The following is a 57671-nucleotide window of genomic DNA, read 5'->3' as shown; positions in this document are numbered from 1 at the left end:
CGGGTGGCGTCGAGGGAGTTGCCGCCCAGGTCGAAGAACGAATCGTCGATCCCGACCTGCGCGAGGCCGAGCACCTGCGTGAACGCGGCGACCACCGCCTCCTCCGTCGGTGTGCGCGGAGCGCGCCCCGAGCCGGCCGCGAACACCGGCTCGGGCAGCGCCGCCCGGTCCAGCTTGCCCACCGGGGTCAGCGGCACCGCGTCGAGCACGACGACCGCCGCCGGCACGAGATGGGCGGGCAGCAGCTCGGCCACCTGCGCCCGCAGTGGCTCGGCCTCGAGCTCGCAGCCCGGCGCCGCCAGCACGTACGACACCAGCACCGGCGACCCGGCCGGACCGGTCCGGCCCACCGTCACCGCATAGTCCACCTGCGACAACCCGGCCAGCACCGCGTCGATCTCCCCGACCTCGACCCGCATCCCGCGGACCTTGACCTGATGATCACCCCGGCCGAGGTACTCGAGTTCGAGCCGGCCCCCGGCCCGCACCCACCGCACCAGGTCGCCGGTGCGATACATCCGCGCCCCCGGGACCTGCGGATGCGCCACGAACCGGCCCGCGGTCAACCCCGCCCGCCCGTGATAGCCCCGCGCCAGCCCGTCCCCGGCCAGGTACAACTCCCCCACCACGCCCACCGGGGCCGGCCGCAACCGCCCGTCGAGCACCAGCGGCGTCACTCCGCGCACGGCCGATCCGATCGTCACCGCCCGTCCCGGCGCCAGCGGTCCCGCCGTCGCCCAGATCGTCGCCTCCGTCGGCCCGTACAGGTTCAGCATCGTCCGCCCCCCGGCGAACCGCTCGACCAACTCGGCTCCGACCGCCTCCCCGGCCACCGCCAGCACCTCGACCGACGTCAATGCCGCCGGCTCCAGCGTCGAGAGCACCGACGGCGTGAGGACCATGTGCGTCACCTGCTCGGCATCGAGCAGCGTGGCGAGTTCGGCGCCGCCGACGACGCCGGCCGGAACCGACACCAGGCAGCCCCCGGAGCCGAACGCGGCCAGTTGTTCGAAGATCGCCGCGTCGAAGCTCGGCGAGGCGAAGCCGAGGACCCGCGCGTCCGGTCCGACCGCGAGCGAATCATCCTGGGCGCGAACGATGTTCGCCAACCCGCGGTGGGTGACCGTGACGGCCTTCGGGGTGCCGGTCGAGCCGGAGGTGTAGATCAGGTAGGCGGCGTGGTCGGGATGCAGCGGCCGGGTCCGGTCCGCGTCGGTCAACGGCGCGGCGGATTCGGCGGCGGATGCGGCCCGCAGCGCCGGGTCGTCGAGCTCGAGCCAGGTGAGCGCGCCGGGCAGCGCGGACCGGTGCGCGGTCGTGGTCAGCCCGAGCGTGGCACCGCAGTCGCCGAGCATGTGCGCGATGCGCTCGGCCGGATACGCCGGGTCGACGGGCACGAAGGCGCCGCCGGCCTTGGCGACCGCCCACACGGCGAGCACCGACTCCGCCGAGCGGGGCAGCGCGAGGGCCACGCGCACGTCCGGGCCCACCCCGGCGGCGACGAGCAGGCGGGCGAGCCGGCCGGCGGCGGCATCGAGTTCCCGGTAGGTCCAGGTGGTGCCGTCGGCACGCACGGCCGGGCGCTCGGGGTGCGCCGCGGCGGCGGCCCCGAGCAGCGTGGGCAGCAGCCACGGCCCGACACCGGCGGGACCCGCCGTCGCGTGCAGGGCGGCGGACTCGGCGGCGTCGAGCAGATCCACGTCCCCGACGGGCACGGCCGGGTCGGTGGTGACGGCGGTGAGGAGCCGCACGAACCGCGCGGCGATCGTGCGCGCGGTGGCCTCGTCGAACAGGTCGGTGGCGTAGGTGAGGGTGGCGTCCAGCCCGGCGGGCCGGCCGTCGTCGCCGGTGTGTTCGCGCAGCTCGAGCCCGAGGTCGAACTGCGAGGAGCCACGCTCGACGTCCTCGACGGCGATCTCGAGCCCGTCGATCTCGAGGGTGGGTGCCGCGAAGTCGGCCAGCGCGAGGGAGACCTGGAACAGCGGGTGGTGCGCGGTGGACCGGGCCGGGCGCACCGCCTCGACCACCTGATCGAAGGCGACGTCGGCGTGGGCGAACGCGGCCAGGTCGGCCTCGCGCACCTGCGCCACCAGGTCGGCGAACGTGGCGTCGGGCCGCACCGCGGTGCGCAGGACCACGGTGTTGACGAACATCCCGACCAGGTCGTCGAGTTCGGCGGCGCCGCGGCCGGCCACCGCGGTGCCCACCGCGATGTCGTCGCCGGCGCCGAGACGGGACAGCAGCGCGACGAGCGCGGCGTGCAGGGTCATGAACACGGTGGCGTTCTCGGCGCGGGCGAGGCGGCGCAGCGCGGCGTGGACGCCGGCGTCCACGGTGAAGGCGACGTCGGCGCTCGCGCCGGACTGCACCGCGGGTCCGGGCCGGTCGGTGGGCAGGACGACCCGATCCGGCAGGCCGGCCAGGGTGCGGGTCCAGAAGTCCAGTTGCCGGGCGGTGGTCGAGTCGGGGTCGTCGGGCTCGCCGAGCACCTCGCGTTGCCACAGCGTGTAGTCGGCGTACTGCACCGGCAGCGGCGCCCACGCCGGGGCCGCACCCGCGGTCCGGGCGGCGTACGCGGCGATCAGGTCCCGGGCCAGCGGCGCCACCGACACCCCGTCCGCGGCGATGTGGTGCAGCACCAGCACCAGCACGTGCTCCTCCGCGCCCAGGCGCAGCACCCGGGCCCGCACCGGCAGGTCCACGGTCAGGTCGAAGCCGGCCCCGGCGAAGCCCGCCACGGCGGCATGCACGGCGTCCGCGGGGACGTCGACAAAGTCCGGACCGGTGGGCGCCGCGTCGACGATCACCTGGCGGGGGCCCTCCGCGTCGGCGGGGAACACGGTGCGCAGGCTCTCGTGCCGGGCGGTCAGGTCGCCGAAGGCGGCGGCGAGCGGGGCGATGTCGAGCCGGCCCCGCAGGCGCAGCGCCACCGGGATGTTGTAGACGCCGGACGCGGGGTCGAGCTGGTTGAGCACCCACATCCGGTGCTGCGCCGGGCCGAGGGGCAGGCGGGCCGGCCGCTCCCGTCGCCCGAGTGCGACGGCGGCACCGGTGCGGCCCGCGGCGCGGGTGGCCAGCGCCGCGGGGGTGGGCGCCTCGAACAGATCGCGCACCGCCAGGGCGGAGCCCGCGGTGGCGTTGATGCGGGCGATCACCCGGGTCGCGTCGAGGGAGTTGCCGCCCAGGTCGAAGAACGAGTCGTCGGCGCCGAGCCCGTCCAGGCCGAGGACGTCGGCGAAGGCGGCGGCGGCGGCGGTCTCGACCGGTCCACGCGGTGCGCGGGCCGGGCGCCGGCTGCGGCCGAAGTCCGGCTCCGGCAGCGCCGTCCGGTCCAGCTTGCCGACCGGGGTGAGCGGAACCTCGTCGAGGACGACGACCGCGGCGGGCACGAGATGGGCGGGCAGCTGTTCGCCGAGCCGGTCCCGCAGCCGGTCCGGGTCCAGCCCGCGGCCCGGCACGGGCCGCACGTAGGAGACGAGGACGGCCGAGCCGGTGGGACCGGGACGGCCGAGCGTGGCCGCGAAGTCCACGTCGGCGACGGCGGCGAGGGCCGCGTCGACCTCCCCGAGCTCGACGCGGATGCCGCGCACCTTGACCTGGAAGTCGGTGCGGCCCAGGTATTCCAGCACCGGGCCGCCGTCGGCGGCGCGGGTCCAGCGCACGAGGTCACCGGTGCGGTACATGCGCTCCCCGGGCCGTCCGGGATGCGCGACGAACCGGCTCGCGGTCAGCTGCGGACGGCCGTGGTAGCCGCGCGCCAGCCCGGGACCGGCCAGGTACAGCTCTCCGGCGGTGCCGAGCGGCACCGGCCGCAGCCAGCCGTCGAGGACTTCGGTTTCGGTGCCGGGCACACCGGCGCCGAGGGTGACGGGCGCATCGGCGGTGAGGGGGGCGACGGTGGCCCAGATGGTGGTCTCGGTGGGGCCGTAGAGGTTGAACATCGTGCGGCCGGGCGCCCACCGGCGCACCAGGTCGGTGGGGACGGCCTCACCGCAGACACCGACGACCCGCACGGTGTGCGCGGCGGCCGGGTCGAGGGTGGCCAGCACCGCGGGGGTGAGGACGAGGTGGGTGACGCCCGCGTCGGCGAGCCGGTCGGTCAGTTCGTCGCCGCCGACGACCGTCGGGGGTACGACGACGAGCCGGGCGCCGGCGGCGAACGCGGCGAGCTGTTCGAACACGGACGCGTCGAAGCTCGGCGACGCCACGTGCGCGACCCGTGCCGACGGGGTCGGCTCCAGCACGGCGAGCAGTGCGTCGACCAGGTTGCCGAGGCCCCGGTGGGTGACCGTGACGGCCTTCGGCGTCCCGGTCGAGCCGGAGGTGTAGATCAGGTAGGCCGGGTCGTCGAGCCGGGCCGGTGACGGCACCGCGGGGCCGGCCGGGGTGCGGCGGGCGGTCGCGGGATCGTCGAGCACCAGCCACGTCGTCGCGGAGCCGGGCAGCCGGTCCCGGTGGGCGGTGACGGTGACGCCGAGGCGGGCGCCGGAATCGGTGAGCATGTGCTCGATCCGGTCCAGGGGGTGGCGCGGGTCGACGGGGACGAACGCGGCGCCGGTCTTCGCGACCGCCCACACGGCGAGGACCGATTCGAGCGAGCGGGTCAGCGCGAGCGCGACCAGCGTGCCGGGTCCGGCGCCGTGCGCGGCGAGCAGCCCCGCCAGGGCGGCGGCCCGGTCGTCGAGTTCGCGGTAGGTGAGCTCGGCGGTGCCGGCGACGACGGCGACCGCATCCGGGTGACGGGTGGCGGTGCCGGCGAGGATGTCGGCGAGGGTGACGGCCCGGTCGCGGGCCGGCACGAATGGGGCGTCGACGCCGGGGGCGCCGAGCGCGGCGATGCGGCGGTCCGGGGTCCGGGCGAGCGCACCGAGCAGCTCCGCGCACCGCTCGAGGATGCGGCGCGCGACGCCGTCACCGACCGAGGCGGGGCGGTAGCGCACGCTCAGCTCCGGCCGGGCGCCCGGCTCGACGATCAGGCTCACGGGGTACGGGGTGGCTTCGGCGCCGGTGACGCCGAGGACCCGCATTCCGGCGCCGTCGGCGGTCGCGGACAGGGCGTCGCGGTCGAGCGGGTAGGACTCGACGACGGCGAGGGTGTCGAACAGTTCGGTGACGCCGGCCGCCCGGTGGATCTCGGCGAGCCCGAGGTGCTGGTGCTCGAGCAGCGCCGCCTGTTCGGCCTGGAGGCGGCGCAGCAGGTCGGCGCCGGTGTCGGTGGGCTGCAGGCGCACCCGCACCGGCACGGTGTTGACGAACAGGCCGAGCACGGCGTCCACGCCGGGCAGCTCGGGCGGGCGGCCGGAGACGGTGGAGCCGAACACCACGTCGGTGCGGCCGGTGAGCTCGGCCAGGGTCAGCGCCCACGCCGCCTGCACGACGGTGGCGAGGGTGACGTCGTGGGCGCGGGTGGCAGCGTCGAGGGCGGCGGCGGTTTCGGCGCTCAGCGCGACGGTGTGGGCGGCGCCGCCGGTGTCGGCGGGGTCGTCGTGCGGGGCGACGAGGGTGGGGGCGTCGATGCCGTCCAGGGCGCGGGCCCACGCGGTCCGCGCGGCGACGAGGTCCCGGCCGGCGAGCCAGGCCAGGTGGTCCCGGAACGACGGCGCCGGTCCGGGCACCGCCGCGCCCGCCGCGTAGGCGGTGAGCAGTTCGGCGACGAGCAGCGGGGTGGACCAGCCGTCGAGGACGAGGTGGTGGTTGGTCAGCAGCAGCCGGTACCGGTCGGCGGCGGTGCGGACCAGGTGGACGCGCAGCAGCGGCGCGGCGGCCAGGTCGAACCGGTCGGCGCGGTCCGCGTCGAGGATGCGCGCCAGCTCGCCGTCGGTGTCGGCACGGCCGCGCAGATCGGTTTCCCGCCAGGTCACGTCGGCCGTGCGGAGCACGACCTGGAGCGGGCCGGCGGCCGTGTCGCGGAAGGCGGCCCGCAGGCTGTCGTGCCGGTCGACCACGGACTGCGCCGCGGCGCGGAGCCGGGCGGGGTCCACGGTGCCGGCGAGTTCGAGCACGGTCTGCACGGTGTAGTCGTCGGGGGCGTCGGTGGCGGCGTACCCGGTGTGGAACAGCAGCCCGGCCTGCAGCGGGGACAGCGGCCACACGTCGGCCAGGCCTCCGCGGTCGCGCTCCCACGCGTCGATCCGGTCCTGGTCGACGGCGACCAGCGGGAAGTCGGAGGGGCTGTGACCGCCGGCGGCCGGGTCGCCGACGTGCCAGGCGAGCGCGGCGAGCGCGGCCACCCACAGCTGCGCGAACTCGTCGACGGCGTCCTCGTCGAGCAGGCCGGTCGCGTAGGTGAAGGTGGCGGCGAGGCCGTCGGCCTCGACGGCGGCGTCGATGTCGAGCACCGCGGGCAGCGGCATCTGCGGTTCGCGGGTGGCGGCGGTGCCGAGCGGCAGCCACGGTCCCTCGACCGTGGTGTCGATGCGGCCGAGGAAGTTGAACGCGATCTGCGGGGCCGGATGCGCGGGCAGGGTGCCGGCGACGTACCGGAGCAGGCCGTAGCCGATGCCGTGGTCGGGAACGGCGGCGAGCCGTTCCTTGACCGACCGGATCGCCGCGCCCGCCGCGGCACCGCCACCGAAGGCGTCGTCGACGTCGATGCCGGTGAGGTCCACGTCGAGGGGGTGCACGGTGGTGAACCATCCGACGGTGCGGGACAGGTCGGCTCCGGGGACCGCCGCCTCCTCGCGGCCGTGGCCCTCGACGCCGACGAGCGTCGCGGGGGCGGTGCGGCCGCGGTTGCGGCGCCACCGCTCGGCCGCCAGGCCGAGCGCGGCGAGCAACGCCTCGGCGGTGCCGCAGTGGAAGCGCTGGGGCACGGCGGTCAGCACGGCGTCGGTGACCTCGGCGGGCACGTGCACGCGCAGCCGGGCGGAGGTGGCGACGGTGTCGCGCGCCGGATCGAACGGCCGCTCCCCCAGTGCCGGGTCGGGCGTCGCGAGAATCCGCTCCCACAACGGCAGTTCGTCGCTGCGGTCGGCCTCGGTCAGGCCGTGCGCCCACCGGCGCAGCGACGTGCCGACCGGGGCGAGGGCGGGCGCGGCACCGCCGGCGAGGTCGGTGTAGGCGGCGGCCAGGTCGGGCAGCAGGATGCGCCAGGACACCGCGTCCACGGCGAGGTGGTGGACGACGGCCACGAGCAGGTCGTCGCGGCCGTCGGGCGAGGCCAGCCACTCGAACTGCGCGACGATCCCGGCGGCCGGATCGAGTCGGTCCGCCGCGGCCTCCAGCGCGGCCGCGGCGGCGCCGCGTGGCTCGTCGACGGCGGCGCGGCGCAGCACCGCGTCGGCGGCGACCGCGCCGACGGGGAGCACCTCGAGCGTGCGGGCAGCGGTCAGCCGCATCCGCAGCGCGTCGTGCCGATCGAGCAGCGCCTGCACGGCCCCGGCCAGGTGCGCCGGGTCGGGATGCTCGGGCAGCCGGATCAGCACGGCCTGCCCGTACCGGTCGACGGGCCCGCCGCCGGCCAGCAGTTCGGCGACGATCGGGGTGGTGTCGACCGGACCGGTGCCGCCGCCGGGGAGTTCGGCAAGGACTGCGCCGGCTCCGGTGTCCGCCACCGCGACGGCGGCCAGAGCGGCGACGGTGCGGCGCTCGAAGACGTCGCGCGCGGTGAACCGCAGTCCGGCGGCGCGGGCGCGGGAGACGAGGGTGATCGCGACGATGCTGTCGCCGCCGAGGGCGAAGAAACTGTCGTCGGCGCCGACTCGTTCCACGCCGAGCACCTGGGTGAACAGGGCGGCGATCACTTCCTCGCGGGCGCCCTCGGGGGCGCGGCCGGCGGTGGGGGTGCCGAAGTCCGGGGCGGGCAACGCGGCGCGGTCGATCTTCCCGACGGGGGTGAGCGGCAGTTCGGGCAGCACGGTGATCGCCGCGGGCACGAGGTAGGCGGGCAGGGTGTCGGCGAGTTCGCCGCGCAGGGCGTCGACGTCGACGGCGGCGCCGGCGTGCCCGACGACGTAGGCGGCGAGGACGGTCGCGCCGGCGGGCGTGGTGGCGCCGACGGTGACGGCCCGGGCAACGGTGTGGTGCCGGAGCAGCGCGGCGTCGACCTCGCCGAGTTCGACGCGGAACCCCCGGATCTTGACCTGGTGATCGGTGCGGCCGGCGAACTCGAGCGCGGCGGCTGCGCCGCCGGTGTGTCCTTCGGGCTCCCCTGGCAGCCCAAAGGACGCACCGCGCCAGCGCACCAGGTCACCGGTGCGGTACATGCGTTCTCCGGGCGCGTACGGGTCGGCCACGAAGCGGGCGGCGGTCAGGTCGGGGCGGCCGAGATAGCCGCGGGCGATCCCGGCGCCGGCCAGGTACAGCTCGCCGGTGACCCCTGCGGGCACGGGCTGCAGCCGGCGGTCCAGGACGAGGGCGCGCATGCCGCGGATCGGGGTGCCGACCCCGACCCGGTCGCCGCGGTGGTGCGGAGCCGCGAAGGTGGCGGTGACGGTGGCCTCGGTGGGGCCGTACGCGTTGAGGAACGCCCGGCCCACCGACCACCGATCGGCCAGGTCGGGCGGGCAGGCGTCGCCACCGACGACGACCGTGCCGATCTCGGGGTGGTCGTCGGGGTCGAGGGTGGCGAGCACGGCCGGGGTCGCGTCGAGGTGGGTGACTCGTCCGGCGCGGAGAACCTCGGCGAGCTCGGTGCCGCCATAGGCCTGCGGCGGCACCACCACCAGGGTGGCGCCGGCGGTGAAGGTCACCAGCAGCTCCTCGATCGAGGAGTCGAAGGCCGGCGAGTACAGGTGGGTGGCGCGCGAGCCGGCGGCGACGGCCAGACGCGCGCGGGCGTCGTCGGCGAGGTTCGCCAGGCCGGCATGGGTGACGACGACCCCCTTGGGGGTGCCGGTGGAACCGGAGGTGTAGACGACGTAGGCGGCGTGCTCGGGCCGCAGCGGGATTCCCCGCTCCGCGTCGGTGACCGGGCCGGCGTCCGCCGCCGTGACCGCGGCGACGGTCGCGGGGTCGTCCAGGGCGATCCAGTCGGTGTCGTCGGGCAGTCCGTCCCGGTGCGCGGCGACGGTCAGGCCGATGCGGGCGCCGCTGTCGCGCAGGACGTGCTCGAGCCGGGCCCGGGGGTGACCGGGGTCGACGGGCACGAACGCGGCTCCCGTCTTGGCGACGGCCCACACGGCCTGCACCGATTCGACGGACCGCGACAGCGCCAGCGCCACCGTGGTCTCCGGGCCGGCGCCGCGGGCGAGCAGCAGCCGGGCGAGCCGGTCGGTGGCGGCGTCCAGGTCGGAGTAGGTCACGGTGCGCGCACCGTCGATCACCGCGACGGCGCCGGGGTCGAGGGCCGCCCCGGCGGTGAGCAGGTCGGCCAGGGTGCGGGGCGGCACCGGATCGGCGCCGCGGGCCGGGACGAGGGCGGCGCGCTCGTCGTCGCCGAGCAGGTCCAGGTCGGCGAGACGCCGGTCGGGTGCGGCGGTGGCGAAACGGTGCAGGAACGCGAGGAACCGCCGGTGGTGCGCGGCGAGCTCGTCCCGGTCGTACAGGTTGGGGTTGGCCTGGAAGTCGAGGTGCGTGCTGTGGCCGCCCGGATAGAGGTTGACGAACAGGTCCTCGATGAGCCCGGAGGTGAGCACGTGGACCCGCCCGGTGAGCGCGCCGAGCCGGACCCGGTGGTCGAACAGCATGAGGTTGACCGAGGGGCCGAACCCGGCGGCGTGATCGCCGGTGAGACCGAGGTCGCGGGCGATGTCCTCCTGCCGGTACCGCTGGCGGCGCAGTGCCCCGGTCAGCTCGAGTTCCGCCGCGGCGATCACGGCGGCGACGGTGGCGGCGTCGGTGCGCAACCGCAGCGGCACCACGTTGGCGAGCATGCCCCCGGAGCGGCGCAGCGTGGCGGTGGTGCGGGCCGAGACGGGCAGGCTGAGCATCACCTCGTCGTGGCCGGTCATCCGGGCGAGGTAGGTGCCGAACGCGGCGACCACCAGCGGTGCGAGGCTCGACCCGCGCCGGGCCGCGGCGTCGCGCAGGGCCTGCTCGGTGTCGGCGGGCAGCTCCGCGCCGACCAGCAGCGGGTGCGCGTCGGCGGGGGCGGCCCGGCCGGCCAGCGACACGGGATCGCTCAGCCCGGCCAGGTGCTCGGTCCAGTACGCACGGTCGGCCTCGAACCGCGGGGAGCGGCGGTAGGTCTCGTCCGCGGCGACGATGTCGGGCAGCGCGGCGGTGCGCGGCGTGTGCACCGCGGTTCCGGTGACGGTGGCGGTGTAGAGCTCGGCGGTGCGCGCGACGAGGGTCATCGCGCCGACGCCGTCGAGGGCGATGTGGTGGATCCGGGCGTACCAGAACCAGCGGTCCTCGGCGATGCGGAGCACGGCGGTGACGGCGAGCCGGTCGGTGCACATGTCGACCGGGGCGGTGTAGTCGCGCTCCATCCATTCGCGGGCCGCGGCCACGGGATCGGCCTCGCCCCGCAGATCGACCACCGTCAGCCGCTCGCCGGTGTGCACGACCGTCTGGAACGGGTGGCCGTCCTCCTCGACGATGCGCAGGAAGCCGGTGCCGAACTCGCGTCCGACGGCACGGGCGGCACCTTCGAGGGCGTCGAGGTCGAGGTCCCCGGCGATGTCGACGTACTGGGCGATGTTGACGGGCGTGGCGCCGGCCAGGTGCTGTGCGAACCAGATCCCGCGCTGGGCCGCCGAGAGCGGGAACGCGCCGGCGGGCTGCGGGGCAGCGAAATGTTCTTGGGCGACCGGGCTTTCGTGCAACACGGGGGTACTCCTGACGACCGGTGGACTGTGCTGCTTCCACGGTCGTCCGCAGACCCCGGTGCCGATACCGACCCCAGCGGTGGGCGCGGCACCCGCAGGGGTGGTCGAGAATCACCCTCGGGTGCGAGAACTCCTCAGCCGGTCCAGCCCGCGGTGGGATCGCGCCGCCACAACAGGTCGTGGATGGCGTCGACGGCGTCCCCGGCGGAGGTCACGGCGAGCACCCCGGCGGCGGGCAGCGGCCACCCCCCGATCGAGATCACCGGGACGCCGGTGCGGACGGCGAGCGCGATCTCGCTGAGCGTGCCCCAGCTGCCGCCGACCGCGATGAGCGCCTCGCAGGTGCGTACCAGCAGGGCGTTGCGCATCTCGCCGAGACCGGTCGGGATCGACACGGTGAGGTACGGGTTGGCCTCCGCGCGGTCGTCGCCGGGCAGCAGGCCGAGGGTGGTGCCGCCGGCCTCCGCGGCTCCGCGCGATGCCGCGGCCATCACCCCGCCCAGTCCCCCGGTCACGACGACGGCGCGTCGCGCCGCGAGCAGCCCGCCGACCTGACGGGCGATCCGGCGTTGTTCGGCCGTGGCCTCCGCGGGCCCGACCACGCCGACATACCGCTGCGCATCCATGACGCGATTGTCCACCACCCAGGGTGCAGAAGTGGCCCCCTGAGGTGAAATCCACCACCACCGGGGTTGCTCGCCCGGCACCGGCATCCGGCGGATCCTTGTCCGCATGTCCACCCTCCGCACCGAGCGTCTCGTACGCCGCCATACGGTGATCGCCGACGACGGCGTGCCGCTCGCGGTCCACGAGATCGGCGCGGCCGGCGCACCGCTCACCGCCGTGTTCGTCCACGGGCACTGCGGCCGCACGGAAACCTGGTCGCCTCTTCGGGATTCGCTGCTCCGGCGCCGCGGAGCGACGCTGCGGATGGTGTTCTTCGACCACCGCGGTCACGGCGCGTCCGGCACCGCCGGGCCGGAGACGTACACCGTCGAGCAGCTCGGGCGCGATCTCGCGGCGGTGCTGCGCGCGGTCTCCGCCGGTCCGGTGGTGCTGGTCGGCCACTCGATGGGCGGCATGACGATCCTGTCCTACGCCCGTCAACATCCGCACGAGATCGGCACCCGGGTCGCCGGGATCTGCCTGATCGGCACCGCCGCCGGTGATCTCGGCCGGTCGGGGCTCGGGCGGTACCTCGAGAGCCCCGCGGTCGAGTTGTTCCACCGCGCGGTGCAGCACGCACCCGGCGCCGTGCAGCACGCGCTGCACCTGGGCGGACGGGCGGTGCGGCCGCTGAGACGGGCGGCGCAGCGACGCGCCCCCGGTTCCCGGTGGGCGGCCCTGCTGGCGGTGCTCGCGAACGACACGCCGGTGGTGACGATGGCGGCGTTCCTGCGATCGTTCGCCGTGCTCGACGAATCCGCCGCGTTGGCGGTGCTCGCCGCGGTCCCCGCGCTCGTGCTGTGCGGGTCGGCGGACGAGTGGACCCCGTTCGAGCTGTCCGCCGGTCTCGCAGCGCGGCTGCCGCGCGCCGAGCTGGTGCGGGTCGACGGCGCCGGGCACTCGGTGATCGCCGACCGCCCCGCGGAGGTCGCGCGGGCCCTCGGCAGGTTGCTGCAGCGGGTGGGGTGAGCCGCAGGTCAGAGGTCGCGTTCGGTGATGACGCCGCTGTGCAATGCGAGCTCGGCGAGCCGGACCCGCTTCTGGTTCTGCGGCAGATCCTCGACACCGAACTTCGCGAACAGCGCCCGCAGATGCGTCTTGACGGCGTCGACGCTGAGGAACAGCTCGGTGGCGATGTCCTGGTTGGAGGCGGGGGTGGCGAACGCGGCGCCGTGCTTGTAGGGCCGGCACAGCGCGAGCAGGATTCCGCGTTGCGTCTCCGTGAGCGAACGCACCGTCGGCAGCTCCGACGCGACGCGGGTCGCCTCGTCCGGTCCGGCACCGATCTCCTGGAAGGTCAGTCGGATCGAGCCGATCCGGATGCTGTCGCCCTCCCGCAGGCGGCGGCGTCCGGTGATGCGTTCCCCGTTGAGGAACGTGCCGTTGCGGGAGAGCCCGTCGTCGAGGATGGTCCAGTGGGTGCCGATCCACTCCACGACGGCGTGCAGGCGGGAGACCTCGTTGTCGCCGGTGAACGCCACGTCGGAGCTCGGAGCACGGCCGATGGTGACGCGCGGCGACTCCGGCGACAGCTCGAACCGATGCTGCCGCCCCTGCTTGTCGACATACGACAGACGCGATTCGGTGACGACGCTCATCACAACCTCCAGGGCGCGGACTCAATCCTGCCCGTAGGTTGCAGCGTCGGCAAGGGGGTCGCGTCCCAACCGCAGCAGCGTCGCCGCCAGCGCCGAACCGTCCCGCCCCAGTGCCGCGGTGAACCGCGCGAGCACCGCCATCTCGCGACGCGTGTGCGCCGGCACCGTTCCGTGACCGGCGCGGCGCAGCCGGCCGGCGTGGTGCGCGAGACCGGTCCGGCGCCGGATCGCGGCGACGATCTCGGCGTCGACCCGGTCGATCTCGTCGAACACGTGATCCAGTTCGGCCGTGCCGGCGAGGGCGGTGGGGTTCGGGGTGAACGTTTCCGACGTTACGGTCACGGGGCCTCCACGGGATTGGCGGTCGGTCGCCCCATCGTGGCTCGGGAACGCCTTGTTCCCCAAGGACCCCTGGGGTGGGGAACACCCCACCCCTCAGCCGAGCAGAAGCGTCACCGCCACGAAGTAGATGACGATGGAGAGCAGGTCCTGGATCACCGTGGCGAGCGGGCCGGACCCGAACGCCGGGTCCTTGCCCAGCCGTTGCAGTGCCCACGGCAGGACCATCGCGACGGTGGTCGCGATGGTGCTGGCGGCCAGCACGGCCGATGCCACGGCGACCGCGAGATCCCGGTTTCCCGTCATGAGCAGCACCGCCGGCAGCATCGTCGCACCCAGCAGCGCCCCCACCGACAGGCCGGTCAGCACCTCGCGGCGCACGATCCGGCGGATCCCCACACCCACCGAGAACCCGCGGATGACCAGCGCCTCGGTCTGCGTACCGACCGCGTCCGCCAGGTACACGATGCCCGGCACGAAGTAGGCGACGGCGAGGTCGGCGTCGAGCTCGGCCTCGAAGACCTGCATCAGGCGGGCCGAGACCATGGCCCCGACCAGACCGACGACGAGCCACGGCAGCCGGTGCCACAGGCGTCGACGGATTCCCTCGACGCTCGAGGCCCGTGCCGCGTCCACCGAGTGCACGAAGCCGCCGAGCCGGGCCATGTCCTGGTCGTGCTCGTGCAGCAGCACGGCGAGCAGCTGCTGGGGCGCGATGAGACCGCGGAACCGGCCGCGGCCGTCCACGACGGCGAGGCCGGGTTCACCGTGCTGAACAGCCTTCCACGCGGCCCGTTCCTGCGCGGTGTCCGGACGCACCACCGGCGGATCCGGATCCATCACGTCGCTCATCCGGGTGGTGCCGGGGGCTGCCAGCAGCCGTTCGATCGTGACGAGACCGACGAGCACCTCACCGGCGAGCACGGCGACGACGGCGGCGCTGTCGAAACTGTGCTCCCGCATCCGGTCGAGCACCCCGGCAACCGTGTCGTCCGGCCCGGCAACCGGGACGGCCGCGAAGCTGTGCCGCAGCGCGGTGCCGGGACTGCCCTGCTCCCATGCCTGTGTGTCGGCAGATTCGACCATGCCCCACCGTTCCTCCGGCCGCGCTCGTCCCGAGGTTCGATCGTGCCACGGCCGGCACCACCGCCCGATCCCGGCCGTGGCGATAATGTGCCGGTGAGTCCACGCGAGCGCGCCCCCCGACCCGGCCCCACCACACCCTGCCCGTGCGGCCGGGGCCTGCCGTACGGCGAATGCTGCGGGCCGTTCCTCGCCGGCGGGCACGCGCCCACCGCCGAACAGCTGATGCGTTCGCGGTACACCGCCTTCGCGGTGGGCGACGAGGCGTATCTGCGCCGCACGTGGCACCCCGGGACTCGCCCGGTGCGGCTGGACCTCGATCCGGCGCAGCGGTGGACCGGGCTCGAGGTGCTGCGCACGAGCGGCGGCGGGTTCCTGCACACGGAGGGAACGGTCGAGTTCCGCGCCCACTACAGGTTCGGCGGTCACGCGGACGTGCTGCACGAACACAGCCGGTTCGTCCGCGAGGACGGCCGTTGGCTCTACGTCGACGCTCTCGGCTGACCTGGCGGGCGCGGTTCGGTCGTTCGGCGTACTCAGTCGAAGAGGGCGAACGCGCGCGCCACGAAGAACGCCGCCACTCCGAGCACGATCAACGCGATGAGCAGGATCGCGAAGACGGGCATCACCCGGCTCGGGTTGGGTTGGGGATGCGACAGACCGGAGGTCTGTCCGGCATCGGGCGGCGTGTCCCCGGGCTGCACTCCCCCGCCGGCGTCGAGGCCGGGGGTGTCTTCCGGCTGAGGTCCGGGGTTCTGGGTACTCACGTGCGCTCCTGGTGTCGGCGGTGCGGGAACGGTGCCGAGAGCAGCGCCTCGGCCCCGACGACATACCCGGTTTCCGGCCGCGTAATCCTCGGGCGCGAGCGTCAGCCGAACGGTCCGGGCAGATGACGCGAGAACCAGACGGCCTCGCCGAGCGGCTCCGTCGCCGCGTCGAGGTGCCCGCTCACGTCGGTGAGAGCGTCGACGAGCCCGGTCACGGCGATCTCGTCGGCGAGCGGCAGGGACTCCCGGTCGAGTGCCTCGGCGGCCTCCACGATCGCGGCGATCTCGCGGGCCAGGTCGAACAGCTTGTCGCGAGTGGCACCGACCCGGGACGCGAAACTGGCGTGACTCATGGGGTCCTCTCGGGCAACGTCGTGGGTTCGCGGTCCCCGTCGCCGTCGAGGCGACGTATGTCACCGTCCGCCCCCGGGCGGGGCGCGGACGGTGAGGCCCTGTCTCAGCTCAACCAGCCGAACAGGTCGCGGAACAGATGCATGAACCAGTTGAACTCAGGTCGGAAGTTCCACATGACCGATTTCCTCCTTCCCTGCCTCGACGTCCCGACCCACTGTCTCGGATATCCGGCGGAATGTGATCCGAAACACATTCGAGCGCCCCACCGCCGGGACCCCTCACGATTCCGCCGGCCCGGCGGTCTCGGGGACGTGCAGCGGCCGGTTGTGGCCACTCGCGACGACCCGGGGCGCGAGCCCCGCGATCCGGGACATCGATTCGCGCGCGTAGGCCCGGTTCCAGGTGGTGAGGCGGGGCGGACCGGACGTCCCGCGCCTGCGGCGCAGCAGGCCGGGGCAGCGAGCTCACGTCGACCGTCAGCACGGCGCCGCCGGTGATCGCCACCCGACCGGACCTGCGGAACAACGCGAGGTGCCCCGGTGTGTGCCCCGACCGCACGAGGTAGACGTTGGCCTCGGTCAGGCCGCGGCCGGCCCCGAGCCGGTACACGCCCGCGGCGACCTCTTCCGGATGCGGCCCGTTCCGGGCGGTCGTTCCCGAGCCCGTGCCCGCCGCGGTGCGCCCGCGCCGGGAGGGCGCCCCGTCTTCGGTGCAATTCTCGGACGCGAGGAACCGCGCGGACCTGGTTCGGTAAATTCCATTTTTCCGTAGGCCGTGGATTCCACATATCCGGTGCGCCGGTCTCCGCGGCGCACGCTGGGGCGCCACCCCGGCTGCCGCGGCGCGCCGTCACCCGCCGGATCGGTCCCGCCCGGCCGGGGCGAAGTGCTCCGAGAGATGCCTCGCGACCTCGTCCGGTTGCTCGAGCGCCACGGAGTGCCCCGCGGCATCGACCGTGACGTGCCGGCCTCCCGCGGCGTCGGCGATGTTCACCGACGAGATCGGCGGCGGGTAGGCGTGGTCCTCGCGGCCGGCGACGGCGAGGACCGGCACGCGGCAGCCGGCCAGCTCCTCGACGATCCGTCCGCGGTGGATGACGCCGTGGGCCGCGTCTCCGATGCGCGGCCCGAGCCGGGCGATCGCCGCGCGCCAGGTGCTCGTCATCGCGCTCTCCTGAGCGAGGCTCGAATCGCCGAACATGATGTACATGATCGTGTCGACGACGTCGGCCGTGCCGTGCTCGGTGAGGTGGCCGACCAGCGGAGCGAACTCGTCGAGCTTGTACTCCTCCTCCGCCGACGAGCCGAGTGCGGCGGCCGTGCGGAGCAGTTCGGGCCGTCGCGCGGCGAGCCGCAGCGCGACGAATCCGCCGAGGGAGTTCCCGACGACGTGACAGGGTGCGAGATCGAGATGCTCGATCAGGGCCGCGGCGTCCTCGGCGAGAACGTCGACCGCCAGTTCGTCCCGCGCCGCCGGGGCGCTCTCACCCTGCCCACGATGGTCGTAGGCGACCACCCGGTACCCGTCGTCGGCGAATCTCTGCACGAGCGCGTCGAACATCGTGTGATCGAAGAAGAGCGAGTGGCTGAACACGATCGGCACCCCGTCGCGCGGACCGACGTCGACGAAGGCGAGTTCCGTCCCGTTGACCGATGCTCGAAGCATGAGAAACCTCCTGGATCCGGGCCACCGCACCGCGCTGTGGCGCTCGTCACTACACTGCCGACGAGCGTAGGGAGCGGTCCGGTCGCAGCACTCGTCGATCCGCGCAGGACCCTGCCCGTCCCGCGCACGGCCGGTGAGGAGGTCACGGTGACAGCGGACTACCAGGTGCAGTTCACGACGACCCGCCGCGTGCCGCGGCGCGACCGCGCCGAGTTCTGGACCGACCACGTGCGGTTCAACCACGGCACCCTGGACTACTTCTTCCCCGCTCCGGGCGAGCGGTCGCCGGCCGACTTCGCCGGCGCCACGCACGTGCAGCGCTGCGGGAATCACCAGCTCGTCGAGTTCTGGTCCGATCGGATCACCTACGCGCGGACCGCGCGGCACGTCCGGGCGGACGACGACCGGAGCATGCGACTGTTCGTGCCGAAATCCGGCACCCTCACCGTCGCGCACGACGGGGTCACGCTGCCGGTGCCGGTCGGCCGCGCGGCCCTCGTGTCGATGGCCCGCCCCTTCGAGCTCCTCCATCGCGCGCAGACCCGGGCGTGGGTGCTCACCGTGCCCGAAGGGTGCCTGCCCGACCGTGCCGTCGCCGACGGGCCGAGCGTGCTCGACCTGCGCCGCGGCGTCGCGTCGGTGGCGGAGACGATGACGCGGGCGCTGGCCCGGGAACGGAAGTCGTTGTCCGGTCCCGCATTCGTCACGATCAGCGCGCGGGTGATCGAACTCGTGGCCGTCGCCCTGGCCGACCTGCGCGACGGCATCCGCCCGGGCGGCCTGGAGGCGGTGGCCGCGGCCGCCCGGGCCTACGTCGACGAACGTTCGGACGATCCTGACCTGACACCGGCGTCGATCGCGCGCGACCTGGGCTGGTCGCTGCGGCAGCTCCAGCTCGCGTTGCGGACGGCCGGCACCACGCCCGCCGAACTGCTCCGCAACCGGCGGCTGGACCGCGCCCGCAGCCGCCTCGAGGACCCACGCTGGAGCGCGGTCGCCGTGGGCGACATCGCGTTCGCCTCCGGCTTCGGATCGCTCAGCGCGTTCGGGACGGCGTTCCGTGCCCGCTTCGGGACCACCCCGCGGGCGGTGCGCGTCCCGGCCCCGGCGGCCTGGCCGTGAGGAGGCGGCACCGGCTCAGCGCAGCAGCGTCGCCCGCAGGGTCGCCGTGAGCCACGCCCGGTACTCGTCCACGTCCCAGCCGCAGTCGCGGCGCAGCAGCGCATGCACCTGCGGAGAACCCAGCGTGTAGAGCACGTGTGCCGCGTGATCGACGCTCACGTCGTCGCGCAGCAGCCCGTGCCGGTGCAGCCCGACCGCGATCGTGCGCGCGTTGTCCGCGGTGGCGCGGGCGTCCTCGTCGGCGAACCGGCGCATGTCCGGGTCCGCGCCCGACGACTCGACCGAGGTCATCAGCAGCCCGCCGGCCCGCTCGAGCAGGTCCGCGCCGTAACGGACCACCTGCTCGACGATGCGTTCGGCGTCCGATCCCGCCGGGCCGGAGGCGACCCGCCCCGGGCGCGAACGCTCGGCCGGAGCCGGATCGTCGCCGGCCGAGTCCGCGGACCCGCCCGCGACCGCGGCGTCGAGCGCCTCCCGGAACAGTTCGGACTTGCCGCCGGGGAACGCCGTGAAGACGGTTCGCACGGCGACCCCGGCCGTCTCCGCGATCTGCTTGACCGTGGTGCTGACGTACCCGCGATCGACGAAGAGCCGGGCGGCAGCGTCGACGACGGTCGCCCGGGTACGGCGCGCGGCCTCCTCGCGCAGCGGCGAACTGTAGGTCCTCTTGGCATGCTGGGACATCGATCTCAGCGTATCAGCATCGGTTGCATCGAAACTGCAACAGATTTCGGAGGCCTGCAGGCGCGACGACGACCGGGCATGCTGGTCGGGTGCATACCTTCGAGGTCTGGGCTCCGACCCCGCAATCCGTCCGGCTCCGCGTCGACGGCACGGACCACCCCATGCGCCGGGACGACGACGGCTGGTGGCGCGCCGAGGTCGACGCCTCCCCCGGTGCCCGCTACGGGTACGTCCTCGACGACGACGAGACCGTGCTGCCCGACCCGCGCTCGCCGCGGCAACCCGACGGCGTGCACGGCCTGTCCCAGCTGCACTCGCTCGACGAGAGCGCCTGGACCGACGCGTCCTGGACCGGTCGGCAACTCGCCGGCGGAGTGGTCTACGAGCTGCACGTGGGCACCTTCACCGATGGTGGCACCTTCGACGCGGCCGTCGACCGCCTCGACGACCTCGTCGAGCTCGGGGTGGACCTCGTCGAGCTGATGCCGGTCAACGCCTACAACGGCACCCGCGGCTGGGGCTACGACGGGGTGCTCTGGTATGCGGTGCACGAGCCGTACGGCGGCCCGGACGGCCTGCAGCGCTTCGTGGACGCCGCCCACGCCCGCGGCCTCGGGGTGATCCTGGACGTGGTCTACAACCATCTCGGACCGTCCGGCAACTACCTGGACCGCTACGGCCCGTACCTGTCCGGCGGGCAGGGCACGTGGGGCGCATCGGTCAACCTCGACGGGCCGGACTCCGGCGAGGTGCGCCGCTACATCCTCGACAATGCCCTGCGGTGGATGCGGGACTTCCATATCGACGGGCTGCGCCTGGACGCGGTGCACGCACTGGTCGACCACACCGCCGTGCACGTGCTCGAGGAACTGGCCGTCGCGACGTACCGGATGTCCGCGCACCTCGGCCGGCCGCTGAGCCTGATCGCCGAGAGCGACCTGAACGATCCGAAGACGATCTCGCCCCGCGCCGCCGGCGGCTACGGCCTGCAGGCGCAGTGGGACGACGACATCCACCACGCCGTGCACGCCGCCGTCTCCGGCGAACGACAGGGCTACTACGGCGATTTCGGTTCGCTCGACTGTCTCGCCCGCACCCTGCGGCACGGGTTCTTCCACGCCGGGACCTATTCGAGCTTCCGCGGGCGCACGCACGGGCGCCCGCTCGACGTCGGGCGCATCCCGGCGAGCGCCCTGCTCGCCTACACGTGCACCCACGACCAGGTGGGCAACCGGGCGATCGGCGACCGGCCCGGTCACTACCTCGACCACGGTCAGCTCGCCGTCAAGGCCGCGCTGGTGCTCACCTCCCCCTTCACGCCGATGTTGTTCATGGGCGAGGAGTGGGACGCGAGTTCACCGTTCCAGTACTTCACCTCCCACCCGGAACCCGAGCTGGCCCGGGCCACCGCCGAGGGACGCCGGCGCGAGTTCTCCGAGCACGGATGGGACGCCGAGGACGTGCCCGACCCTCAGGATCCGGAGACGTTCCGGCGGTCGACCCTGAACTGGGCCGAGCGCGCCGAGCCCGGCCACGCGCGGGTGCTCGACTGCTACCGGCAGCTGCTGGCGCTGCGCCGCGAACGCGCCGAGCTGACCGATCCGTGGCTCGAGCACCTGCACGTCGACTACGACGAGGACGAGCGCTGGATCGTGATGCACCGCGGCGGCCTTCATGTGGCGTGCAACCTCGGGCCCGACCCGGTGACCGTGCCCTTCGGTGGTGCTCCCCGGGTGTGGTGGGAGCCGGTTGTGGTCAACCGGACCGGGTCCGCGACGCTCGTGCCGGGGCACTCGTTCGTCGTGCTCGACTCTGCCGTCACACCGCGGGTCTGAGGCCGCGCAGGGTCACCGCAGGCCGTAGGCCGCGCAGGGTCACCGCAGCCGGAGGCGCACAGGATCACCGCCGGCGGAGCATGCGCAGGGTCAGCGCGGCGGTGGCCGCCAGGATCACCGCCGTGGCGGCCGCGGCCCCGTGCGTGCCGGCGACGAACGCGTCCCGCGCCGACTCGAGCAGGGCCTCGGCCTCCGCCGCCGGGAGTCGTCCGGCCGCGGCCACCGCGCCGCCGAGGGTGTCGAACTCGTGGCCGGAGCTCGGAATCCCGAGCCGGGAACGGTAGACGGCCGTGACGACGCTGCCGAGCACTGCCACCCCCAGCGCGACACCGAGTTCGTACGCCGTCTCCGACACCGCCGACGCGGCGCCGGCCCGGTCCGCCGGGGCGGCCCCGACCACCAGGTCGGTGGTGAGGGTCAGCGCGACGCCGACCCCCACGCCGATGAGGGTGAAGCCGACGACGAACAACCCCGCCCCGTGGGTGGTGCCGAGAGCCAGCAACATCGCCGCACCCACGGCCGCGATGGCCAGAGCACCCGACAGGACGGTCCCGACGGGCAGGCGCCGCACGAGCCATGCCGCTCCGAGCGAGGACAGAGCGCTGGTCGCGGTCCCGGGGAGCATCAGCAGACCCGCCTGTAGTGGTCCGATCCCGAGCACCAGCTGCAGATACTGCGACCCGAAGAACAGCACCCCGGCGAGGGCGAAGATCGCCAGCAGATTCGTCAGTACGGCCGCGGAGAACTCGCGCCGCCGGAACAGAGTGAGATCGAGCAGCGGGTTCTTCGCGACCCGCTGACGGTGCACGAACGCCGCGGCGGCCGTCAGACCGCCGCCCAGCGCGACCAGCGCGGCGGCATGCGGGCCGTGCAGCGCCGTTTCCTTGACCGCGTAGACGATCGGAACCACGGCCAGCAGCGACAGCGCGGCCCCCGGCAGGTCGAAGCGGCCCGGGTGCGGATCCCGCGATTCCGGGACGAGGAACGGCCCGGCGAGGACGAGCACCGCCATGATCGGCAGGTTGATCAGGAAGACCGACCCCCACCAGAAGTGTTCGAGCAGCCAGCCGCCCACGAGCGGGCCGAGCGCGGCGCCGCCGCCGGCCATCGCGCCCCACACGCCGATGGCGACGGTCCGCTCCCGCGGGTCGGTGAACATGTGCCGGATGAGCCCCAGGGTCGCGGGCATGAGGGTGGCGCCGGAGATTCCCTGCAGTGCACGCGCCAGGATCAGCATCTCGGGGCTCACCGCCCACGCCGCGACGGCCGAGGCCGCGGCGAAGCCGACGGCGCCGACCAGCAGGAGCCGGCGACGGCCGACGCGGTCGCCGAGCACGCCCATCGTCACGAGCAGGCCGGCGACGGCGAACGAGTACACGTCGATGATCCACAGCAGCTGCACCCCGCTCGGGGCCAGATCGGCACTGAGGAAGGGCAGGGCGAGGTCGAGAACGGTCGCGTCGACCGCGATCAGCAACACGGCACAGGCGAGTACCACCAGCCCCGCCCAGGTGCGCACACCCGCGGGCGCAGGCCCGGTCCCCGCGTCCGCCGGGCGGAGCCCCGGCATCTGCCCGGTGTTCGTCATCCGTCTTCCCTCCACACTGAACCGTCCAGCCGGTACAGAAATACGGTAGCACCGACCGTCCGGACGGTACAAAGACAATCGGTAGAATCGGCCCATGGCCTCCGACACCCGCGACCGCATCCTCGACGCCCTCGAACGCACCCTCGTCGACGTGGGGGTCGCCCAGGTGACGCTCGAGGGCGTCGCGGCCGCCGCGGGCGTCTCGAAAGGCGGCCTGCTGTACCACTTTCCGACCAAGGAGTCGATGCTCGCCGCGATGGTGCGGCGCCTCGGCGAACGGGGCGACGCCCGGCTCGCCGATGCCGTCGCCGGCGGCACCCCGGTCGCGGAGTGGTATCTCGCCGATCCGGACGAGACCGGCGACGCCGCGGAGATGGCCCTGTTCCGGTCCACGGTGGCGGCGCTGCGCAGTGCCGACGGCCAGCACGACGACGTGCAGCGCGCGGTGGTCGAGGTGATGCGCTCGTGGGACGAGGGCCTGCGCGCCGAGATCGACGATCCCGTCACCGCCGAGATCGTGCGCCTCGTGGGCGACGGCATCTACCTCGGTGCGATGCTCGGCCTCCCGAAGCCCGATCCGGAACTGCACAGACAGGTGGTCGCCCGCCTGCTCGGCTCCGCACACCCCTGATCGCCGGAACCGCCGCCACACCCGCACCGATCGGAATCACCCGGGCGGCGCACGCGGTTCACGGGCGCCGGCACACACCGGACGGGCGGGCCCGGCGGGGACAACACACCTCCCCCGCCGGGAATCCCGTGCGGCTCAGGTGAGATAACGGTAGGCCGGCGAGCCCGGCTCGAGCCGCTGCGCCTCGATCGGCGAGGCCGACATGCGCGCCAGCAGCGGCGACAGGCCGTCCGCCGCCCCGAGTTCGATGCCGACCAGCGCCGCCCCGAATTCCCGGTTGTTGCGCTTGACGTACTCGAACAGCGTGATGTCGTCGTCGGGTCCGAGCACCTCGTCGAGGAACCGCCGCAACGCACCCGGCTCCTGGGGGAAGTCCACCAGGAAGTAGTGCTTGAGGCCGCGGTGCACGAGGGAGCGCTCGATGATTTCCCCGTAGCGGGAGACGTCGTTGTTGCCCCCCGAGATCAGGCACACCACCGTCGAGCCCGGCGCGATGGTCAACCCCTCGAGAGCAGCGACGGACAGCGCGCCCGCGGGCTCGGCGATGATGCCCTCGTTCTGGTACAGATCCAGCATCGCGGTGCACACTGCACCCTCGTCGACCTGGGTCATCCCGAACGGCCCGGTGCCCAGACCGTCGTTGCGGAGCGCCGCGACCAGCGGCAGGTTCGCGTGGGAGACGATCTCGGCGCCGAGCCGGGAGACCACCGCGTACGGCACGTCGCCGACCCGCTTGACGGCGGCACCGTCGACGAACGGATCCACCTCGGGCAGGGTCACCGGTCCGCCCGCGACGAGGGCCGCGGTCATCGACGCCGCGCCGGCCGGTTCCACCCCGACGATGGAGGTGGACGGCGACTTCTCGTGCAGGTACGCCGCGATGCCGGCCAGACAACCGCCACCGCCGACCGGAACCAGCACCAGGTCCGGCGCCGCGGGCAGCTGCTCGAGCACCTCGCGGGCGATGGTCCCCTGCCCCGCCGCGGTGCGCGCGTCGTCGAACGGCGCGACCATCGTCGCGCCGGTACGCGCGACGTCCTCGGCGGCGGCGGCCGCCGCCGCGTCGAACGTGTCGCCCGTGGGGATGAGTTCGACGAAGGCACCGCCGTGCGCACGGATGCGGTCCCGCTTCTGCTTCGGGGTCCGGGTGGGCACGTAGATCCGGCCCATCACCCCCATCGCCCGGCAGGCGTAGGCCACACCCTGCGCGTGATTGCCGGCGCTGGCCGTCACCACACCCGCCTCGCGTTCGGCGGGAGAGAGCTGCGCCATGACGTTGTATGCGCCGCGCAGCTTGTAGGAGCGGACGCGGGTGAGGTCCTCGCGCTTGAGATAGACGTTCGCGCCGGTGAGGACGGAGAGCCGCTCGCTGTGCTCGAGCGGGGTGGGCGCGACCACCGCCGAAATTCGCTCCGCCGCGGCCTCGATGTCGGCCACGCTCAGGGCGGGCAGGTGCATCGGATCGGCGGCTCGCGAGGTAGTGGTCACCTACCTATGCTGCCACTGCCCGCCCGGAACCCCCAACGCGGGTTTCGTCACCCCGCCGGCCACACCCGGCTCCCGCGCTCGCGCGTCAGCGCGGTTCCAGGATCAGGAGCGGGATCTCCCGGTCCGTCTTCTTCTGGTACTCCGCGTAATCGGGGAAGGCCTCGACCGCGCGCCGCCACCACAGATCCTTCTCCTCGCCGTGGACCTCGCGGGCGGTCATGTCCCGGACCGTCGGCCCGTCACGCAGTTCGACGTGCGGGTCCGCCAGGACGTTGTAGTACCAGACCGGATGCTTCGGGGCACCGCCGAGGGAGGCGACCACCGCGTAGACGCCGTCGTGCTCGACCCGCATCAGCGGGGTCTTGCGCAGCTTGCCGGTCCTCGCTCCGCGGCTGGTCAGCACGACGACGGGCCGGCCGTTCAGGGTAGTACCCTCGGTACCGCCGGAACTCTCGTACAGCGCCACCTGGTCGGCGGCCCACTGGGACGGACTCGGTTCGTATTCTCCGGTGAGAGGCATGGCCCCGATTCGACCACGCCCGGCCGCCCCTCGCTGCCAAAACACGGCTCATCTGTCAAACCACCAGCGAAGAAGGGTCGCCAGGCAACCGACGTGCATTCAACGTCTCGACCAGCCGCCGGATCACTGGCTTCGGCTCGGACTCCCGATGCAGCCGCAACGCGCGTTCACGCAGCTGGCTGGGCACTTCCACATTCTCACGTGTATGGGTGCCAGAATATGATTAGCGTGACTAATTATCGGTTACATTGGCAGTTCGGGGCGTGGACACTCGAGAAGGACCGGTCTTGCTGTATTCGCCGAAGCGCGTCTGCCGGCCGGTCGGCCGCGACGATCGCGCCGACGGCAAGACGAAAGGATGCTGGTCCGAGTCCGTCACAACGGTGGCAACGTACTGATCGCATGGAAGCCCAACGGTTTCATTCCGGGGTGTCCGCGCACCGCCGCGCCTACCTGCGCAAAGGATGCAGGTGCGGGCCTCGACCTCACCGACCACGCGGTTGACCGGCGCCGGCGTGGGGCGACAGTCAGCCAGGTCGAACCAGTCCGAGAGGGACTCGAGCAGCCAGGGGTGTCGAGCAGACCGCCGACCAGCAGGACGGGCAGTCCTCCCGCCTCCAACGGTGGGGCCGTAACTCCTCGGACCAGGTTGTGTGACTGCTGCCGCTGCCGAAGGGCACGTGCCTCCTCGTACAGGGGCACGTGCAGCGCGGTGGCGAACCGGTCGGCCGCACGCAACAGATCAACAGCCATGTGATAACTCTTGCGTGGATGACCTCGGTCACTCGACGGGGAAATCCCTCGAACTCGCCGTCCACCCGCTCCGATCGGGGACAACCCGGCGCGTCCGGTCCAGGGTTTCCCCCGTCGCCGGTCACCGTGCCCGTGCCGAATGCTGTTCTACGTCAACCATTCGTGCCGGCGGCTCATCACCCGCCCGGCGCACACTGCGAGGGAGAACACCTTGACCAAGAACGTGTGTCGTGCAGCGGTGGCCGCCCCCAAGGCGATCCATCCCGTCAGGCTCGGCCCGCTTGCTCCCGCATCCGCGTCGATGTTCAGGGTGCCGGTCGTGGGCGGGTCGTGGGCGCGGCACTGTCACGTCGAGCGCCCACCTATCGGGAATCGGCAGGTCAGGTAGTCGACTACTCGTTACCGCCGCAGGACGAAGTGCGAGGCCTTCTGCACGGATGCTCTCCCCAGACCCGATATGGGACTTGCGAGTGCGTCGCAGGATGTGCCGATGAAGTGAGGGCGTCATGACCGAAGACGCAGCGATCGCCGAAGCCACGGGACGGTTCACCTCCGCCCGGCGCCGAAGCGGCTCGCCCGGCAGCGTGTCCGCCGTCGTCCGGTCCGGCCGCTGACTGCACGGTTCGTCCTGTCCCCACCCGTGGCATTTCCTCTCGGGGTAGAGATTTGCAACCTGGGGTGCCTACTGGGGGCAGCGGCGCCGGCACATTGTGGTAGGCGATCAGCTGCGCACCAGGCGGAGCGCAACGATGCAGAGATTCCGGGTAGGCCCGGCGCTCCCGAACCTGACCCCAGCCCCTACGTGTGGGGTCGCCCAAGGGCACCCGTGACGGTGACCCGATCGGGCCAGACCTCACCACATCGGGAAGCGACAAGAAGAGCAGGGACCGAAGTCCCGGGAGGAGCACGGCATGGTAACGAGCGGTCGAAGTCATGGACGCGAACAGCGGCGGGTCGTCGACTACCTGGTCGATGCGGTGGCCGCGCTGGGCGTGCGGAACATCTTCGGGGTGGACGGCGCCAACATCGAGGACCTCTACGACGCGGTCTTCGATGCCGACGTGGATGTGACCGGGGTGGTTGCCAAGCACGAGTTCTCCGCGGCCACCATGGCCGACGGGTACGCACGCTCGTCGAGTGGGCTCGGTGTTGTCGCCGCCACCTCGGGTGGTGGCGCGATGAACCTGGTCGCCGGACTGGCCGAGTCCTACACCTCGCGGGTGCCGGTGCTGGCCCTGGTCGGTCAGCCACCGACCACGTTGGAGGGCGGCGGGGCGTTCCAGGATTCCAGCGGCCGGGCGGGTTCGATCGACGCTGCGCGGTTGTTCTTCGAGATCTCCCGCTACTGCGCGCGGGTCGAGCGGCCCGAGGACATCGCCGAGCACCTGGAGCGGGCGGTGTCCGCGGCGCTGTGCGGTGGGCCTGCGGTATTGCTGTTGCCCAAGGATGTTCAGCAGGCCACCGTTACGGGGCCCCGGTTCACCCCGCCGACCCGCCGGGTGGTTCGCGATCACATCGGGCTGGCCCGGGTCGCCGAGATGATCGCCGCGGCCCGGCGGACCGGCAAGATCGTGCTCATCGTCGGCGATCAGGTGGCGCGCAACGATGCCCGCGCGCAGGTGCGGGCGTTGGCCGTCGCGTTGGACGCGGCGGTCGGGGTGGCACCGGATGCGAAGGATTGCTACGCCGCCGACGAGCATGGATTCTGCGGTGTGGCAGGCATAATGGGCCACGCCGAACTCGTCGACGCCGTGCAGCAGGCGGCGTTGTGCCTGCTGGTGGGCACCCGGATGCCGATGACCGCACGAGCCGGGCTCGACGGTGCGCTGGCCGGAGTGCCGGTGGCCAGCATCGGCGCCGAACCACCCTATGCGCCCACGGTGCACGCGGTGAGCATGGACCTCGGGTCGACACTGGACGAGCTCACGGCGCTGTTCGACGTCGACGGCGTACCGGAACCGGCAGGCCCGCAGGCCCTGACGACGCTGGAGGTACCCGACTCCTCGGGGCCGGGGCTGCGCTACCGCGAGGCCGTGGAGGCGATCACAGCGATGCTGCCGGCGGGAGCGGACGTGTTCGCCGACGCCGGGAACACGGGCGCATCGGTGGTGCATCATCTTTCGGTGCCCCGCGGCGGGCGGTTCGTGGTCGCCCTCGGGATGGGCGGCATGGGCTACAGCTTCGGCGCGGGGATCGGCTCGGCGTTCGCGCGGAACAGAAGGACGTTCGTGATCGCCGGGGACGGCGCGTTCTTCATGCACGGCCTGGAGATGCACACCGCGATCGAGCACGACCTGCCGGTGACATTCATCGTGTTCAACAACAACGCGCACGCGATGTGCGTGACCCGCGAGCAACTGTTCTACCGCGATCGATACAGCTTCAACCGATTCCGGCCGGCCCTGCTCGGCGAGGGGATCGCGGCGATGTTCCCGACGCTGCCGGCATTCGCCGCGCGAAGTGTCGGCGAGCTGACCGACGCGCTGGCACGCAGCGCGCACACCGAAGGGCCGTCGTTCGTAGCGGTGGACTGCGATCCCGACGAGATACCACCGTTCCTGCCGTTCCTGACCAGCCCCCGATAAAGAACCGAAGGAGAGAAATCGTGACCATCAGTCTTCCCGCTCTGAGCGACATCGCCGAGGATCTGATCCCGGGTGTGCTGCGGATCGAAAATTCCGACAAGGAGGCCACCACACCGATCATCGTGGACATGCTGCGGTCGGTGTACCCGCACGACCAGGTGTTCGGTCAGTTCTGCCCGGTCAACGCCTACATCGCGGCGCCGCCGCGTGAGGTGTACGAGTACCTTGCGGACACCCGGTGTCTGGAGGAGTGGACCTACAGCCTGCGCGGGTTCACCGAGACCGACGAGCCCGGGCTGTGGCTCTCCTACGACCGACTCGGCGACCAGACGAAATGCTATGTGCGCACCGTCGCGAACCCCGACGCGATGACGGTGGACTACCACTGCGCGTGGGACCAGGGCCGACACCTGTGGATGATCTATCTGATGCGGGTGGTCGACGCGCAGGTGGTGCTCAACAAGCCCGGATCGGTGGTGCTGTGGACCAACTGCCGCCACCCGTTCTACGACGAGAACCCTTACCCGGAGACGGCACCGGCGAACCGCCCGGTGTGGGTCGGCGACTTCTGGGACATGTTCTCCGCCGGACATCAGTTGGAGATGGACAACCTCAAGGCCATCTGCGAGTACCGCGCCACCCACGGTCTGCCGATCAAGCCGGAATGGATGAAATGAGCATGACAGTGCACGCACCGATGACAGCGGCCCGGCCCACGGTCAGCCTGGTCGACGTCGCCAGCTATCTACCGGAGAATCGGGTTCCCACCGAATATTTCACTCAGTTCTCCCGCTCGGACCGGATGGCGAAGAACGTCATGTTCCGCTCGCCGAAGTATCGGCACCACGTGGCCCGTGACGAGACTGCGGTGGACATGGTGGAGCGGGCGGTGGCCCCGCTGATCGACAGGCACGGCGCGGACACGATTTCGAACGTGGATGTGCTGCTCACCCACACCCAGCTGCCCGACAACCCGGTGCTCGGCTGCGGCCCGGAGGTGGCCCGCCGGTTGGGATTGCGCCCGGACTGGGTGATCGACGTGCACAACGGCGGCTGCGCGTCGTTCGTGCACATGATGGCGCTGGCCCGGACCATCCTGCAGAACTCCGATGCGACCACGGCGCTGGTCGCCACGACCCAGAACAGTGCGGGACAGGTCTTCACCCAGAGCGAGATCCGAGGGTTGGCGCATGCCTCGGTCCCCGGCGACGGCTGCGGGGTCGGCCTGTTGACCAAATCCGACGACGCCCCGATCCTGGGCATCGAATGCCGCACCTATCCGGAGTTCGGTGGGGACATGACCTTCGAGGGAGTTCCGGTCTCCGATCGCAAGTACTGGGAGCCGGGCCTCGGGCAGGTCTGCGTGGGGTTCACCGAGTCCAAGATCACCAAGGTGTTCGCCCGCGGCAACCGGCTGGTGCCGGAGGTGGCGCTGGCGGTCTGCGATCGGATCGGCGTGCAATCCGCCGAGGTCGACACCTTCGTCACCAACCAACCCAACCGGCTGTTCCTGCGGAACTGGCGCGAGGCCATGCAGCTGACCCCGGAGCAGCACCCGGACACCTTCGACGAGTGCGGAAACCTTTTCGGCGCCGGCATTCCGGTGACGCTGGATACCGCCAACCGGGACGGGCGCATCGGCAACGGGTCACTGGTGGTGCTGGCCGGATTCGCCCACGCCGGCGACTTCGCCGGTGCGGCCGCCGTCCGATGGGGAGCGGGGCCGACGCCATGACCGGCGAGATCGCGGAGGCGACGACACCGTCGGCGGGGAGCGGCGTGACCAGGCCGATGCCCCACTTCGAGCTCGGGCTGAGCGAGAACCCGTTCCCGCCGTTGCCGTCGGTGCTGGCGGCGCTGTACGAACAGATGGCCCGGGCGAATCGATATCCGGAGTTTCTGCCGCAGCGGCTTCCCCGGATCATCGCCGACCGGGTCGGTGTGGACCCGGAGCAGGTGGCGGTCGGTTCGGGCGCGACGGGGGTGGCGATGCAGATCATGCAGGCCGTGCTGCGAAGCGGCGAAACCATGGTGTTCGCGAACCCGACGTTCGACGGTTATCCGATCATGGCCGACATGTTGGGCGTGGAAGCGGTGGCGGTGCCGCTCGATCATGGTGGTCGCCAGGATCTGTGTGCGATGGGCGAGGCGGTCGACGACCGGACCGGGCTGGTGGTGGTGTGCCGGCCGCACAACCCCACCGGCACCCTGGTCTCCGCGGCCGACCTGGAGGTGTTCCTGTCCTCGATTCCGCCGCAGGTGGTGGTGATCCTCGACGAGGCCTACGTCGAGTTCATCGACGCCGCCGACGCGGTCGATGTGCTCGGCCTCATTCGCCGCTACCCCAATATTCTGGTGCTGCGGACGTTTTCGAAGGCATTCGGGCTGGCCGGGCTGCGCATCGGGTACGTATTCGGAGGGCGGGAGCTGGTGGCGCGGGTGCGGCGCCGGCAGCTGCCGTTCGGGATGAGTTGCGCGGCGGTGGCGGCGGTGACCGCCTCCTATGCGGCGGAGGACGAACTGCGGGACCGGGTCGCGCGGATCACCGCCGAACGCGAACTCTTGTGGGTGGCGTTGCGGCAGAACGGGGTGCATGTTCCCCGCAGCCATGCCAACTTCCTCTACCTGAACGGGTCGCGCATCGCACCGGCGCTGCAGCGCGCCGGCATCGTGGCAAAACCCTACGCCGACGGCAGCGCCCGCATCGCGGTGGGCGATCCCGCCGCCGGCCGCGCGGTGCTGCGGGCACTGCAGGCGATCTGAGGGCCGCGGTATGTCGACGATGTTGCCGCGTGCCTCGCAGTTACGTGCGGCCGGGCGCGGTGCTGTTCGCACGCTCACCGCCGGGGCCGATCCCGATCGCTATTTTCGGTGGCGGCGCGACCGCGACGGTGACCCGTTCGAGGTCCGGTTTCCCGGCTTCACGCCGATCCTGTTCACCGGACATCCCGAGGGTGCCCGAGATATCTTCCGTGCGCCCGTCGATCTGGTCGAGCCCCCGACACCGAATCCGATCGCGCCGCTGGTCGGGGACGCGTCGCTGATCTTGATATCCGGAGAGCGGCACCGCCGGGAACGGAAATTGTTGACACCACCGTTCCACGGGGAGCGGATGCGGGCATACGGCGAGATCATCCGCGATTCGACCCTCGATGAGATCGCCGACTGGACTCCGGGACGCATCGTCGACTCGCGGTCTGCCCTTCGGGCCATCACCCTGCGCGTGATCCTGGAGGCGGTGTTCGGGCTCACCGGCACCGAACGCCCGGCCGAATACATCCGGGTGGTCGCCGATTTCCTCGCCGCCTACACCGGCCCGCTGATGTTGGTTCCACCGCTGCGCCGCGGTGTGTTCGGACACGCGCCCTGGGATCGGTTCGTCCGCGCCCGCGACGAATTCGATGCGTTGCTGACCGAGGACATCGAGCGCCGGCGCGCGGAGCCCGAGGACGGCCGGGTGGACATCCTGAGCATGCTGCTCGCCGCGACCTACGAAGACGGGTCGCGGATCGACGACGGCGAACTGCGCGAGGAACTCCGCACATTGCTGGTGGCCGGGCACGAGACCACCGCGACCTCGGTGTGCTGGGCGTTGTTCCATCTGCACCGCCACCCTGAGGTCCGCGAGCGGGTGATAGCCGAGGTGCGGGACCTGGGCGCGACGGCGGCGCCCGAGGACCTCGCTCGGTTGCCGTACCTGGACGCGGTGTGCCACGAGACGCTGCGGTTACACCCGCCGGTGCCGATCGTGCTGCGCCGGCTGACCGGGCCGCTGCACGTGCGCGGCGTCCCGGTAGCCGCGGGCGCAACGGTCGGTATCGCCCTGCCGCTCCTGCATTCGCATCCGGATGTCTGGGAACGACCCGACCGGTTCGATCCGGAGCGTTTCGTCGGGCGGCACTACAGTCCGTTCGAATTCGCGCCGTACGGCGGCGCGCATCGACGGTGCATCGGGTTCGCCCTGGCGGAGTACGAGATGCCGATCGTGCTGGCGACCATCCTGTCGCGGGTCCGGCTGGCTCTGCCGGAGCGGGCCCTACGCCGGCCGCCGCCGGTGTCGGTCCCACACAACATCGCGACCGGGCCGCGAAGGCCGATCATGTTCGAAGTGTTGGGCCCGCGGCACCAGGACGACCGTTCGGACGGGTCGTCGGTCCCGCACGGTCCGGGGTGATGTCGAGCGCGGCGGCGCCCGGTGTTCCGGGCGGGGATGAATCCGATTGCCGACGATCGAGAGCAGGATCGAGATGAGCACCACCACCGACGGCTACCCGGCCGGGCCCGGGTCGCAACGCCCTCGCCATGGTGCAGACTGCGGCGCTCACGGCGGCGCCGGTAAACGCGACGACGAGCCGCGACACGCGGCATCGGAGGAACAACAGCTCACCACCGCGCATGGCAAACGATCGCGAAGGAGCGACGACGTCATGGTGACACGGCTCGCCACCCTCATCGTCGACCGTCCCCGCCGGGTTCTCGCCGGCGCCCTGGCCTTCCTGGTGCTCGCCGGTGTGTTCGGCACGGGTGTCTCCGCCGAGCTGAAGGTCGGCGGTTTCGACGACCCCGGCTCGGAATCGTCTCTGGCCGAGGCCTTCCTCGACGAGCGCTTCGGCGGCTCCACACCCAACCTGGTGTTGCAGGTCACCGCCCGCGCCGGCGATGTGAACAGCCCCGAGGTGATGGCCGCGGCGCAGCGGCTCGAGCGGCGGATCGCGGCGGAGCCGGAGGTGACCGAGGTCGGCTCCTACTGGACCACGCGGCTGCCGGATCTGCGCAGCACCGACGGCCGGTCCGGGCTGGTGCTGCTGCACGTCGGCGGCACCGCGGAACAGGCCGCCCGGCACACCACGACGATCCTCGCGGAGCTGCCCGAGGACCCGGCGGTGCGGGTGGCGGCCGGGGGCAAGCTGGGGCTGACCGACGCCCTCGAGACCCACGTGGCGCAGGACCTGAAGCTGGCCGAATCGATCGCGCTGCCCGCGACGCTGCTGCTGCTGATCATCGTGTTCGGCAGCGTGGTGGCCGCGCTGCTGCCGCTGAGCCTGGGCGTGGCCTCGATTCTGGCGACGATGCTGGTGCTGTTCGTGCTGGCCCAGGTCACCGACGTGTCCGTCTACGCGCTGACCGTGGCCACGGCATTCGGGCTCGGCCTCGCCATCGACTTCGGGCTGCTGCTGGTGTCCCGGTTCCGCGAGGAGCGGGCCGCCGGGCATCCACCACGGGAAGCGGTGATCGAGTCGGTCGCGACGGCCGGCCGCACCATCTTGTTCAGCGCGGCCACCGTGACGGTGGCGATGGGCGGGATGCTCGTGTTCCCCATCTACTTCCTGCGGTCGGTCGGGTTCGCGGCGATGGCGGTGGTGGTGACGGCGGCCGTGAGCGCAGTGGTGGTGCTGCCGGCGATTCTGGCACTGCTCGGTGGGCGAATCGACTCGTTGGCGGTGCGGCGCCGACGCGACCGGCTGGCGGCGGATTCGCCGTTCTGGCGTCGCACCGCGGCGGCGGTGACGCGCCGACCGGTGCGCGCCGCGCTGCCGGTGCTGATGCTGTTGCTACTGATGGGCCTTCCGGTCCTGCACGCCCGGTTCGCGACCCCGGACGAGCGAGCGCTGCCGGTCGATTCGGCCGCGCGTCAGGTCACCACCGCGATCCGGGACGACTATGCCGCCGACAGCTCGGACGCGGCGATCTTGGTGGCGCGCAACGACGCGGCGGCGCTCGAGCGGGTGGCCCGCGAGGTGTCCGCGCTCGACGAGGTGGCCCGGGTGGACGGCGCCTTCGGCCGCTACCAACACGGGATGCTGGTGGCCGGTCCGGGACCGCAGAGCGCGCGCTTCACCGCCGACGATGCCGGGTACGTGCTGGTCGAACCGACGGTGGACGCGCAATCGGAACCGGCCCAGGACCTGGTGCACGAGATCCGGGCGCTGCCGGCGGTGGCCGAGAACCGCGTTGCCGTCGGCGGCCCGACGGCGACGCTGATCGACAGCAATTCCGCGATCGCCGGCCGTCTGCCGTCGGCACTCGCACTGCTGGCCGTGTCGACCTTCGTGCTGTTGTTCCTATTCACCGGAAGCATGATCGTGCCGATCAAGGCGCTGCTGCTCAACGTGTTCGTGCTCATCGCGGTGATCGGCGCGATGGTGTGGCTGTTCCAGGACGGGCACCTGGCCGCGATCACCGGCGTGACGCCCGCACCGCTGAACATCGGCATGGTGGTGCTGCTGTGCTGCATCGCGTTCAGCCTGTCGGTGGACTACGAGATCTTCCTGCTCAGCCGGATCAAGGAGGCGCGCGACGGCGGGGCGGACACCACCGAGGCGACCATCGAGGGCCTGGGGCGCGTCGGGCGGATCGTGAGCAGCGCGGCCGCCCTGCTCACCGTGACCTTGCTGTCCTTCTCGACCGGACTGTCGTTCATGCAGATGTTCGGGATCGGCACTGCGCTCGCCGTACTGATGGACGCCACACTGGTGCGCGGTGTGCTGGTGCCGGCGTTCATGCGGGTGGCCGGCGAGTTCAACTGGTGGGCACCGGGACCGCTGCGCCGACTGCACGCGCGGATCGGGGTGCGCGAGTCCCCGAGGTCGTCCGCTCCCGCAGGGTCGCGGCCAGGCAGCTGAACGTTCGGGTCGGCTGCGGCGTGCACGGGCTGCGCCACCAGCGGGGACTGTCCAGCGGCAGCGTGCCGAACAGCGTCCCCATCACGATGGTCCAGGCTGTCCCTGTGCCGCCGCGGGATTTCGCAGGCCGGGCACGCGAGCTGGGAGGACAGCGCGGTGGCGACCTGGTGTTCGACCACGGTGTCCTGCACCGCGGCGAACAGGTGCTCGGCCCAAACATCGCGGTCGAGGGTTTTCCCCGTCGCCGGTCACCGTGCCCATGCCGAATGATGTTCTCCACGTCAACCACTCGTGCCGGGTGCAACACCCGCCGAAACACACCACGAGAAGAACACCTTGAACAAGAAAGTGTTTCGCGCAGCGATGGCCGTTCCCGAGGCGATCCATCCCGTCAGGCTCGGCCCGCTTGCTCCCGCATCCGCGCCGTTGTTCAGCGTGCCGGTCGTGGGCGCCGTCCCGCCCGACGTGGCGAGGTTGCCGCGGAAACAAGAGTCGGCTACTCGTTACCGCCACGCGGTGAAGTGCGACGGCTTCGTCAAGGATGCTCTCCTCATACCCGATATGAGACCGGCAAGTACGTCGCAGAATGCGCCGATGAAGCGAGGCCTTCATGATCGAGGACGCAGCGATCACCGAAGCCACGAGACGGTTCACCCCCGGCTCGTCGCCGAACAGGCTCGCCCGGCAACGTGCCCGCCATCGCCCGGTCCGGCCGCCGACTGCACGATCCGTCCCGTCCCCACCCGTGACCCTTTCCCTCGGTGTGGAGATTTGCAGCCGTCGGTACTTCGTGGAATCCATAGTGTCGGTCTCGGTTCCACGGTGAACCGCCGACAACCACCGACAACCACCGACCTGATACGCGATAGTTGCCAGGAGCTGGAGATGAACCCACTTGCGTTCCCCCAATCGGACGAGCGATCGATCACAATCGAGTTCGACGAGCTGCACAACGAGATCGACCACATCGACGCGGAAATTCTCGCGGCGGTCGTCCGGCGCACGGAACTCTCTCGGAGAGTTGCCGCGGTCGAGCGGGCCTGCGGCGTCACCGGCACCCCGTACAAGCGCGACCTCGCGGTGATCCACCGCTTCGGAGTGCTCGGTAAGGAAGGTCACTCGCTCGGCAGCCTGCTGATCCGGCTGGCGCATCCGCGCAACCACCGCTGAACTTGCCACCCCAAACCCGACAAGAGGAGGACTTCCGATGAGAAACATCCGACTCAGAAACATCCGACGTGCCGGGTCGGTGGCAGCGGCAGCGGCGCTCGGTCTGCTGGCAGTCGGCACTGCGTCCGCGACCCCGCCGGTCGCCACACCCGAACCCGGCGGGGTCATCCGCATGGACCTGGCACCAGGGGAAACGTGGGAGTGCGAGGGATGGAGTCTCGAGCCGCCGTACCTACAAGTGGTCCCGGACTTCTACAAATTCGAGACCGGACCGAACCCGATCTTCTTCCGATACACACCCGGTACCCGAGCGTTCATCCAGTGCATCGGCACGGGTGCACCGTACTACTACGTCGGCCCAATCGTGACCGCCATCCCATAAGTTCGCGCACGCACTGTCAGCTTCGCTGATGGCCGGCTGCAGCGGATGATCTCGCCGCTCGTGCTCATCGATGTCCTCGATGAGCACGAGGCCCGGTTCTTCGGCCAGATCGGTGCCGCCGCCCTCGCGACCTACCAGCCCGGTACCGCAGGAACGGTGAGAGCGGCGCCCCTGCCCGAGGTGGCTGACGAGCTGACCGAGTGGGGTGTCTCGAGAAGGACGAGGTCCGTGCAGGTCGAAGGGCCGGAGCCGGTAGCGCGAAGCCGGGGCCGTCCCCCGCCTGGAATCGGGTGCTGTCCCGGCAACCGCGTCGCCAGGGGAGGCAGTCGAAGCGCCCTTGACGACGACCACGGGCGGGGTGGATCGCGTACAGCGCCCGGCGGTGATCACACGCAGTCCTTCACGCTGTCCCGGAAGGAGTTGGCGAGCTGCGTCCGGGAGCGGACACCAACCTTGCGATAAACCCGTCCCAGGTGCATCTCGATCGTCTTGACACTGAGGAACAGCTGCGTGGCGATCTCACGGTTCGTGCCACCGTTTGCAGCAAGCTGGGCCACCTCCAACTCCTGTGCGGTGAGCGCGTCGGCAACGCTTCCACTTCGCGCCTTGGCTGGTTGCCCGGCGGCGGTGAGTTCGGTGGCCGCCCGCGCCGCCCACAGGCGAGCCCCAATTCGCTCGAACCCGTCGAGTGAGCAACGAAGATGCTCGCGCGCGTCGCGCCGACGACCCGCCCGACGGAGCCGTTCGCCATAGCACAATCGCGTGCGGGCCGCATCGAACGGCGACGGGCACCGAGCGTGGAAGGCGAGTGCCCGCGAAAAGAACTCGTCGTAATCCCCATCGCCAGCTACCAACGCCATAGCCCGCCAGATCAAAGCACTGAGCGCCGGAGGCAGCGTCAATCCTGCGAATCCCCCCAGCTGATCTCGCATTGTGGCGCTGATGTCCGCACCGACCCGAACGTAGGCCTCGATGAGATCCAGGGACGAGACTCGCACCACCATCGGGTCGCGTACATCCGGCTCCGGGCCTCGATTGACCTCCTCGAGGTATGGAATCGCCCGATCGGGTCGGTTCAGGCTCAGCTCGAGCAGGCCCAATCCCTCCAGCGCCACGTGATGCATCACGCCCAAGCGGGTGACCTCACGCTGTCGCAGCGATTCTGCAGCATGAGCACGGCAGGACTGTTCGTCACCAACTTGCGCTTCGAGCAGCGCAAGGCAGCCCAGCGCCGGACACAGCGTGAAGACGTCACCGATACCGGCCGCCAGTTCGGCCGCCTCCGCAGCCGCGGACCGGCCCGACTGCAGCCGTCCTCGCCTACTGTCGGCGAGCGCTGCAACATGCAGCGCCAGCGGTAGATGGCCCAGCGCGCCGCTGCGCCGTAGCTGATGAAGCAACGGGTCGAGGAACCCCCGCGGATCGATCTCCTCGCCGTACCAGGTCACACCACTGAGCGCGCCGACAAGGACCCACTCGATGTCGGGCTCACCTGCCGCAGGCTTCCGGGTCGACGCGGCCGCCTCCCGCATCCACCGCATGCCGTCCGACTCCTGGCCCATCAGTGTCAGAGCGTTCCCGATGACGGTCTTGCTCAGGAGTTGGGTGTTTCCGTCGGCCGGGGAAGCTGAGTGGGCGGCCTCCCGCGCGAGCGCACAGGCGCCCGCGGGATCACCCGCTGCCAGCGCTCCAATGGCAGCCGTGGCCCGCAACGAGGCCGCCCGCGCGGGGTCTACCTCGCTGACCGCAACCGCGCCGGCCTGCCACACCATGCGGGCGACGCTGGCCCGTCCCGTGTGAAGTTCAATTCGACCGCGCATGTCCGCGATGTCGGCATGCAGGACGGGATCGACCGTGTACTCTTCGGACTTCCTCAGCAGTCGCAGCGCAGTGTCAAGCTGTCCCGCGGAGTGCGCCGCGTTCGCGGCGGCACAGAATCGGCGCGCCTTCGAGGGGCCGTCCCTGGAGAGTTCAGCGGCGCGCTCGAGCGCCAGAGCGGCGCCGGCATAGCCGCTGCGTCTCAGCGCATGGTCTGCAGCCTGTTCGAGGGCTCGAGCGGCGGCCTCGTCAGGCCCCAGAGCGGCCTCGGCGAGGTGCCAGGCCCGGCGTTCCGCCTGTGACGGCGCCGTCATGACGGAGGCAACAGTTCGGTGGAGTGCCCGTAATTGGCCCGGTGTCAGATTGGTCAGTACGGCAGTACGCAGCAACGGGTGCACGAAATGAACATCGGCGACCTCGACGGCGACCAGCCCCTTGTTCTCGAGCGATTCCAGCGCGGCACAATCTCCAGGTTTCGCCGCCAGCGCGGCGAGCACCACCTCGAGGCCATCACCGGCGGCGACCGCGGTGATGCGGAGCGCGTGCAGCGATGCACGGTCGAGGGCGGAGATACGCGGGCCGAAGATGCGTGATGCGGCGTTCTCCGCCGAGAATGGCGCTCGGAGCGGGTCGGTGCCGGTCAGCTCAGCGCGGGTGAGGGTGCCGCTGACCTCATGCAATGCCAGTGGGTTGCCTCCGAGTTCCGCGGTAAGCGCGCGCACGACCTCCTCGGCGGGTGCAGCCGCGAATCGGGCGGTGAGCAACTCCGCGGCGGAATCCTCGTCGAGCGCGCCGATGTTCAGCTGCTCGATGTCCGCGAAGCCTCCGGCGTCGCGCGTGGCGATCAACAGCACGAGTCCCTCGGCCCGCAGTCGGCGTGCAGTGAAGGCGAGTGCCTCGGCGGTGGAGACATCCAACCATTGCGCGTCATCGACGAGCACGAGAGTCGGGGATCTCTCGGCCGTCGTCGCGAGCAACTGAAATGCCGCCGCGCACACAGCGAAGCGGTCACGGGGTCGTTCCGCGCTGAGCGTGAGCGCGCAGCGCAGGGCGTCCGCCTGAACGGCGGGCAGCGAACCGAGCCGATCAAGGACGGGCGTGAGCAATCGTCCTAGCGCTGCGAACGGGAACATGGTCTCCGCCTCGACCCCGCTCACGGACAACACTTTCAGTGTGCGAGCGCCGTCGCGGGCGTAGCGCAGCAGGCTTGTCTTACCGATCCCAGGATCCCCGGTGATGACGAGCGCGGCGCTCGCCCCCGTCAGGGGTTCCGCCAACAACTGATCAATTCGTGCGCATTCCGGCCGCCGCCCGAAAAGCACATTGGAATCGTTTGGGGTGCCGCTCGAGGCGTCGTCGAACACCCGATTGTGCCGCACCATGGTCGATTCGTGCATTGCTCCTTCTCGCTCCTTTATGAGTTCTAGGAAGTTTTCAAATCGACTCGATCAAGTCGTTCCCGGAGCGTTTTCGGTTCGAGGACTCCACCGGAATGGCAGCACCGTCACGCCAGCCGGATCGGTCCGCAACATCTTGTAGCAGTACATCCTTTCGCGGCCCACGGCCGGATATCCGAGCGGCCGCTCGAGGAGACCGTCATGCACGGATACCGACATCAATTGATGGACTTGTTCGACATAGAGGCCGTTCGGACCTCCACATGGGGCCGTCCACCCAGGTCACGAGCGCGTAACCGACGTCGTCCACGCCTCCCCGATGGCCGTTCATTTGTTCCAAACTGAGATTTGCCTCCTTGTCTATCTTCCGCTCGCTCGACCACCCGGAAACCCACCCTGGGTGGGCAATCGATCCACCCTCGGTGTTCCGTGCGGTCCGGCGCAGTCGCCAGTGAGCGATGTCATCTCTGCCCGATCGTGTGCTGGCGCAGTCGCCACCAACGATTTGCAGCATGTTCATCCGACTCGCGCGTCGTACAATCTTGCAGATTGCGCCGAAAAACGGCGCGCTGTCCGGTGCACTACTCGCGCAGCGGGCGCACCGCTTCTGCCGAGGCGTTCCAGCACTCGATTCGAATTCGAAGATTATCGAGCTCATACATCAGTCAGTGATCGCCGCAACGGACTCCGATTGCACCGCGCGTCTGCTACTTCGTCCGCCGTGGTTGTTGTGCGCTGATCGAGTAGTTACTGCACCACCTGATCGTCTTAGCTCGGGAGACAGTAAGCCCGAGTAGTCGGCTCCTCCATTCCCTGAGCTTGATTTTTGACCTGTGCGGTTTACACCGGCCGGTTCCTGCATGTCGGTTCTGACGCGTTTGCCCGCGTGGAAATACGGAGCGGGACGGGTGTTCTTCGAGCCGAAGGGTCGTCCGGGACCGGGCCGGGAGGGTCTCGGCGCACCGGCCGGAGTGGGCATCGTCCGGCAGATGCACCGACACCCGCGACGGACCCGGGCCAGGGTCAGCCGGCCCGGAGGCCGCGGTCGCTCCCAGGGTCGGCGCAGGTCCTCGGCCAGGGGCCGGGCGAGCCGCAGCTGGGCATGCGCCACGATGACGATCCAGGTCCAGCGATCGGCCGTCTCGGGACGGCGGATCGTCGGCGCAGTCCACTCCGACGCCTGCTGGAACTTCTTCGAAGGTGTGCACGAGGAAAGAAGCGGCGCAGAAACATCTGCCACAGTCCGTCGACGTGGTCACCTCCTACGGTGGGGTCCGAGTACCACAGCCATACCGGGGCCGGGTGCCGGTTTCCGGGCAGATGGCCGACGGTCAGTGGGATTACCGTGCCCTCGACGATCGGCAGTGCTCCGGGATGCTCGGCCCACACCCCTTGGTGGATGAGCCTCGGGTTCAGCTGATTCCATGCGGAGGCCGTCGCCGTTCCGTACCGGCCGGTGACCGTGCTCGTGGTGGCCGCGGGTGTGGGCCAGCTGCTCAGGTCGGCGAACCGGAACTGCGGGCCGTGCCGGGGTGGCGCCGGGAAGCACGACACGCGGTCCCCGCGCATTCGGCCCAGGATCCACCCCGGAAGGTCGGTGAGGGCGACCGCCAGCCGAGGCAGGTCGAAACCAGCGTCGAAGATCAGGAGGATGTCCGGGTCACCGTCGCGGTGCTGCCCGGCCGCTCGCAGACGCTCGACCACGCTGCGCACTTGTCTTGCGGTGACGAGTGTTTCATCGTCGTCCGGCTGCAGGCGGACTGCGTCGAACACCGCCGTCCACGAGGTGCGACCCGGCTCGAGCGCGGCGACGAACGAGTACTGCCGGCCGGGGATCAGCTGCGCCCGTCCCGTGCCGCGCCCGTACACGTGGCGGAACGTACGCTGTGGGCTCGTCGGGCATCCGGGCGCGGCCAGGCCCTGACATCGACGGCCAACACGATCGCGCCCTCGCGGTCGCGTGGGATCGACTCGGCGGCAATCATGTTCCGTAGACGATCGATGTCGAATCCGCCCAGGCCGTCGTACAGGGCGCCGTGACCGCGACGGCGTTCGGGTGTCAGGGGCAACTTGACGAGGGTACGGACCGCACCGCCGGAACACAGCACCGCGTCAGTCAACTCGAACAATGCGTCACGACGAGTGGTCAGGCAGTCGTAGAACCGGCCCCGGAACGCCGCCAGGTCGATACGCGTATCGATTGCTCGGCTGCTCGCCGACGGCCCGCACGTCGGGCACACTGATGCCCACGGCCACCATGTGTCCTCGTCTCGGATGTTTCTGTGGAAGGAACCCCAAGATGATCGGGTGGTAACCGTCGCGAGTCGCCGCGACACGCCGAACAACACCGGCCCCTACAGTCGCAGCAGGTCGCCGAGGTGAAGAATCGAGCTCAGAGTGCATCCGAGAACGCTACGAGCCGGTGGCGAGGCATGTGAAGTGTGGGAACAGGTGAACTCCTGGTAAGTCAAGAGTGCTTACGTCACGACCCGACCAAGAGTTCACTGGCCATCATCGCTCATCGCGCCGTGCCCGGCATGCCCCACCCCGGACACGGCCCCCGGACACCAGTGCGCGGTGTACCGTCGTCGTCGCTCACCGACGCCCAGTGGGCGCTGCTCGAGCCGCCCGTGCCGCCGCCGGGCAACATCGACGGCGAGGGCGACGACCCGACCGCCGGGACCCGGCGTCACCGCGCCGATCGGCAATGTTCGGTAGACCGAAAACAAGTCTGCGAGTAGCCTGGCGGACGGGTTCCCCGAGGCGCACGGAGGTCGAGATGACGACGATGGATTCGCCCACCCCCACCCGCCGCCGGCCCGCGTCCGTCGACGTGGCCGGAACCGCATGGCCGCTGTACAAGCTCGAGGCACTCGTCGCGGCCGTCCTGGTCCTCCTGGCGCTGTTCGCGATCACCGCGGATGCGCAGACCGCCGTGCTCACCGCCGCCGCGACCGCCACCGTCGTCTGGTGGGCCCGCCTGCTGCACTACCGCCGCGACACCTGACCGCAGCGACACCCGACCGCAGCGTCGTCCGACTGCAGACACCGTCGGCGGGTCAGGTCGCCAGGCAGGCCGGCCCGAGCAGAGCCTTGAGATCCCCCATCAGCGCCGACGACGGCTCCACCCGCAGGCTGTCGTCCACCTTCAGCACGGTGACCTTGCTGCCGGAGATCAGCCGGACGTGCACGTCCGAGGTACCGGGGTGGCGGGTGAGCACGCTCTTGAGCGCCCCGACCTTGTCGGGGGTGCACAGCCGGGTCGGCATCGACACCGACAGCGGCTTGGCCACCCCGACCTGCGACAGGTCGGGCACGGCGAGATCGTTGGCGATCAACGAGATCCGGTCGTCGCGGATCGACACCCGCGCCTTGACCAGCACCACCGAGTCCTCGACCACGTCCATGCCGTACACCGAGTAGGACTGCGGGAAGAAGAGCACCTCGATGCCGCCGGCGAGATCCTCGAGCTGCGCCGACGCCCAGGTCAGACCGTTCTTGTTGATGCGGCGGTTCACCGACGCGAGGATGCCGCCCACGGTGACCTGGGTGCCGTCCTTGATCGCGCCCTCGAGGATGGTCGGGATCGCGGTGTCCGACTGCTGGGCGAGCACGTGCTCGACGCCGTTGAGCGGATGCCCGGACACGTACAGGCCCAGCATCTCCCGTTCGAGGGCGAGCTTGTGCTTGGTATCCCACTCCTCCTCGGGGATCTTCACGTTGAACACCGAGGTGACCGACTCGTCGGCGTCCGCGCCGCCGAACAGGTCGAACTGCCCGATCGCCTCGGCCTTCTTGGTGCCCATGACCGCGTCGATCGCGTCGGCGTGGACCAGCATCAGGCCCTTGCGGGGATGGCCGAGCGAATCGAACCCACCGGCCTTGATCAGCGACTCGGTGACCTTCTTCGAACATGCGAGCGCATCGATCTTGTTGAGGTAGTCGGAGAAGTCGGTGAACCGGCCCTTCTCCTCCCGCGCCCGGATGATGGACGCCACAACGTTGGTACCGACGTTGCGCACCGCGCCGAGGCCGAACCGGATGTCCTCCCCCACCGACGCGAAGTCGACCCGCGACTCGTTGACGTCGGGCGGCAGCACGGTGATGCCCATCTTGCGGCAGTCCGACAGGTAGACCGCAGCCTTGTCCTTGTCGTCGCCGACGGACGTGAGCAGGCCCGCCATGTACTCGGCGGGGTAGTTCGCCTTGAGGTACGCCGTCCAGAACGAGACGAGGCCGTACCCGGCGGCGTGCGACTTGTTGAACGCGTATCCGGCGAACGGAAGCACCGTGTCCCACAATGCGGTGATCGCGGGCTGGGAGAAGCCGTTGTCGAGCATGCCCTTCTGGAAGCCGCCGTACGCCTCCTCGAGGATCTCCTTCTTCTTCTTGCCCATGGCTCGCCGTAGCAGGTCTGCCTGTCCGAGCGAGTAACCGGCCACCTTCTGAGCGATCTGCATGATCTGCTCCTGGTAGACGATCAGGCCGTAGGTGTCGGCCAGGATGTCCTTCAGCGGCTCCTCGAGCTCGGGGTGGATCGGCTTGACCTCTTGCCGGCCGTTCTTGCGGTCGGCGTAGTCGTTGTGGGCGTTCATGCCCATCGGGCCGGGCCGGTACAGCGCGAGCACGGCGACGATGTCCTCGAAGCCGGTCGGCTGCATCCGGCGCAGCAGATCGCGCATGGCGCTGCCGTCGAGCTGGAACACGCCCAGGGTGTCGCCGCGGGCCAGCAACTCGTAGGTGGGCGGATCCTCGAGCGGCAGCGTGTCCAGGTCGAGGTCGATGCCGCGGTTGTTCTTGATGTTCTCGATCGCGTCACCGATGACGGTGAGGTTCCGCAGACCGAGGAAGTCCATCTTCAGCAGGCCGATGGCCTCGCACGACGGGTAGTCCCAGCCGGTGATGATCGCGCCGTCCTGCGCCCGCTTCCACAGCGGGATGGCGTCCATCAGCGGCTCGGAGGACATGATCACCGCGCAGGCATGCACGCCGGCGTTGCGGATCAGGCCCTCGAGGCCGAGCGCGGTGTCGTAGATCTTCTTCACGTCCGGGTTGGATTCGATCAGCGCCCGGACCTCGGCGGCCTCCTTGTACCGCTCGTGGTTCGGGTCGGTGATGCCCGACACCGGAATGTCCTTGGCCATGATCGGCGGCGGCAGCGCCTTGGTGATCTGGTCGGCGATCGCGAAGCCCGGCTGGCCGAACTGCACGCGCGCCGAGTCCTTGATCGCGGCCTTCGTCTTGATGGTGCCGAACGTGATCACCTGGGCGACCTTGTCGTTGCCCCACTTCTCGGTCGCGTACCGCACCATCTCGCCGCGGCGGCGATCGTCGAAGTCGATGTCGATATCGGGCATGGACACGCGCTCGGGGTTGAGGAACCGCTCGAACAGCAGGCCGTGCGGGATCGGATCGATGTTCGTGATGCCCATGGCGTAGGCGACGAGCGAACCGGCGGCCGAGCCTCGACCCGGACCGACCCGGATACCCACCTCGCGGGCGTGGTTGATCAGGTCGCCGACGACGAGGAAGTACGCCGGGAAACCCATCTCGCAGATCACGTCGATCTCGTAGTCGGCGCGGCGCAGGTATTCGTCGGGCGCGCCGTTCGGGAAGCGGCGGTCGAGGCCGCGCATGACCTCCTTGCGCAGCCAGCTCGCCTGCGTCTCCCCCTCGGGCACGGGGAAGATCGGCATGCGGTCGCGGTGGGTCCACACCTCCTCGTAGGACTGCACCCGCTCGGCGATGAGCAGCGTGTTGTCGCACGCGCCGGGCACCTCGCCGTCCCACAGCGCCCGCATCTCCGCGGCGGACTTCAGGTAGTAGCCGTCGCCGTCGAACTTGAAACGGGTCGGATCCGACAGCGTCTTGCCGGTCTGGATGCACAGCAGCGCCTCGTGGTTCTCGGCGGCATCCTTGGTGACGTAGTGGCAGTCGTTGGTGGCCAGCGGCGGGATGCCGAGCGTGCGGCCGATCTCGAGCAGGCCCTCCCGGACGCGGCGCTCGATGGACAGGCCGTGATCCATCAGCTCGAGGAAAAAGTTGTCCTTGCCCCAGATCTCCTGCCACTTCGCGGCCGCCTCGAGCGCCTCGCGGTCGTGGCCGAGACGCAGCCGGGTCTGGATCTCCCCCGACGGGCAGCCGGTGGTCGCGATGATGCCCTCGGCGTGGTGGGCGATGAGGTCCTCGTCCATCCGGGCCCACTTGCCGAGCTGGCCCTCGATGGAGGCGAGTGAGGACAGCTTGAACAGGTTCCGCAGTCCGGTGGCGTTCTCGGCCACCATCGTCATGTGCGTGTACGAGCCGGAACCGGAGACGTCGTCGGACTTCTGGCTCGGATCCCCCCACTGCACGCGCTTGGTGCTGAACCGCGACTCCGGGGCGATGTAGGCCTCGATGCCGATGATCGGCTTGATCCCGAACTTCGTCGCGGCGTTGTAGAACTCGCTGGCGCCGTACATGTTCCCGTGGTCGGTCATCCCGACCGCCGTCATCCCCAGCCGCTCGGCTTCCTTGAACAGGGGACCGACCTTCGCGGCGCCGTCGAGCATCGAGTACTCGGTGTGGTTGTGCAGATGAACGAACGAGTCAGCCACGCGTGCCTCTCCCGGAAGGTCTGTGAGCATCCCGAGTGTAGGCCTCCCCGGCGACGGGATCGGACCGCCACACCGGCGCCGGCGGCGAGTCGTGACCGGTGTTACTCCGGTGTACTCGAGGTGACCGGTTCGAGGCGTCCGCGCGCCGTGCGGGCCCGCAGGACGGCGTCGACGGTGAACACCGCCAGCGCGGTCCAGATCAGCCCGAATCCGATCCACCGCGAGGCGGGCATGTCCTCGTGCAGCACCAGCACGCCCCACGCCATCTGCAGGCCGGGGGTCAGGTACTGCAGCATGCCGAGGGTCACCAGCGGCACCCGCTGGGCGGCCGCCCCGAACAGCAGCAGCGGCAGCGCCGTGACGAGCCCGGCCGACACGAGCAGCAGCGAGTGCCCGGCCCCGTGGCCGGTGAAGGTGCCGGTGCCGGTGACGGCGAGGAAGACCAGGTAGCCCGCCGCGAACGGCACGGCGACGATGCCCTCCCCCGTCAGCGACGTCCGCGGATCGAGCGGCACGATCTTCTTGACCACCCCGTACAGCGCGAACGAGAACGCCAGGGTCAGCGCGATCAGCGGCGGCCGGCCGTAGTCCACGGTGATCACCGCCACCGCGGCGGTCGCCACGAACAGGGCCGCGACCTGGGCGCGGCGCAGGCGCTCCCGGAAGAACAACACCCCGAACAGCACGCTGACCAGCGGGTTGATGAAGTAGCCCAGCGCGGTCTCGACCACCCGGCCCGACACGACGCCGTAGATGTACGTACCCCAGTTGACGGCGATGGCCACCGACGCCGCCGCGACCAGGGCCCACACCCGCACGCCCAGTCCCCGCAGCGAGCCCAGCCGGCCGAGCACGGCGAGCAGCAGCAGCATCGCCAGCAGCGTCCACAGCACCCGGTGGGCGAGGATCTCGACGGGTCCGGCGGGCTCGAGCAGCCCGAAGAACGCCGGGAAGAGTCCCCACGTCAGATAGGCGCCGAGCCCGCACACGATGCCGGCGTCGAAGCGCGATGCGGTGCTGCTCACCGCTCAACGGTAGGGCCCGGTGGCGCGACCGCGCGCGCCGGGTGGATCAGAACGACACGGTCGGCGGCAGTTCCGTGCCCGCCGGAGCGGTGTAGAACTCACGCTCGCGCACACCCGCCGGTCCCGCGAAGAACATCCACGGGATCGTCTTCAGCGACGTGTTGAGCCGGCCCGCGGCGTCGTTGTAGTACTGGCGGGCGAAGGCGAGCTGGTCCTCGGTCTCGCCGAGCTGGCGCTGCAGATCCAGGAAGTTGGCCGATGCCTTCAGGTCCGGGTAGTTCTCGGCGACGGCGAGCACGTCGAACACCGCCTTCTCGAGCCGGGCGTCGGCCTGGGCCTTCTCTGCGACCGTGCCGCCGGAAGCCGCCCGCGACGCGGCGGTGCGCGCGGCGGTGACCTCCTCGAGCACGCTCTTCTCGTGCGCCGCGTAGCCGCGCACCGTCGCCACGAGGTTCGGCACCAGGTCCGCGCGCCGGCTCAGTTGCACGTCGATGCCGCCGAGGGCCTCCTGGGCCAGCACGTCGGCGCGGCGCAGCCGGTTGAAGCCGACCACGAACACGGCACCGAGCACCACCACCAGCACGACGACGATCACGATTGCGGTCACCATGGAGCCGCCCTCCTTCCGTAGCCCGGCACCGGTGCGGACGCGCCGGTGCCTCGTTCACCGCGGCGATCGGTCACCACGAGCCGCCACCACCGCCGCCGCCGCCACCACCGCCACCACCGCCGCCCGACGACGAGGACTGCGACGCGGTGTACGCGCCGATCGACGACGACAGGGCCGACTCGAAGCTGTCGAATCCCCCGGTCCCCGAGGCGAATCCGTGCACTCCGACCGAATACGGGTACCACGCCGGCGCCGGCGGCTCGGACCCGGTGACCGTGCGGTACTTCTCCGCCCACCGGTCGGCCACGCCGAACGCGACCGCGTGCGGAATGTAGCGGGTGTAGAGGTCGCGTTCCGCCGAGAACCGGTAGCGGTCCTCGCTCGACGGGGTCACGAGCATGCGCCGGAACCCACCGGCACGCGACCACATCTCGCGGCCCTTCGCGGTGCGCCGCGTCCCCGCCTCCGGCCGCAACAGCTCCCATCCGCCGAACACGAACGCCGCCGCCGGCAGGCCCCACATGCTCGGCCACACCGGCACCGCGAACCCGACCACCGCGAGGACCAGCGCCAGCACCACCGCCGCCTTGCCGAGACGCTCGCGGGCCGACGGGGCCACCAGTCCCTCGGTGCGGGCCCAGATCCGGCACTGCGACGCCAGCTCCGTCGTCGCCTTCGACAACCGTTCCCCCGCCGACTTCGAGCCATCGGCCCGCAGCACCGCGCCGGGGTACGAGATCTGCAGTGCGTCGCCGACCGCCCGGGTCACCGGGTCCGTCGCCGCCCACCTGTCCGCGGACGCGACGCCGCGGACCTCCCACACGTCGGACTTCTTCCCGCCGCCGGCGGGGCGCAGCTCGACCAGTTCCTCCTCTGCGGCGTACAGCAGCGTCGCCGCGAGCGGCGCGGGCCCGGGCCGCTCGGAGGCGAGGTAGACGGTCTGCACCGGTCCGAAGCCGTCGGGCGGCGAGTACAGCACCGGCAGGCCCGGCTCGGGTTCGCGGGCTGTCCACGCCCACCGGGCCGCGACGGCGAATCCGAGCAGGCTCAGCATCGCGACCACCGCCACGACCGGCGCCGACCGCCCGAGGATGGGATCCCAGGCGACCGGCCAGGGCACCGTGGCCCGGGCCGGGGCGTCGAGCCCGAGCCCGATGCGCACGTTCACCGCCGTCCGGGGTTCGAGCCCGGTCACCCCGACGGAGACGGTGTCGGTGCCGGCCCCGCCGAGGATGCAGGCCGCCCCCGACACCGCACATTCGACCAGGCCGGACGCCGCGGGCAGCCGCACCGTGATGTCGGCCCGGTCGATGGCCATCTCCCACCCGCCGGGAACCACGCTCCAGTGGAACACCGAGCCGACCGGGGCGGCCGTCCCCGCGGCCGTGTCGAACGTCGCGGCGGCGCCGCCCGGTGGGTCGAGGACCCCCTCGGTGGTGTACTCGATGCGATAGGTGTGGGTGCCCGGCTCCAGGTACACGTCGGGGTCCCCGATCTTCGCGACGACGAATCGGTGTCCCTGTTGCCGGCTCGTCTCGAACGGCTCGGGCGCGCCGTCGCGTTCGACGGAGACGATCTCGGGGATGTGGCGCACGTGCGGATCGGCGCCCGTTGTGACGTCCCAGTACCGGAAGATGCCGTGCCGGCCGGCCGGGAAGGCGACCGTGACGGTTTCGGTGGCGGTGAGCCCGCCGTCGGCCTCGACGGTGTAGTCGGCGGTGTAGTTCGTGATCCGCGCCGGATCCGACGCGGCGGATGCGTCGCCGGTGTCGAGTCCGGCGAGCAGCGGCCACAGCAGACCGGTCGCAGCGAGCAGCGCAACCAGGAGATACCCCAGAACCCGTGCCACCGCGCCACCGTACCCACCGGCGAGGCGTCTGTCCCGCCGATCCTGCGCGACCGGATCTCAGGGCTCGCCGTCGTCCGGTCCCGGAGCGACGACGTCGACGTGCTCGGGCAGCAGCGGGTTCACCGAGAACGCGCCGGCGACCGCGTCCGCGGGCAGCAGTTCGACGGCGCGGACGCCGGGGGCCACGGCGAGCTCCGACGCCACCGCCGGCGCGACGCGCACCACGACGCCGACGACGCAGGCGCACCCGTCCGCGAGACGATCGGCCGAGACCGCGGCGACGCGCGCGGCCCGGTCGGCGCCGCCCGCCTGCCGCAGCCGGCCCGCCGCGACGGCGGGCGCACGCAGCAGCGCCTCCCGATGGGCGGGCACGGCGACCGGGACCAGTGGGGTCTGCACCCGCTCGATCGGGACGCGGAACAGCACCTGCGCGATGCGAGGGTCTCCCGGCAGCGCCGCCGCCTGCTCGACCGTCACCGGCGTCGCGAAGGACACCAGGCCCCACCGCGGTTCGCCGGTGCCGGACTCGACGCTCGCCTGGGCGCGCGCGAGGTAGCCGGCGACCGCCTCGCCGTGGTCGGGGCCGAGGGTGTCGGTGCGCACCGTCGCCGTCCGGGCCGGCGTGAGCAGCCCGGCCGCGAGCACCGCCAGCAGCAGTGCCGCCGTCGCCGCCCACGGCAGGGACACGCGCCGCACGGTCAGGCGCTGCGCAGCACGGCGAGCGCGTGCTCGAGGTCGGCCGGGTACTTGCTGGTGATCTCGATCCAGCGCCCGTCGGCGGGATGCGCGAACCCGAGCGACCGGGCGTGCAGCCACTGCCGCTCGAGGCCGAGCCGCTCGGCCAGGCGCGGGTCGGCGCCGTAGGTCAGGTCACCGCAGCAGGGGTGCCGCAGCGCGGAGAAGTGCACGCGGATCTGATGGGTGCGGCCGGTCTCGAGGTGGATGTCGAGCAGGCTCGCGGCCTGGAACGCCTCGATCGTGTCGTAGTGGGTGATGCTGGGCTTGCCGTCGGCGGTGACGGCGAACTTCCAGTCGCTGCTGCGATGCCGGCCGATCGGCGCGTCGATCGTGCCGCTGCTCGGATCGGGGTGCCCCTGCACGAGGGCGTGGTAGCGCTTGTCGATGGTGCGCTGCTTGAAGGCCCGCTTGAGCACCGTGTAGGCGCGCTCGGACGTCGCGACGACCATGACCCCGGACGTGCCGACGTCGAGGCGGTGGACGATGCCCTGCCGCTCGTGGGCGCCGGAGGTGGAGATGCGAAATCCGGCGGCCGCCAGTCCGCCGATCACGGTCGGCCCGGTCCAGCCGACGCTCGCGTGCGCGGCGACGCCGACGGGCTTGTCGACGGCGACGATGTCGTCGTCCGCATAGAGGATCTCCATGCCCTCCACGGGCGTCGCCTCGATGGTGAGGGGCCGGGGCGGCTCGGGCAGTTCCACCTCGAGCCAGGAACCGGCGGACAGTCGATCGGACTTGCCCGCGGCGGCACCGTCGACCAGGACGGCTCCCTCCTCGGTCAGGGCGGCGATCGCCGTGCGCGACAGGCCGAGCAGCCGTGCCAGGCCCGCGTCGACCCGCATCCCGTCGAGCCCGTCGGGGACGGGCATCGCCCGGGTTTCTCTCACTTGTGTGCTTCCTTTCTGCTGTCGGAGGAGCCGGTCTTCCGCGAGCCGTCCGGTTCGACGCCGAAGACGGTCAGCGCCACGAGCAGGATCGCGCCGCAGACGATGGCGGAATCGGCGACGTTGAACACCGGCCACCAGCCGACCGACACGAAGTCGACGACGTGGCCCTGCAGCGGGCCCGGGGAACGGAAGATCCGGTCGACGAGATTACCCAGCGCGCCCCCGAGGACGAGCCCGAGTCCCAGCGCCCACCAGCCCGATCGCAGCGTGCGGCCGATCCTGACCACGCCCACCACGACGGCGACGGCGACCAGGGTCAGCAGCCACGTCATGCCGGTGGCCATCGAGAAGGCGGCGCCCGGGTTGCGCACCAACGTGAGCGTCACGGTGTCCCCGACGATCGAGACGGGATCGGCCGGATCGATGTAGTGGACGGCCAGCACCTTGGTGAGCAGGTCGAACCCGAAGATCACCGCGGCGAGGGCGAGCAGCTCGCGCAGCCGCCGGGCCGGCGCGGGCGCGTCCTTCGCCGGGGTTCCGGCCGAGGACGACGCAACCGGGGGTTCCGCGACGGCGTCGGGGTGGGCATCGTGCTCGGTGGGGTCGTCGGTCACCCTGCCATCATCCCCCATCCGAGGAGCGCGACGGCCACCCCGCCCGCCGTGGCTACCCTGGGGTGCGTGCCTGTGCTGCCCAGATTCGCCCGCCCGAGGGCCCGCTCCCTCGGTGTGGCCCTGTCCCTGACCACCCTCCTCGCCGGGTGCGGCAACTCCGCCGACGGTGCCGCCCCCACGTCGACGGCGACCTCGACGGAGGTCACGGTGCCCGTCGCCGCGGTCACCGCGGTGGTCCTGGAGCCGGGGGCCGAGCCGCGCAGCCGGATCCGGCTCACCCCACCCGTCGACACGAGCCAGCAGGTGGCGCTGACGACCGCCTCGCAGGTCTTCCAGTCGATCGGCGATCAGCCGGCACAGGACTTCTCCACCCCCGAACTGACGTTGCCGCTCACCGCGCGGGTGAGCGACGCCGTGTCGGACGCCTCGCCGAGCAGCCTCGTGGACCTGCGGATCGACGACGCCACCTCGCCGGATGCGGCCCTCGCCGCAGCGCTCGGGCCCGCTCGGGGATCCGAGGCGGGACTGACGATGTCCCCGTCCGGCGCGGTGAGCGCGCTGCGGCTCGATCCCACGCCGGACTCCGCGGACATCGCCCGATCGGCCATCGAGCAGGCCTTCTACCAGGCCGTGTACCGGATGGTGTCGTTCCCCGAGGAGGAGATCGGCGTGGGTGGGGTGTGGGAGATCCACCAACAGGTGATGAGCGGGATGGCGCTCGATCAGGTCGCCACCGCGAGCCTGCTCGAGCGGGACGGCGACCTGCTGACCGTGCACCTGCGCATCACCCAGACCCCGCGCGAGGCCACCTGGGCGCTGCCGAACGGGTCCGGTCGGCTGACCATCGACCGGTACGAGATGACCGGCGAAGGCACGATGACCATCGACCTCGGCCGGCCGCTCCCGATCGCCGGGGACCTCACGGTCGGCGGGGAGCAGGCGTACAGCGATCCCGCGGGCACCACCCGTCTGGCGCAGACCCTGGTGGACCGGGTGCGCTGGCAGTCCTGAGCGGACGGGCGGACGCGGCGGCGGCCGGGGCGGATCTCCGCCCCGGCCGCCGTGTCGGTCTACGTCAGGCGCAGGCCGGCGACTGCAGCTGGGCCGTCGCGACGATGGCGCAGGCGTTGTTCTTCGACAGCTTCCACACGCCGTTCTCCGCGACGAAGTCGACGGTGCCGACGGCGGGCTGCTGCGCACCGGCCAGCAGGGTCTCGATGCCGGCGGTGACCGTGCCGTTCTGGTTGTCGTTGACGTCCAGGACGGTGATCTGCGCGCCGGCTTGCTTGGCCGCGGCGGCGACCTGGTCGATCAGGGCGGGATCCTGCTCGGCACCCTGCACGAGGTTCACCTTCTCCTCGGCCGGGACGGTCTCGTCGAACGCCTTGGCCAGCATGGCGTTGAGGTCCTCGACGGTCGGCACCGGCGGGTACTGCGCGGCGGCGGTCGTGGTGCTGGTGGTGGTCTTCGCCGAGGTCGAGGTCGAGCTACCTCCGTCGTCCGAGCTGCAGGCGGACATCGTGAGGGCGGCGGCCAGAGCCACCGTGGCGACAGTGATCTTGCGAAGCTTCAACTTCTCGTCCTTCTCGTTCTCGATCGTGCACGGGTGTACCGTGCTCGGTTCATCCAGCAGCGGATGCTCCACCGGGACAGCGGATCGCCCGTAAGCGTACCCGGCGGTAGTAAGAAGACCGTGAGAGCGGCGGGGCCCGCGCGCTCACCCGAGGCCGGCGAGCGGATCGGCCTCGGAGAGGGCGGGATCGTTCTCGTCGAGGGTGCGGGCCGGCCCCGGCCCGGTCGAGCGCGTCTCGAAGCGGATCGTCACCACGCCGTGCCCGGCGCCCTGCACCCAGCCGTGTCCGAACTCCGGATGCCGCACGTCCGTGCCGGGACGCCACCGCCGTCCCGTCACCGTCGTGAGGTGCTCCGGCCCGGCGTCCGGCGACGACTCCACCGGGTCCTCCGGGGGCTGCTCGAGCTCGGGGAACAGCGACTCCTGCCGGATGCTGGACAGGCCGGCGAGGCCGACGCCGACGAGGCGGATCGGGCCGATCTCGAGCGGGTCGAGCACCAGCCGCTGCGCCGCCGCCGTGAGCGTCGCCACATCCTCGGTGGCGTACGGCAGCGTCGACGAGCGGGTGAGGATGCTCATGTCGGCCTTGCGCAGCTTGAGCACGACGGTCCGGGCGGCCCGGCCGTCGCGCCGCAACCGGCGATGCGCTGCGGCGGCGCTGCCGGTGACGGCACGTCGCAGCTCGGCGAGGGTGACGATGTCCGTCGGGAACGTCGTCTCGGCGCTGACCTGCTTGGCGTCGGCGCGTTCGACGACCGGTCGATCGTCGTGCCCGTTGGCGAGCCGGTGCAGCGCCGGGCCGACCGTGGCGCCCAGGATCGAGGCCGCCTCCGGGACCGGCAGCGCCGCGAGGTCACCGATCGTGTCGATGCCCAGACGCCGCAGGCGCTCCTCCGACACCGGTCCGATCCCCCACAGCTTGCGTACCGGCAGGCCGTGCAGCAGTGCCAACTCCTCCTCGGGACGCACGACGAGCGCTCCGTCGGGCTTGGTGAGGCCGGAGGCGATCTTGGCGATCTGCTTGCCGGAGCCGGCGCCGACGGACGCGACGAGGCCGGTGCGGGCCCGCACCTCGTCGCGCAGCCGCGCACAGAACCGTTCCACGTCGTGGTGGGCGGCGCCGGCGAGCTCGGCGGGTTCGGCGAACGCCTCGTCGAGCGACAGCGTCTCGAGCACGGGGATGCGCTCGCGCAACACGTCGAACACGGTCTGGCTGAGCGCCTGGTACAGCACCCCGCGCGGCGGCAGCACCACCGCGGCGGGCCCCACCAGCCGGCGGGCCCGGCTCATCGGCATCGCCGACCGCGCCCCGAAGACGCGGGCTTCGTAGCTGGCCCCGGCGACGACGCCGCGCGCGCCGAGGCCGCCGACGAGCACCGGCCGACCCCGTAGGGTCGGCCGGGTCAGTTGTTCGGCGGAGGCGAAGAAGGCGTCCAGGTCCAGGTGCAGCACCCAGCGCCGACCGCTCGGATTCACCACGGGGGGCACCCGGGCATCCTCGCCCCTCGCACCGACATCACGCCCGCATCGGCGTCACCGCCGTCGTGGCCGCGCCGCGCACCCCGGTCACCGGGACGCTCATGCCTTGACGATGGCCGCGCGCACCCCTTCACCGAGGTCGAGCGCCCCGTCCCCGGCGGGCGCGAGTTCGAAGCTGGTGGCGAGCACCTCCGAGGCGATGAGCTCGCGGTGCCGCAGTGCCCAGTCGGCGCGGTCGGCCGGCACCTCGAACACGACGGAGATGCGGTCCGAGACGTCCAGGCCCAGGTTGCGGCGCGCGTCCTGCAGCTCGCGGATCCGGTCCTTCGCCCAGCCCTCGGCCTCGAGCTCCTCGGTGACCGTGGAGTCCAGCACCACCAGGCCGGCGCCGCCGGGCAGCGCGGCCGTCGACTCCGGCTCCGCCGCGACCAGGCGGGTGGTGTACTCCTCCGGCAGCAGCGCGATACCGGCGGCCGTGACGGTGCCGTCGGCCGCCTCGGACCAGTCCCCGGCCTTGACGGCCCTGATCACCGTCTGCACGTCCTTGCCGAGGCGCGGTCCCGCGGCCCGGGCGTTGACGACCAGCTCGAAGCGGCCGTGCGCATCGACGTCCTCGGTCAGCTCGACCGACTTGACGTTGACCTCGTCCTGGACGAGCTCGGCGAACGGCTGCAGCCGGTGCGCCTCGGGGGCGGCGACGGTGACCTGCGGGAGCGGCAGCCGCACGCGCAGCTTCTGGGCCTTGCGCAGCGACAGCACCGTCGAGCACACCGAGCGGACCTCGTCCATCGACTCGACCAGGGCCGGGTCGGCCGGCAGGTCCCCGGCGGCCGGCCAGTCCGCCAGATGCACGGAGCGGCCGCCGGTCAGGCCGCGCCAGATCACCTCGGTGACCAGCGGCAGCATGGGGGCGGCGAGGCGGCTGACGACCTCGAGCACCGTGTGCAGGGTGTCGATCGCGTCGGCGTCCTCGTCCCAGAACCGGCTGCGGGAGCGGCGCACGTACCAGTTGGTGAGGGCGTCGCTGAAGGTACGCAGCTCGTCGCATGCTCCGGCGATGTCGACCACCTCGAGCGCGTCGGTGATGGCGTCGCGGGTGGCGGCGAGCTTGGCCAGGATGTACCGGTCGAGCACGTGCGGCGAGTCGGTGCGCCACGTGCCGGGCTTGGACGCGTACAGCTGCAGGAAGCTCCACGCGTTCCACAGCGGCAGCAGCGCCTGCCGGACGCCCTCGCGGATGCCCTGCTCGGTGACGACGAGGTTGCCGCCGCGCAGGATGGGCGAGGACATCAGGAACCAGCGCATGGCGTCGGAGCCGTCGCGGGCGAAAACCTCGTTGACGTCGGGGTAGTTGCCCTTGGACTTGCTCATCTTCAGCCCGTCGTCGCCCAGCACGATGCCGTGGGCCGCGACGGTCTTGAACGCGGGGCGGTCGAACAGCGCGGTGGCGAGCACGTGCAGGGTGTAGAACCAGCCGCGGGTCTGACCGTTGTACTCGACGATGAAGTCGCCGGGATAGTGCGAGTCGAACCATTCGGTGTTCTCGAACGGATAGTGCACCTGGGCGAACGGCATCGACCCCGACTCGAACCAGCAGTCGAGCACCTCGGGGACGCGGCGCATCGTCGACTTCCCGGTCGGGTCGTCCGGGTTGGGGCGGGTCAGCTCGTCGATCATCGGCCGGTGCAGGTCGCTCGGCCGCACCCCGAAGTCGCGTTCGAGCTCGTCGAGGGAGCCGTACACGTCGACGCGCGGGTAGGCCGGATCGTCCGAGACCCACACGGGGATGGGGCTGCCCCAGTAGCGGTTCCGGCTGATGTTCCAGTCGCGGGCACCCTCGAGCCACTTGCCGAACTGGCCGTCGCGGATGTGCTCGGGCACCCAGGTGATCTGCTGGTTCAGCTCCACCATGCGGTCCCGGAACCGGGTCACGGCGACGAACCACGACGGGACCGCCATGTAGATCAGCGGCCGGCCGGACCGCCACGAGTGCGGGTAGGAGTGCTCGATCGTCTCGTGCCGCAACAGTTTTCCGGCGGCCTTGAGGTCCTTGATGATCACCGGGTTGGCGTCGAAGACCTGCAGACCCTCGTAGGGCGGAACGAGGGCGGTGAACTTTCCGCCCGGATCGAGCGGCTGCACCAGCTCGATGCCGTTGCGCTGGCAGTACTCCATGTCCTCTTCACCGAAGGCCGGTGCCAGGTGGACGATTCCGGTGCCGGAGTCGGTGGTGACGTAGTCGGCCGCGATGATCCGGTGGGCGTTCTCCCGGCCCACGAAGAAGTCGAACGGCGGCTCGTAGGCCAGGCCGACGAGGTCCGCGCCGGTGTACCGGCCCAGCACCTCGGGTTCGTCGCCGAACTCGCGGGCGTAGTGACCGAGTCGGTCCTCCGCGAGCACATACGTCCTCGCGTCGTCACCCTCGCCCACGCGGACGGCGACGTAGGTGATGTCGGGGTGCACCGCGATCGCGAGGTTGGACGGCAGCGTCCACGGCGTGGTGGTCCAGATCAGGGCGTTGGC

Annotated in this window: 38 protein-coding genes (2 of these 38 cut by a window edge); 14 read left to right on the top strand and 24 right to left on the bottom strand. The window is 71.4% G+C overall.

All coding sequences use genetic code 11. The annotated features are described in order from the left end of the window. Together JYA75_RS16650 and JYA75_RS16645 are read right to left on the bottom strand one after the other, a co-directional pair. Positions 1 to 10709, bottom strand: partial view of a non-ribosomal peptide synthetase gene (locus JYA75_RS16650; RefSeq protein ID WP_239010460.1) — the 5' portion only. Its footprint begins 4051 nt before the window's first position; 10709 of the gene's 14760 nt are visible here — the first part of the coding sequence; it begins with the start codon at positions 10707 to 10709; the stop codon falls past the left edge of the window. 134 nt (positions 10710 to 10843) lie between these two features. Further along, positions 10844 to 11335 (bottom strand): TIGR00725 family protein, encoded by a 492-nt coding sequence (locus JYA75_RS16645; RefSeq protein WP_029544130.1) that lies wholly within the window; start codon positions 11333 to 11335, stop codon positions 10844 to 10846. 106 nt (positions 11336 to 11441) lie between these two features. Here JYA75_RS16645 and JYA75_RS16640 point away from each other — a divergent pair, with 106 nt between their 5' ends. Further along, positions 11442 to 12344 carry an alpha/beta hydrolase gene (locus JYA75_RS16640; RefSeq protein WP_029544132.1) on the top strand — a complete coding sequence of 301 codons (903 nt, stop codon included), beginning with the start codon at positions 11442 to 11444 and terminating at the stop codon, positions 12342 to 12344. A gap of 8 nt (positions 12345 to 12352) precedes the next feature. Here JYA75_RS16640 and JYA75_RS16635 read toward each other — a convergent pair whose 3' ends face one another. The 3 genes from JYA75_RS16635 to JYA75_RS16625 all read right to left on the bottom strand — a co-directional run bounded on the left by JYA75_RS16635 (position 12353) and on the right by JYA75_RS16625 (position 14398). After that, positions 12353 to 12973: an FHA domain-containing protein gene (locus JYA75_RS16635; RefSeq protein ID WP_006943787.1), complete on the bottom strand. Its 621-nt coding sequence runs from the start codon at positions 12971 to 12973 to the stop codon at positions 12353 to 12355. Between the two features lie 21 nt (positions 12974 to 12994). After that, positions 12995 to 13315: a chorismate mutase gene (locus tag JYA75_RS16630; RefSeq protein ID WP_006943785.1), complete on the bottom strand. Its 321-nt coding sequence runs from the start codon at positions 13313 to 13315 to the stop codon at positions 12995 to 12997. 93 nt (positions 13316 to 13408) lie between these two features. Further along, positions 13409 to 14398 (bottom strand): magnesium transporter, encoded by a 990-nt coding sequence (locus JYA75_RS16625; RefSeq protein WP_029544134.1) that lies wholly within the window; start codon positions 14396 to 14398, stop codon positions 13409 to 13411. A 93-nt stretch (positions 14399 to 14491) separates the two neighbouring features. Here JYA75_RS16625 and JYA75_RS16620 point away from each other — a divergent pair, with 93 nt between their 5' ends. Further along, the gene (locus tag JYA75_RS16620) at positions 14492 to 14899 is read left to right on the top strand and encodes a YchJ family protein (RefSeq protein WP_082120248.1); all 408 of its coding nucleotides are present in this window, start codon (positions 14492 to 14494) and stop codon (positions 14897 to 14899) included. A 32-nt stretch (positions 14900 to 14931) separates the two neighbouring features. On the opposite strand, the gene JYA75_RS16615 is transcribed toward JYA75_RS16620, so the two are convergent. The 3 genes from JYA75_RS16615 to JYA75_RS16605 form a co-directional block, all read right to left on the bottom strand. Then, positions 14932 to 15162, bottom strand: a complete 231-nt coding sequence (locus JYA75_RS16615; protein WP_006943781.1) for a DUF6480 family protein — start codon at positions 15160 to 15162, stop codon at positions 14932 to 14934. 101 nt (positions 15163 to 15263) lie between these two features. Continuing rightward, a complete protein-coding gene (locus tag JYA75_RS16610; RefSeq protein WP_006943779.1) occupies positions 15264 to 15515 on the bottom strand; it encodes a hypothetical protein in 252 nt (83 codons plus the stop codon). 850 nt (positions 15516 to 16365) lie between these two features. Then, complete coding sequence (locus JYA75_RS16605; protein ID WP_338109648.1) at positions 16366 to 17181, bottom strand: alpha/beta fold hydrolase; 816 nt, start codon at positions 17179 to 17181, stop codon at positions 16366 to 16368. A 147-nt stretch (positions 17182 to 17328) separates the two neighbouring features. Between JYA75_RS16605 and JYA75_RS16600 the strand changes: the two genes are divergently transcribed. Next, a complete protein-coding gene (locus JYA75_RS16600) occupies positions 17329 to 18303 on the top strand; it encodes an AraC family transcriptional regulator (RefSeq protein WP_051359257.1) in 975 nt (324 codons plus the stop codon). 15 nt (positions 18304 to 18318) lie between these two features. Here JYA75_RS16600 and JYA75_RS16595 read toward each other — a convergent pair whose 3' ends face one another. Next, the gene (locus JYA75_RS16595; RefSeq protein ID WP_006943771.1) at positions 18319 to 18987 is read right to left on the bottom strand and encodes a TetR/AcrR family transcriptional regulator; all 669 of its coding nucleotides are present in this window, start codon (positions 18985 to 18987) and stop codon (positions 18319 to 18321) included. 23 nt (positions 18988 to 19010) lie between these two features. Between JYA75_RS16595 and treZ the strand changes: the two genes are divergently transcribed. After that, entirely contained in the window at positions 19011 to 20822 is a 1812-nt protein-coding gene (gene treZ, locus JYA75_RS16590) for a malto-oligosyltrehalose trehalohydrolase (protein ID WP_203329205.1), read from the top strand. 64 nt (positions 20823 to 20886) lie between these two features. Here the strand turns inward: treZ and JYA75_RS16585 are convergent, their stop codons facing one another. Next, positions 20887 to 22392 (bottom strand): MFS transporter, encoded by a 1506-nt coding sequence (locus tag JYA75_RS16585; RefSeq protein WP_065923452.1) that lies wholly within the window; start codon positions 22390 to 22392, stop codon positions 20887 to 20889. A 112-nt stretch (positions 22393 to 22504) separates the two neighbouring features. Here JYA75_RS16585 and JYA75_RS16580 point away from each other — a divergent pair, with 112 nt between their 5' ends. Further along, positions 22505 to 23041 carry a TetR/AcrR family transcriptional regulator gene (locus tag JYA75_RS16580; protein WP_006943765.1) on the top strand — a complete coding sequence of 179 codons (537 nt, stop codon included), beginning with the start codon at positions 22505 to 22507 and terminating at the stop codon, positions 23039 to 23041. A 135-nt stretch (positions 23042 to 23176) separates the two neighbouring features. Here the strand turns inward: JYA75_RS16580 and ilvA are convergent, their stop codons facing one another. Beyond that, the gene (ilvA, locus tag JYA75_RS16575) at positions 23177 to 24499 is read right to left on the bottom strand and encodes a threonine ammonia-lyase IlvA (protein ID WP_065922499.1); all 1323 of its coding nucleotides are present in this window, start codon (positions 24497 to 24499) and stop codon (positions 23177 to 23179) included. Positions 24500 to 24614: 115 nt separating this feature from the next. Then, on the bottom strand, positions 24615 to 25049 hold the full coding sequence (locus tag JYA75_RS16570) for a nitroreductase family deazaflavin-dependent oxidoreductase (protein WP_006943762.1): 435 nt from the start codon (positions 25047 to 25049) through the stop codon (positions 24615 to 24617). 1664 nt (positions 25050 to 26713) lie between these two features. On the opposite strand from JYA75_RS16570, the gene JYA75_RS16565 reads away from it, so the two are divergent. From JYA75_RS16565 to JYA75_RS16535, 7 genes are all read left to right on the top strand, one after another. Next, positions 26714 to 28387, top strand: coding sequence for a thiamine pyrophosphate-binding protein (locus tag JYA75_RS16565; RefSeq protein WP_065922498.1), 1674 nt, complete (start codon positions 26714 to 26716; stop codon positions 28385 to 28387). Between the two features lie 20 nt (positions 28388 to 28407). Next, on the top strand, positions 28408 to 29064 hold the full coding sequence (locus tag JYA75_RS16560; RefSeq protein ID WP_006943756.1) for a hypothetical protein: 657 nt from the start codon (positions 28408 to 28410) through the stop codon (positions 29062 to 29064). Positions 29065 to 29066: 2 nt separating this feature from the next. Then, the gene (locus JYA75_RS16555; protein WP_081637044.1) at positions 29067 to 30122 is read left to right on the top strand and encodes a ketoacyl-ACP synthase III family protein; all 1056 of its coding nucleotides are present in this window, start codon (positions 29067 to 29069) and stop codon (positions 30120 to 30122) included. After that, positions 30119 to 31150, top strand: coding sequence for an aminotransferase class I/II-fold pyridoxal phosphate-dependent enzyme (locus JYA75_RS16550; RefSeq protein WP_006943753.1), 1032 nt, complete (start codon positions 30119 to 30121; stop codon positions 31148 to 31150). The genes JYA75_RS16555 and JYA75_RS16550 overlap by 4 nt, the downstream gene beginning before the upstream one ends. 10 nt (positions 31151 to 31160) lie before the next feature. Further along, positions 31161 to 32561 (top strand): cytochrome P450, encoded by a 1401-nt coding sequence (locus tag JYA75_RS16545; protein WP_006943751.1) that lies wholly within the window; start codon positions 31161 to 31163, stop codon positions 32559 to 32561. Positions 32562 to 32814: 253 nt separating this feature from the next. Then, the gene (locus JYA75_RS16540) at positions 32815 to 35010 is read left to right on the top strand and encodes an MMPL family transporter (protein ID WP_044476346.1); all 2196 of its coding nucleotides are present in this window, start codon (positions 32815 to 32817) and stop codon (positions 35008 to 35010) included. Between the two features lie 885 nt (positions 35011 to 35895). Then, a complete protein-coding gene (locus JYA75_RS16535) occupies positions 35896 to 36180 on the top strand; it encodes a chorismate mutase (RefSeq protein ID WP_006943743.1) in 285 nt (94 codons plus the stop codon). A 768-nt stretch (positions 36181 to 36948) separates the two neighbouring features. Here the strand turns inward: JYA75_RS16535 and JYA75_RS16530 are convergent. After that, positions 36949 to 39777 carry a LuxR family transcriptional regulator gene (locus JYA75_RS16530; RefSeq protein ID WP_168579742.1) on the bottom strand — a complete coding sequence of 943 codons (2829 nt, stop codon included), beginning with the start codon at positions 39775 to 39777 and terminating at the stop codon, positions 36949 to 36951. A 1835-nt stretch (positions 39778 to 41612) separates the two neighbouring features. Next, positions 41613 to 41885: a hypothetical protein gene (locus tag JYA75_RS28840; RefSeq protein WP_065922496.1), complete on the bottom strand. Its 273-nt coding sequence runs from the start codon at positions 41883 to 41885 to the stop codon at positions 41613 to 41615. A gap of 671 nt (positions 41886 to 42556) precedes the next feature. On the opposite strand from JYA75_RS28840, the gene JYA75_RS16520 reads away from it, so the two are divergent. Further along, entirely contained in the window at positions 42557 to 42784 is a 228-nt protein-coding gene (locus JYA75_RS16520) for a hypothetical protein (protein ID WP_006933441.1), read from the top strand. A 52-nt stretch (positions 42785 to 42836) separates the two neighbouring features. Here the strand turns inward: JYA75_RS16520 and dnaE are convergent, their stop codons facing one another. From dnaE to lspA, 7 genes are all read right to left on the bottom strand, one after another. Continuing rightward, positions 42837 to 46373 carry a DNA polymerase III subunit alpha gene (gene dnaE, locus JYA75_RS16515; protein ID WP_006933439.1) on the bottom strand — a complete coding sequence of 1179 codons (3537 nt, stop codon included), beginning with the start codon at positions 46371 to 46373 and terminating at the stop codon, positions 42837 to 42839. Positions 46374 to 46474: 101 nt separating this feature from the next. Further along, positions 46475 to 47398 carry an EamA family transporter RarD gene (gene rarD, locus JYA75_RS16510; RefSeq protein ID WP_006933438.1) on the bottom strand — a complete coding sequence of 308 codons (924 nt, stop codon included), beginning with the start codon at positions 47396 to 47398 and terminating at the stop codon, positions 46475 to 46477. Between the two features lie 46 nt (positions 47399 to 47444). Beyond that, positions 47445 to 48008, bottom strand: a complete 564-nt coding sequence (locus JYA75_RS16505) for a LemA family protein (protein WP_043801901.1) — start codon at positions 48006 to 48008, stop codon at positions 47445 to 47447. A gap of 70 nt (positions 48009 to 48078) precedes the next feature. Then, positions 48079 to 49857 carry a DUF2207 domain-containing protein gene (locus JYA75_RS16500; protein ID WP_065922495.1) on the bottom strand — a complete coding sequence of 593 codons (1779 nt, stop codon included), beginning with the start codon at positions 49855 to 49857 and terminating at the stop codon, positions 48079 to 48081. Between the two features lie 57 nt (positions 49858 to 49914). Further along, entirely contained in the window at positions 49915 to 50544 is a 630-nt protein-coding gene (locus JYA75_RS16495) for a hypothetical protein (protein WP_185712789.1), read from the bottom strand. Positions 50545 to 50555: 11 nt separating this feature from the next. Then, positions 50556 to 51464: an RluA family pseudouridine synthase gene (locus JYA75_RS16490; protein WP_174824791.1), complete on the bottom strand. Its 909-nt coding sequence runs from the start codon at positions 51462 to 51464 to the stop codon at positions 50556 to 50558. A gap of 14 nt (positions 51465 to 51478) precedes the next feature. Beyond that, on the bottom strand, positions 51479 to 52096 hold the full coding sequence (gene lspA, locus JYA75_RS16485; protein ID WP_006933431.1) for a signal peptidase II: 618 nt from the start codon (positions 52094 to 52096) through the stop codon (positions 51479 to 51481). Positions 52097 to 52210: 114 nt separating this feature from the next. Between lspA and JYA75_RS16480 the strand changes: the two genes are divergently transcribed. Beyond that, positions 52211 to 53107: a hypothetical protein gene (locus tag JYA75_RS16480; protein ID WP_006933429.1), complete on the top strand. Its 897-nt coding sequence runs from the start codon at positions 52211 to 52213 to the stop codon at positions 53105 to 53107. Between the two features lie 64 nt (positions 53108 to 53171). Here the strand turns inward: JYA75_RS16480 and JYA75_RS16475 are convergent, their stop codons facing one another. From JYA75_RS16475 to ileS, 3 genes are all read right to left on the bottom strand, one after another. Then, a complete protein-coding gene (locus tag JYA75_RS16475; RefSeq protein WP_029544171.1) occupies positions 53172 to 53669 on the bottom strand; it encodes a hypothetical protein in 498 nt (165 codons plus the stop codon). A 144-nt stretch (positions 53670 to 53813) separates the two neighbouring features. Further along, positions 53814 to 55157, bottom strand: a complete 1344-nt coding sequence (locus tag JYA75_RS16470) for a DNA polymerase IV (protein WP_235431064.1) — start codon at positions 55155 to 55157, stop codon at positions 53814 to 53816. A 90-nt stretch (positions 55158 to 55247) separates the two neighbouring features. Then, positions 55248 to 57671: the 3' portion of an isoleucine--tRNA ligase gene (gene ileS / locus JYA75_RS16465; protein WP_006933421.1), read on the bottom strand. It continues 738 nt past the right edge of the window; only the last 2424 of its 3162 coding nucleotides appear in the window; the start codon falls outside the window, past its right edge; the stop codon is at positions 55248 to 55250.

It is taken from the genome of Rhodococcus sp. PSBB066 (assembly GCF_017068255.1).
In the GTDB taxonomy this organism is placed as follows: Bacteria; Actinomycetota; Actinomycetes; order Mycobacteriales; family Mycobacteriaceae; genus Rhodococcus; species Rhodococcus aetherivorans.
The sequence above is the reverse complement of the archived record's forward strand: the minus strand, read 5'-3'. Positions and strand labels throughout refer to the sequence as shown.

What these genes read in the sequence shown, in the direction of transcription:
- ilvA (WP_065922499.1), bottom strand. Translation starts at nt 24,499, where the DNA reads ATGCACCTGCCCGCCCTGAGCGTGGCCGACATCGAGGCCGCGGCGGAG.
- JYA75_RS16570 (WP_006943762.1), bottom strand. Translation starts at nt 25,049, where the DNA reads ATGCCTCTCACCGGAGAATACGAACCGAGTCCGTCCCAGTGGGCCGCC.
- JYA75_RS16550 (WP_006943753.1), top strand. Translation starts at nt 30,119, where the DNA reads ATGACCGGCGAGATCGCGGAGGCGACGACACCGTCGGCGGGGAGCGGC.
- JYA75_RS16505 (WP_043801901.1), bottom strand. Translation starts at nt 48,008, where the DNA reads ATGGTGACCGCAATCGTGATCGTCGTCGTGCTGGTGGTGGTGCTCGGT.
- JYA75_RS16580 (WP_006943765.1), top strand. Translation starts at nt 22,505, where the DNA reads ATGGCCTCCGACACCCGCGACCGCATCCTCGACGCCCTCGAACGCACC.
- JYA75_RS16530 (WP_168579742.1), bottom strand. Translation starts at nt 39,777, where the DNA reads ATGCACGAATCGACCATGGTGCGGCACAATCGGGTGTTCGACGACGCC.
- JYA75_RS16625 (WP_029544134.1), bottom strand. Translation starts at nt 14,398, where the DNA reads ATGGTCGAATCTGCCGACACACAGGCATGGGAGCAGGGCAGTCCCGGC.
- JYA75_RS16610 (WP_006943779.1), bottom strand. Translation starts at nt 15,515, where the DNA reads ATGAGTCACGCCAGTTTCGCGTCCCGGGTCGGTGCCACTCGCGACAAG.
- JYA75_RS16635 (WP_006943787.1), bottom strand. Translation starts at nt 12,973, where the DNA reads ATGAGCGTCGTCACCGAATCGCGTCTGTCGTATGTCGACAAGCAGGGG.
- JYA75_RS16645 (WP_029544130.1), bottom strand. Translation starts at nt 11,335, where the DNA reads ATGGATGCGCAGCGGTATGTCGGCGTGGTCGGGCCCGCGGAGGCCACG.
- JYA75_RS16535 (WP_006943743.1), top strand. Translation starts at nt 35,896, where the DNA reads ATGAACCCACTTGCGTTCCCCCAATCGGACGAGCGATCGATCACAATC.
- JYA75_RS16545 (WP_006943751.1), top strand. Translation starts at nt 31,161, where the DNA reads ATGTCGACGATGTTGCCGCGTGCCTCGCAGTTACGTGCGGCCGGGCGC.
- JYA75_RS16565 (WP_065922498.1), top strand. Translation starts at nt 26,714, where the DNA reads ATGGTAACGAGCGGTCGAAGTCATGGACGCGAACAGCGGCGGGTCGTC.
- JYA75_RS16520 (WP_006933441.1), top strand. Translation starts at nt 42,557, where the DNA reads ATGACGACGATGGATTCGCCCACCCCCACCCGCCGCCGGCCCGCGTCC.
- JYA75_RS16595 (WP_006943771.1), bottom strand. Translation starts at nt 18,987, where the DNA reads ATGTCCCAGCATGCCAAGAGGACCTACAGTTCGCCGCTGCGCGAGGAG.
- JYA75_RS16640 (WP_029544132.1), top strand. Translation starts at nt 11,442, where the DNA reads ATGTCCACCCTCCGCACCGAGCGTCTCGTACGCCGCCATACGGTGATC.
- JYA75_RS16605 (WP_338109648.1), bottom strand. Translation starts at nt 17,181, where the DNA reads ATGCTTCGAGCATCGGTCAACGGGACGGAACTCGCCTTCGTCGACGTC.
- JYA75_RS16555 (WP_081637044.1), top strand. Translation starts at nt 29,067, where the DNA reads ATGACAGTGCACGCACCGATGACAGCGGCCCGGCCCACGGTCAGCCTG.
- JYA75_RS16540 (WP_044476346.1), top strand. Translation starts at nt 32,815, where the DNA reads ATGGTGACACGGCTCGCCACCCTCATCGTCGACCGTCCCCGCCGGGTT.
- JYA75_RS16585 (WP_065923452.1), bottom strand. Translation starts at nt 22,392, where the DNA reads ATGCCGGGGCTCCGCCCGGCGGACGCGGGGACCGGGCCTGCGCCCGCG.
- JYA75_RS16490 (WP_174824791.1), bottom strand. Translation starts at nt 51,464, where the DNA reads ATGCCCGTCCCCGACGGGCTCGACGGGATGCGGGTCGACGCGGGCCTG.